The sequence below is a fragment of the Actinomycetota bacterium genome, assembly GCA_035536535.1.
Classification (GTDB): domain Bacteria; phylum Actinomycetota; class JAICYB01; order JAICYB01; family JAICYB01; genus DATLNZ01.
Map to the genome: position 1 here is coordinate 1 of DATLNZ010000154.1, position 49,817 is coordinate 49,817.

Sequence of the window (49,817 nt, forward strand, 5' to 3'; positions counted from 1 at the left end):
GGATGCCCAGACATGCCCAAGGACCGAGTACTTCATTGCACCCCGTGGCCGGCGCTGGGTAGGCACCATAGCTCCCCTCGACGGTGCGCTCCACCCTGCTGGTGGCCTGCGCAGGCACGACGGCACCGGTCAGCAGGCCGAAAGCCAGGAACGTGACGAGTATCCGCCTCACGGTGTCTCCTCTTGCCGACTCTTCGACCCCCGGGGGCCGGAGGCGCAGGAACTTCCCGCCAGGCACAGGTTCGACGCGACGCGCCGGCTTCCTTCCGGAGGCCCAACCACTCCTCTCGTCAGCCACCGCCTGAAACCTTCGGGGGCGGCTTGCTGTCTCCTGCTGGAGATTGAAAGCTACGGAAGGTTGGACAGCGTGACCCTGATCGTCCCAGACGTCTTGATGCTGTCCGTGGCCGGACAACCATTGAGCCCCGGGAGCGGGACCGGCCCCCTGCCCAAACCGAGATCGAACTCGAGCCCGCTACCCGGTGTGAAATAGATGGGCTCGCTCGTCTCGCCGCAGAAGTGATTCACGGTTGAGCCACCGTCACTGCGAACCTCGACGTAAACGGGCTGGCCGTGCGTGTCGGTCACTTTGGCGGTGAAGTAGGCCTCAGTCGCCTCAGTGGGGATGCCCAGACATGCCCAAGGACCGAGTACTTCATTGCACCCCGTGGCCGGCGCTGGGTAGGCACCATAGCTCCCCTCGACGGTGCGCTCCACCCTCGTGGTGGCCTGCGCAGGCACCACGGCACCGATCAGCAGGCCGAAAGCCAGGAACGTAATGAGTATCCGCCTCACGTTGTCTCCTCTTGTGCCCCTTCGACCCGCCGGGCTCGGAGGCGCAGGAACTTCTCACCAGACACAGATTCGACGCGACACACCGACTTCCTCCGGAGGCCCACACCACTCCACTCGTCAGCCACCGCCGGAAACCTCCGGGCGGCTTGCTGCCTCCTGCTGGAGATTGGGCGCTACGGAAGGTTGGACAGCGTGACCCTGATCGTCCCAGACGTCTTGATGATGTTGGCTGGACAAGTGTGCCCCGAGACCCGCCCGGTGGCCAAACCGACATAGATCTCGAGCGTGCTACCCGGTCTGAAATAGACGGGCTCGCTCGTCTCGCCGCAGAACTGACCTACGCGAGAGTCACCGAACACCTCGACGTAAACGGGCTGGCCGTGCGTGTCGGTCACTTTGGCAGTGAAGTAGGCCTCAGTCGCCTCAGTGGGGATGATCAGGCATGCATAAGTACCGAGTACTTCATTTCAGCCCGTGACCGGCGCTGGGTAGGGGCCATAGCTCCCCTCGACGGTGCGCTCCACCCACGTGGTGGCCTCCGCAGGCGCGACGGCACCGATCAGCAGGCCGAAAGCCAGGAACGTGACGCACGGACTTCCTTCAGAACGCCAACTCCCGACGCACTCGCCACATTCGGATGCCTGAGCCCAGCGTCAGCAGGAGGCCGACCACAAGGGCGTAGATGGACGCAACCCGGGCCCCCGCAGTGACCGTCCGCACGGACTGGGACGCCGGCACGACGGACCGGCCGGCGCGCCAGACGGGGGCCTCGTTGAGGACATCTGCCTCTCCAGACTCTGCCTCGTCATCCTCGCTGATGTTGTCGTTCTCCACAGAGGCGTCGCCGCCTGAGGAGACGATTCCGGTGACCTGGCTGCCTGCGACCGCATCTCCGGTCTCGGCAAGCCCGTCCTGGGAAAGCTCAGCCTCGTTGTCCCCATCGTGCAGGATGCAGGCGTTGATCTGTGTGATCACGCCTTCCTCCAGGCACTCACCGGCGGCGTCGGCAATGCCGTCGCCATCGGTGTCAACATCGGGAACGATCACGCGGGGGCCCACATCTACGTTTGCGTAGTTGTGAACCGTGGCGTTTCCGGAGCGAGCCTCGGCGTCCTCCGAGCGGTTTGAGTTCCGCACGGAGATTTTGCCGGGGCCACTGGAAACGATCCCGGTGACCTGTCCACCGGCGACTGCGTCACCGGAGCGAACCTTGGCGTTCTGGTTCACTTCGGCTTCGTTGTCGCCCTCGTGGACGATACGGGCTGTCGTGGGTCCCGACGAGGGCTCGTCGTGGCTGGACTCAGCCACGGGAGCCGGGCCAGCGTGGGAGTTGGCGTGGTTGGTGCCACCGCCGTCTCCCGACTGGGCCTCGGACCCACTCGTGTTGTTGTTGGCCTCTGCCGACTGCGCAAAAGCTGCGCCTCCGGAGAAGAAGCCAAGGCAGGCCAGCGCGCCGACCACCAGCAAACGTGCCAGTGTTCTGCGTCGCATGGTCTGTACGTTCCTTTCGCTCCTCCCCCCGGTCCTTCCGGGGGGCGTACTGCTCAACCAGTGCTTTGCAACTGCAAAATGCCTTGCGGACTGCCACTGCACTGCGGTGGTGCTCCTGCGGGACTGCCCTTCGCCCGGAATGGGCCCCCGCAGCAACCGGTCCGGCTCACGCCGGTCCGGCGAAGATCAGAAAGGCACCGCGCGACGTCCAGCCGTGCGGCACCGACCACATGTGTAGCAGACCGGGTCCAGGAACACAAACAACCTGCACCGCCGGCGGCCGGACTCCCGGGCCCGGAAAAGAAGAAGGGGGCCCCGGAGGGCCCCCTTCTCGAGCTGTACGCCCTAGCGGGCGAAGCTGAACCGCAGACGGCGGAGGAAAATGCCACCGCCGGACAGCGCTGCCATACCCATAGCCAGCATGTCGCCAACGTTGACACCCGTGGTCGGGAGCTTGTTGGGAGCGTGGCCGTGGCCGTGGTGCTTGTGGTGGTGCGCCTTCTTGGTAGGCCCAACCAGCTTCAGCGCCGGCAGGTCCAGAATCGCGCGGCCCTGAGCGTCCTCACACGCGCGCAGCGCGGGGAGGTCCATCAGGTCCTTGACGCAGGGACCGTGAGCGGTGTCACCGAGCTCGCCCACAGCCGCGGCCTTCAGGCCGCCGTCGGTGGCGTCGTCGGCAAGACCCGTGGCCGGACCGAGGTCGACGGTGTCACCATCGTCGTCATCGTTGTCCGCCTGGGTGCTGACGCTGCCATCCGTGTCCATGTTGACCGTGCCGTTCGCGAAGCTGGACGTAGCCAGCGCCATCACGAAGAGCCCGATCAGGGCGGTCATGAGGATCGCCCTGTACCTCTTGTTCATTCAGTAGCTCCTTTCTGGAACCGTCGCTTGCACTTGGAATCCTTACTGATGTCCCAGAACCTAACAGAAGGTCCCGGTAGTTGACAACATTTATCCGGGGGCTATCACATCCCCGGCATAAAGGAACTGGGGCAGGTCCTCGTCCCCCGCTCCGGACGTCAGCAACGTCGCGCGGCGGTCGAGGATGACCACGGCACCGAGAATCGCCGCCAGGAACATCGGCGGCGCCGTCTCGCCTCCCGATCCGACCGCCACCTGGCAGGCACGGATCATCTCCCCGAGCAGGGCACGGAACTTGGACATTCCGAGCCTCACCGGGTCCTGCGTGGACGGCGACGCACCCGGCGCGCCGTCTGACAGTCCCGGTGTCGAAGAGCGGTAGGAGCTGGCTGTGGACGATTTGGATGCTATTGAGCTTTTTGATGTCTTTGAGTACTTCGACGTCGCTGGAGTGGCCTTGTCGGCGGTGGCCCGGACAGGCCCCGGCGGCGCGACCGTCGGCGGCTCGACCGTGGCCGGGGCGGCTTCGGCCTGTGGCTGAGGCTGGACGGCTGGAGGTGCGGCTTCGGGCGCGCTCGCAGCCGGAGCCGCCTGCCGGGGCATCCTGCGGCCGGCAGTCGAAGCGGGCTGGGCCGGCTCAGAATCCGCGGCCGGCTCGCTGCCGGAGCCAGGGATGGCCTTGAGGGCGTGGGGGGTGTAGGGCTTCTCCAGGTCCGCGAGATCGGCGGACGCGGCCGAGGCGAGCCAGAGCAGCGCGGCAAAAGCCACGCCCGCCACAAGCCCTGCCCTGCGTACCGCTCTCACCGATCTATCTCCTTCCACGTACGCGACAAAGGGCAGGCCGCACCGCAGGCCTGTCCATCTGTGGGCCAGCCTAATCGCCGCCCCTGCTGAAGGTCAAACCTCCTAGGCCCCCGGCCCCGGAGGGTATCTAGAGGAAGCCTCGCAAAAAGCCGGCCACCCAGATGGCGACGGAGACGGCCGCAAAGAGCGAGACAAGCGCGGCGACGGTCCATTCCGGGGCCGGTCTGGCCGCCAGACGAAGCAAGGGGTCGCGCAGCCTCCGGAGCCGGGGGTCCAGCTCCCGCACGGGCGTGACCGGTGCCACCGGCTCGGCCGGGGGGTCCGCCGGGCCCAGCAGTACCGCGGCCAGAGGTCCTGCCACGGCGGCCGCGGCCAGGACGCCCACCAGGGCCAGCAGCGGTCCGGTCCGCAATGCGAAGCCGGCTGAACCGGGTGGCGCCGAAGAGGCCAATGCCAGTCCCAGAAGGCCTGTCATTGCTGCGGCGGCGCCCACGGCGCCGGAGACGAACCGTGTGGGGCCGTCTTTGGGAAGCCGACGGCCGGGGCCGGCTCGGACGGTTCCGGCGATGCCCAGCAGGAGGATAGCCGCCACGACCGCGCCTTCGAGGCCGCCGGTCCGGACGGCGGCCAGCACCGCCACTGCACCTCCGGCCCAGATAGGGGAGCCGAGGCCGGGCCCCTTCGCCAGGCGGCCGAGCCGGGATTCCTCCGGGGCCGGAGATGTCCGGTCCCGCGGCGACGAGGTCTCCCACGACCCCTGCAGGTGCAGGAAGTGCAGGCAGGTGCCTGCCCCGAGGGCGGCCCAGACCCACCACAGAGGGTGCCGTCCCAGGAGGGCGGCCCCGATGAGCGAACAGGTCAGCCCCATCTCGCGAACCGCGTCGGCCGCTGCCCGGCTCCGCAGAGCCGTGGCGGCCGCAAAGGCGGCCGCTCCCCCGAGCAGGAGCCCATGGCCTGCGGAGACGCCCGCGTAGGAGGCGAGGACGAGGGCTGCCAGCGCCTGGCCCCGGACGACCACCAGCGCCGGACCGGCCGCCCGACCCTCAGCGTGTCCCGCCATCAGGGCCTTGACCAGGGCGGTCGCGGCCAGACCCAGCCCACAAACCACCGGGAGTGGGTCGCGCCACGAGACGAACCCCCCCTGAAAAACCGCCCAGCCCACCGCGGCCACAAACGGGACGTCGGCAGCGACGACGCCTGCGGACCAGATGCGGCCGGTGGGAACTGGCCTCGAGGCCGCTGCGGCTGCGGACGCCAGCACCCACGCAGCGGGCACGATGGCGGCGTTGGCCGACATCGCGGCCACGAGCGCGGCGGCGAGTCCGAGCGCCGCCAGCCCAAGCTCGCGGCCCGGCGAGGCCGTGGCGGCGACGAACGCGCCGGTGGCGCAGGTCCAGAACGCGACAGCAGCAAGTGGCTCCGGCAGGGCAACCGACGCCGCCGCCGCCAAGGCGAAGGCCGCGGAGGCCAGTGATCTTGCGCCCAAGACCAGCGCCACGGCGGCCGCAGCCAGGGACGCCAGCGTCACGCTGCCGCCAGGCCCACGGCGCCGAGTCCCGCCGCGGCCAGCAGCCCGGGGACCCATCCGGGAAGACGTCGCGCGGGCCGGCCGCAGGTCGCGGCGACTGTTCCTGCGGCCGCAGCGGCCCCGGCCCACCACACCAGGGACCCGGCCAGAGGCGAATCACCGGCACCGGGTACGGCCAGCGCGGCGACGACAGCCAGAAGGACCACGGCGGACGACGCCGCCACTGGAGGCCGGGGCGACAAGAGCCCCTGCCCGCGCGCCTCCTCCAGCACGGCCGCAACCAGCAGCACGACGCTGCCGGCAGCCGTCAGGGGGGGACCTGATGCCAAGGTGGGGGACAGATGGCGTGTGGCCGCGGCGATGTCGCCGAGCCCCAGCGACCCCCAGTGGAGCCCGGCGGCGACGCAGGCAAAGGCCCAGGCCACGCCGGGGGCACGGCCGTAAAGGGTCCTGATGCACCAGACGCCGGCGATGAGCCAGAGGATCCCGGCCTCCACGCCGGCCAGTCCCGCGGCGCAGGCCGCCAGCGCACCGCCTACAGCGGCCCTGCGGATCACCGCCTCGGGGCTTACCGGGACGCCTTGCGGCCCCGGCCGGTCCCACCGTGCCCGACGATCATCTGAAAGCGCAGGTGGTTCCACCCGCAGTCAGGGCACACCTCCACCGTGTACAGCTTGGCTTCCCGCAGCTTCATCAACGGGGAAAGGTCCTGGGTCGGCCAGATCCGGCCATTGTCCCGCTTCAACTCGTCAGAGAACACGTAGGAGACCAGCTTGACGCAGCCCTTGGCACAGACCGGACACGGGTCCTGCGTCTGCTCGCCCGAATAGCCTGCGGCGCGCAATAGGTCCGGGTGGGCGTCGCAGATGTCCCGGCGCTGGACGCGTCCAGCGCGGAAGTCGCGCAGCACCGCCTGCACGGCCAGCCGGTAATCGACCCTCCCCTGCATGGTCCGGCCATTGTGCACGCCGGGGGGCCCGGCGGCAAGGGCGCCTCAGGGCCGGGCGGGGAATACGAAAGGGGCCCCCGGAGGGGCCCCTTTGCGTGCCTCGCTAGCGGGAAGCTAGAAGCCGAGGACCTGGACCGTGAACGGGGCTGTGTCCGGGGCAAGGTTCCCGGAGGTGTCCTGAGTGCGGGACGTGATCTCCCACTCACCCGCCGGTAGGACCAGCTCGAGGGACCATCCGGTCGAGCCGGCCTCGGGAGACTCCATCACGGCGGTGCGGCCGAAAGTGGCGCCGGTGTCCACGTTCTTGCCCATGATGTAGACGAACTGCACGCCGGAGGTGCCGCTGGGGTCGGTTGTGGCTCCGGTGAACACCACGTCCGAGAGGGTAAACAGCAGGGCGTTCACGGAGACGAACATGGTGCCGTCGGCCTGGTCGAACGAGGTCTGAGGCGCCACGAGGTCAAGCGTGGTGGAGTCCACCTTGGTCGTGACGTTTTGGATCTCGTTGGTGATCGTGCCGGTCGCCGTCAGCAGACCCTGTCTCAGGGTGGTGGCATTGAAGGTGAAGGTCCGCAGCTCCACTGACGAGATGGCTTCGATCTCCCTGACCTCCGAAACGATGCTGTTGGTGCCGTCCGACAGGGTGACCTGGGCCAGCAGGATTCCGGTAGCCGTCGCCGGGTCGGGGTCGAGCCGGACCTTCAGCGCGGTCCCGTTAAGCGTGTCCTGCGCGTTGGCGCGGTTGTCCACGTGACCCTTGGCCGGGAACGGCTTGGTGCCGTCGGCGTTGTCGGCTCCGTCCAGGATCTCAAGGCCGAGCTTGCCGGCGGTGATCTGCAGAATCGCCGTGTCGGTGGCGGAGGAGGCGTTTCCGGCGATGTCGGTACCGGTCACGGAAGCCACGATGTTGCCGTCCTGGAGGGCCCCGAAGCAGGCGAGACCGATGGTCGCCGAGCCGGTGGCCGCCTGGTCCGCCATCGTGCAGGCCGCCGGGGCCGTGGAGGCCTCGTTGGCCAGCGTGACCTGGGCAAGGGCCGTGTCGGCCGTCCAGTTCAGCGGGATACCGGCAGCCGCCTCGGTCCGAAGGATCGTGTCGGGGTGGTCGAGGTCGATCGCCGCCGGAGCAACGGTGTCCTTGACCGACCCGTCGTCAAAGGGATCGGAGCGGTTGCCGAACTCGTCGATCCAGACGGCCCTGAGAGCGAAGTCACCCTGGGGCAGGGCGGCGGCGCAAGCCGGCGACAAGGTGCTCTCGCCGGTGACTTCCACCGCAAACGGCCCGCAGGCTGCGGGAACTGCGTTGGACGAGTCCACAAACGAGATTTCGGCGCCCACGGCGTCGGACCCACGGGCCCTGGTCCAGTTGACGGGCAGGCCAGCGGCCGCATCGGCCGCGTTCACGTAGCCGTCACCGTCCAGCAGCATGGCCGTTCCCGCGAGCGGGGGAGCGAGGTCCACCGTGAAGGAGCGGGTGGAGGAGGGACCCTCGTTGCCTGCTGCATCGACGGAGACAACGGAGATCGAGTGCGCTCCGTCCGAAAAGGGGATGGAGGCGGTCCAGTCACCGGCGCCATCGGCAGTGGCCTCGTGCAGCTGTGTCGCGCCTTCCAAAACCTTCACCTTGTCGCCGGCGGCAGCGGTGCCGGCGACCGAGATGGGAGACCCGCCGACGGTCACGCCCTCAACGGGGGCCGAAATGACCGGCGCGGCGGGGGCGACGGTGTCCTTCAGGGCCGAAGTGGCGCTGGTGGACCCCGTGTTGCCCGCTGCGTCCGTCACAGACGCCGTGGCGTCGAGGGTGCCATCGGCCAGGCCGGAGAGGTCGGAGGAGATGGAAAAGGCCCCGCTGACCGGGGCAGATGCCGTGACGGCGGCAGTCGTGCCGTCGGCGTCGTCGATCGAGAGGTTGATCGTTCCGGCGTCGGCGTCACCCGTGGTGGGGACGGAAGCCACGTTGGCGATGTTGGCGGTCGCCAGCTGCACGGAGGGCGGGGCCGGCGAGACGTTGTCCTTGGTGGTGGCTGCCGATGTCACAACTCCGGAAGGAGTCGTTCCGTCGGTCCACTCTGCCTTGAACGTGAATTCCCCTTCCGGCAGGCTTGCGGCGCAGGTGGGGTTGACGGCACCGGATCCGGTTGGGCCGACAGTCCAGGGTCCGCAGCCGGCGGGAATGCCGCCGGAGGCGTCCTCGAACCACACGTCGGCGGACGTCGCCGCGGGGTCCAGGTTCTCCCAGGATGCCGGGATCCCTGAGGCCGTCTCGGCCGCGTTCATAAACCCGTCTCCACCGTCATGGATGGTCAGGGTGCCGGCTCCGACTGCGAAAGCCTGCGACGGCAGGTTCACCACCGCGAGGGCTACAGCGAGTAGGAGCGCGCCGAGCACGGCGCGCGGGCGGGATCGCGAAGGCCCAATGCTCGAGTTGTGATCAAGCTGCGACATAAGCACTACCCCCTTGCCACGGTCTTCCGGCACGTGCCGTTGAGACCCTGAAATCGGCGGAAGCTCGTCTGACGAGCGGTAGTGTGAGCGCACCCCCGCCGTCCGGCTCATTTCCGAAGCCCAACCGGGCTCGGGGCTTCATTCTCCGGACTCCCGGGGATTCCTCTTTTTCTTGTCCGTCGCCGGGGGTGAGGCCTCTCGGACAGAGCGCTGCGGCGACCGGTCCCAAGCCCGCGGACGTGCGAAACGCTATATCGAACCGATATATTGGTTCGACATGACGACGTCGTCGCTCGAGATCGCGGTGCTGGGCCTTCTCAAGGAGGGCCCGATGCACGGCTACGAGATCAGCCGGCGGTTGTCCACAACCCTCGGCCCCCTGTGGACGATTTCGTTCGGATCCCTCTACCCGTGCCTCAAGCGGCTGCGCAAGAGCGGAATGGTCCGCGAAACCAGGGCCGAGGGGGCCCGTCTGCGCCGCAAGACGACCTACGAGATCACGACCGAGGGCGAGACCTTCTTCTTTGAGCAGCTCGAGCACGGAGCGGTCTACGACACCGACAGGTTCAGGCTGAGGTTCGCCTTCTTCCGGTACCTGCCCACCGAGTCGCGCATCGGTCTGATGGAGAGGCGCCGGGCTTACCTGCAGGAAAAGCTACTGGAGTTCAAGGAGTCGCTGAGGTCCGCCCAGGACCGGATCGACGCCTATTCGTTGTCCCTGATCAACCACGGCGTGCAGGCCACCGAGCAGGACATCAGGTGGCTGGAGGAACTGATCGACCAGGAACGGGCGAGCGACAAACGCCCCCCGAAGTCAAGGAGGACCTGAGATGGGCAAGGTACGTGTGGGAATCGTGGGCGTCGGCAACTGCGCCTCTTCTTTCGTGCAGGGGGTCGAGTTCTACCGGGACTCCAACCCCGATGACGTCATCCCCGGGTTGATGCACACGGTCCTGGGGGGGTACGGCGTCGGCGACATCGAATTCGTGGCCGCCTTCGACGTCGACTCGGCAAAGGTGGGGATGGACCTGTCCGAGGCGATCCTCGCCGAGCCCAACAACACGATGAGGTTCGCGGACGTGCCGGCGGCGGGGGTTCGCGTCGCCAGGGGCCACACCTTCGACGGCCTCGGCCAGTACTACCGGGGTCAGGTGACCGAGTCCGACGAAGAGCCGGTGGACGTCGCCCGCGCCCTCAGGGATGCCGGTGCAGACGTCCTCGTCAGCTACCTGCCCGTAGGGTCGGAGCTCGCCACGCGGTTCTACGCCGAGCAGGCCCTGCAGTCTGGAGTCGGGTTCGTCAACTGCATCCCGGTGTTCATCGCGCAGGACCCCGAGTGGGAGCGCAAGTTCAAGGAGGCGAACCTTCCGATCGTCGGCGACGACATAAAGTCGCAGGTAGGCGCCACGATCATTCACCGTCAGCTTGCCAAGCTGTTCGAAGACCGGGGGGTAAACCTCAACCGCACGTATCAGCTCAACTTCGGCGGGAACATGGACTTCATGAACATGCTCGAGCGTGAGCGGCTCGCCTCCAAGAAGCTGTCCAAGACGAATGCGGTCCGGTCGAACGTCACCCAGGAGATCGAGGACCGTGACATCCACATCGGGCCATCGGATCACGTCCCGTGGCTTTCGGACCGCAAGTGGGCATACATCCGGCTGGAGGGCAGCGGGTTCGGCGGCGCTCCGATGTCCGTCGAGCTGAAGCTGGAGGTCTGGGACTCTCCGAACTCGGCGGGCGTCGTCGTAGACGCCGTCCGGTGCTGCAAGGTCGCCTTGGATCGGGGGGTGGGCGGCGCGCTGGTCGGACCCAGCGCCTACTTCATGAAGTCACCCCCGGCCCAGTACCCCGACGAGATCGCGCGGATCATGACCGAGGAATTCATAGCGGGCTGAGTACGGGGCACGTCGCCGGTCCGGCCTTCAGGCGGGGGCGCATGCCCTCATCGTCCGCAGTGCCGCGTCCCGCGTGGGCCAGAACGCATGGACGGCCGGTGTCGTCACCCCGGCGGCCATGTAGGAGTCGATCCGGGATCTGACGCGATCCCGGTCACCGCTGACCACCAGCGCGTCCAGCATCCTGTCCGAGATGGCCTCCCGGGCCGCCTGCCTGTCCCGGGCGGCGAAGGCCTCCCGGACGCCTCTGACGCAGTCACCGAAACCCTGCCAAGTGAAGAACTCCGCGTAGCCGCGAGCGATCACATACGCCGCGAATGCTCTGGCGAACCCGTCGCGGGCGGCGTCTTCGTCTTCGCCTACACAGGTCTGGAGCCTGATCACGACCTCAATCGAGTCCGGATCCCGGCCCACCGACAGTGCCCCCGCCCGTACGTGCTCCAGCGCCGCCGGCACGAAGTCCTCGCCCACCATGTTCAGCACCACGCCATCGGCCAGCTCTCCCGCCAGCTTCAGCATTCCGGGATTGAGGGCGCCGAGGTAGATCGGCACGGACCGGGGAGGCGGAGGCACAATCCGGAAGCCGCGAACGCGCACGCAGGAACCCTCGTAATCAACCTTCTGTCCCGTCAGGGCCAGCCTGAGGACCTCAATGGTCTCCCGGGCGCGGCGCAGCGGCGAGCCGGAGGGCTGCCCGTTCCAGTCCGAGACGATGGCCGGAGACGACACTCCTATCCCGCAGATCCCCCGGCCGCCCGAGACGCCGTCCATGGTGGCGGCCGCCATGGAGAGCATGGCGGGACCCCGCGTGTTGACCGGAACCACCGCCGTCCCCAGCCGCAGCCGGCTTGTAACGGCAGCCACCGCCGAGCCGAGAGCGAAGGCGTCATTGCCCGCCACCTCCGCGATCCAGCAGGAGTCGTACCCCAGCGACTCCGCCTCCCGCGCGTAGGCCGGAACCTCGGAGAGCGCCAGACCGGGCGGTGGGAGCGAGATCGCGACCGTCATCGCAGGTAGGCTAGCCCGGGCGCGCCCGAGACCGCCTATCGAGGTCATCTCACCATGAACAGGGTCATCAGAAGAGGCTCGTCCGAGCGCCGGAAGCGCCTGGCCTTCCGGCTGCTCCTGCCCACGGCCGTCCTGGGTGTCGTCCTGGGGGCCACCTTGGCGGCGAGGGACGGGGGCTCCACGGCCCCCAAGCCCACGACGACCCGTCGGCCCAGCCCGTCACCGATGTCTGAGCAGAAGCTGGCCTCGCTACGCGTGAACGAGCTCGGCAGGGTGCCGGTGATCGAGTGGCACGAGGTGGGGGAGGCCGAGAGCCGGTGGAAGGTGACGCGCAAGACCTTCAAGGAGCAGCTCCAGCGGCTCTACGACGGAGGCTACCGTCCGGTGACGGTGGCCGACTTCGCCGACGGCCGCTTCGACATCCCTGCGGGGACGACGCCCGTCGTCCTGACCTTCGACGACGCCGACCGGCAGCAGTTCTACTTCGGCGAAAACGGGCAGCCGCATCCGGACTCCGTGGTGGGGATCCTGAGGGACTTCGCCCGGACGCACCCCGGCTGGCGCGAGACGGCCGCCTTCTACATCTACTGGCCCCTGCCGTTCCGGGAGAAGGACCGGGTCCCCCAGAAGCTGAAATGGCTGGTGGACAACGGCTACGAGCTCGGCAACCACTCCTACGGCCATGACAACCTGTCCTCGCTTGACGACGAGGAGGTCCAGCAGTCGCTGGCCCGGCTGCAGGAGGAGGTCGAAAAGGTCATCCCCCGGTACCGGCTGCGCAGCCACGCTCTGCCGTTCGGCCTGTGGCCCAAGGATCGCAGCCTGGCCGTCACCGGCATCTGGGAGGGGAAGAGGTACAAACACGACGTGGTCCTGCTCGTGGGGGACGAGCCGGCATATACGCCGCACCACACCCGCTACGACCCCACCAAGGTGATGCGGGTCCAGGCCTTCCCGCCCGAGTTCGACAAGTGGCTGAACTGGCTCGATTCCGGACCGCGCCGCTTTGTGTCCGACGGAGACGCCGCGACGATCTCCTACCCGCGGGAACGACAGGACCAACTGAGGCGGGTACGCGGGTTCAGCGACCGCGCCTACGGCTCTCCGGGGCCCGCCGCTTCTTCAGGCCCCCCCGCCACTTCTGGCCCCACCGGATCTTCGCGGCCCGCCGGGTCTGCGTCGTAGGCAGCCTCGGCCTCTTCGGCGGCGCGGCGGGAGGCGTCCGCCACCGACATGGCCTCCTCGGCCGTCCTGGCGGGGGTCAGGTCCTGATCGCGCCCCCACGCCTCCAGCGCGTCGTAGGCCTCTTTCCGGCCCATCGGCCCGGACTCGATCCGCAGCTCGAGCAGGTGCTCCAGCGCACGGCCGACCGTGCGGGAGGGCTTCAGGTCGTACAGCGCCATCACGTCATGGCCGTCCAACGGGGGCCGAAGCCGGGACAGCTCCTCACGCTCGGTCAGCTCGGCGATCCGGAGTTCGAGTGAGTCCATCCGTTCCTGCAGCGCGCGCGCCTTGGCCGGGTTCCGGGTGGTGCAGTCGGCCCTGACCAATGCGTTCAGCTCGTCCAGCAGGTCGCCGGCATCCCGGACGTACCTGCGGACGGCGGAGTCTGTCCAGCCGAGCTTGAACGTGTGAAACCTCATGTGCAGAAACACCAGTGTCCTCACCGACTCCACAACCGACGAGGAGAACCTCAGCTCCCGCAGCCGCCGCTCGGCCAACTTCGAGCCGACCACCTCGTGGTGGTGGAACGTGACGGTGCCCCCCGGGCCGAAAGCCCGTGTCGCCGGCTTGCCGATGTCGTGGAACAGCGCCGCGAGCCTCACCACCAGTTCCTGGGGGACGCGCTGGACCACGGCGAGCGTATGGCGCAGGACGTCCTTGTGCCTGTGCAGCGGGTCCTGCTCCATCGCCAGGGCCGGCAGCTCCGGCAGGGCATGGTCCGCCAGCCCCGTGGCCACCATCGCCTCCAGGCCCAGGTCCGCCCTGGTGCCGACGATCAGCTTCGCGAGCTCGTCGCGCACCCTCTCCCGGGAAACGATTCCGAGACGCTCCCGCATGGTGGCAATCGCGCCGAGAACCTCCTCGGCGACCTCGAATTCGCCGGCCTCGCCGGACAGCGTCGCTGCGAACCTGCAGGCACGCAGCATCCTGAGGGGGTCGTCACTGAAGGCCTGCTCGGGCGAGCGGGGGGTGCGGATGACGCGCCGGGCGAGGTCCTGGATCCCGCCGAAAGGGTCGAAGACCTCGGCGGATGGGGTCCGCACCGCCATCGAGTTGATCGTGAAGTCGCGCCGGGACAGGTCCGACTCGATGTCGCGGGCGAAATGGACCTCTGGTTTGCGTGAATCGGCCGGATACCACTCCTCGCGGTAGGTCGTGATCTCGAGCCTGTTGCCTCGAACCGCCGCGCCGACCGTCCCGAACCGGACCCCCTGCAGCCACATCTCCGAGGCCCGGCCGCGGAGCACGTCTATGACCTCGGAAGGCTTGGCGTCGGTGGCGAAGTCCAGATCCGGTTCAGGCCGACCCAAGAGGGCGTCGCGTACGGCGCCTCCGACCAGCCAGAGCTCGTGTCCCGACGCCTCGAACAGCTCCCCGAGTTCATAGCGCAGGGAGCCGGGCTCGACCAGAGAGGGCATCCTCGCCGCGGACATGCTGACAGCCTACGTTGGCTGGAGTCCGCTCCCGCCGCTGAAGTTCAGATCAGGAGACGCCTGCCTTTTTAAGGGCCACCTTGAAGTCGTGCGGGTTGGATGCGGCGTGCAGGGCGTCGTCCAGCGTGACCTCGTCGTTGCGGTACAGCTTCATCAGCGCCTGGTCAAAAGTTTGCATCCCGTAGTACTCGCCCTCGGCGACGATGTCCGGAATGTTGCGGGTCTCGTCGGGGTCGATGATCGCGTCGTGGACCCTGCCCGTGCTTACGAGCACCTCGATGGCGGGAACCCGTCCCTTGCGCGTCTTCGTCGGCAGGAGACGCTGGGACACGATCCCCCGCAGGGCGGTGGCGAGGGAGTGCCGGATCTGCTTCTGCTGCTGGGACGGGAAGAAGTCGATCACGCGGTTGACCGTCTCGGCGGCGTCCACAGTGTGCAGGGTCGAGAGGACGAAGTGGCCCGTTTCCGACGCCGCCAGCGCCGCCCACACCGTCTCCGGGTCGCGCATCTCACCCAGGAAGATGACGTCGGGGTCCTGACGCATCGCGTGCCGCAGCCCCGCTGAGAACGACTCGGTGTCCGTTCCGATCTCGCGCTGGTTGACCAGGGCCTTTTTGTCCGTGTGGAGGATCTCGATGGGGTCCTCCAGGCTGACGATGTTGCAGGACCTGGTCGAGTTGATGTGGTTGATCATCGATGCGCACGTGGTCGTTTTGCCAGACCCCGTCGGTCCGGTCACCAGGACCAGGCCCCTGGGCTCCTCGGCCAGCCGCTTGATGATCGGGGGCAGGTGCAGCGAGTCGATCTGGGGAGGCGCGGGAGCAACGCGCCGCAGGACCATCCCGACCGCGCCACGCTGCCGGAACACGTTGACCCTGAACCTGCCGAGACCGGTGACGTTGTAGGCGAAGTCCGCCCCGCCTATCTCATCCAGTTCGGCCTCCAGCTTCGCCGGCAGGATCGTCCGCGCCATCTTGTCCGTCTCCGCCGCAGTCAACTTGGGCAGGTCGGTCGGCAGCAGGTCGCCGTGGACACGTATCACCGGAGGCTGACCGGCCTTGACGTGGAGGTCGGAGCCCCCACGCTCGACCGTCAGGCGCAAAAAGTCATCGAGCTTCGTCATCGTCTCCTCTTCCAGATGAGCATTACCTCTAATCGACCGGTGAACCGGCGGGCTTGACGATTGTCCCTGCTATGACAGGTGCGCTGCGGCCCGGTCCACCCACCGGTGTGCCTCGGTGGCTCCCGGGAGCGCACCCACCTCATCGGGAGGCACGCCCACCGGTTCAGCCTCCCCGACCAGCGCCGAAACAGTCGACGCGGACGACCACGAGAGCGCTGACAGGTCATACCCCCCTTCCAGCACGCACAAAAGTCCCGGGCCGATCCGCTGCAGCATGCGGGTGAATCGGTGAAACGCTCCAGCGGTCAGCCCCATGAGGCACACGGGGTCCCGGACGTGGGCGTCGAACCCTGCAGACACGATCAAAAGGTCGGGGTCAAATTTCCGGGCGGCCGGGACGAACACCTCCTCGAAAGCCCGCGCGTAAGCGTCCTCTCCGGAGCCCGCCGGCAGAGGCACGTTCACGGTCAGTCCGTCCGCGGAGGCTCCCCCGGTCTCCGTGACGTCGCCGGTGCCCGGGTAGAAGGGGAACTGGTGCACCGACATGAACAGCACCTGGGGGTCCTCCCAGAAGACGTCCTGCGTTCCGTTGCCGTGGTGGGCGTCCCAGTCCAGGATCGCGACCCGGGCGGCTCCCCCGTGGTGGATCGCCCAGCGCGCAGCGACCGCGGCATGGTTGACCAGGCAGAAGCCCAGCGAAGCTCGCACGGCCGTCCAGGCCGGCTGGGACAGCGGTCCGTCGTAGGTGGCGTGGTGGCCGGGGGGCCGGGCCACCACAAAGGCCGACGACCACCTTCCGTCCAGGATCCGGGCGGCGGCCTCGACGGCAGCGCCGGACGAGACCAGGACGGCGGCGAGGCTCCCGGAGCCCATCCGCGTATCCAGGTCCACCCGGCCACCGCCCGCGTCGTCGATCTCCCACAGCAGACGGACGTACTCAGGCGAGTGGGCCAACTCCAGCACTTCCCGGGGCACCGCTTCCGGCTCCACGCTCTCTAGCCTGCGAGCTAGGCCCGTCCGGTCCAGGTGCTCCAGGATCGTGCTCACCCGCGAGGGCTGCTCAGGATGGGCCGTCCCGGCGTCATGTCCGAGCGTCGCCTCGTGGGCGACCAGTCCGACGACGGGTGAGCGCGCCGCAGGCTGCTCGTCTCGCGTCACCACGGGTCGAAGGATAGGCGCGCGGCCGAGGCAGGGTTCGGAGCAGCGGGCCCGGGGCGGTGGGGAACGAGGCCCACTCTTCGACGGCAACGGGCGCATACTGGCGGCGCCATGCCGTCCGTTCCTGCCCGCCCCGGCCCGGACTCCGGAGCAGCCGACCCCAAGACCTGGCCCGTCCGTGTGGCGACCTCATCCGGCGGCGTCGCCGTCAGCACGGAGGGACAGATCCCGCATGTGGCGCTCATCCGGACCACCTCCCTCAAAGGGCGAACCGTGTGGGGTATCCCGAAAGGTGCCGTGGAGCCCGGTGAAACCCCGCAGCAAGCCGCCGTCCGGGAGGTTTTGGAGGAGACGGGGTTGCGAGTAGAGGTCGTGTCGGAGCTCGAGCCGCTCAACTACTGGTTTGCCTGGGCCCCCGAGCAGGTCCGCTACCGAAAGACCGTGCACATGTTCCTGATGCGGGTAACCGGAGGCACACCGGTACCTCAGCTCGAGGAGGTCGAGGAGGTGCGCCTGGTCCCCATCCAGGAGGCGATGCGCAAGGTCACCTACACGTCCGAGCGCAAGGCCGTGCGCGCCGCGGCCGCGATCGTTGCGTCTTGGTGAGATTGGCGGCCGCCGTGGCCATAGGCTTTGTGTCGGGTGTGGCCTCCGGAGCCTTCGGCATCGGCGGTGCGCTCCTGTCCACGCCCGGGCTGCGGGTCGTGCTCGACACCCCGGCTCTGGTCGCGGTGGGCACAACGCTGCCGGTAGTGGTGCCGACGGCTTTGACGGGACTGGTCACCTATCTCAGAAAGCAGCTCGTCGACGGGCGCTCGGCGGCCTACGCGGCCGCATCGGGCTGCGTGTTCGCCGTGGCGGGGGCGTTCACGACCGAACTCGTCGAGGGGGAACTGCTGCTGGTTTTGACGGCGGCCCTGATGCTGCTTCTTTCGCTTCGCATGATCAAGTCCCCGGGTGCGCGACAGCCGGCCTCGGCACCCACGCCCGCCGTGCTGCTTGCGATAGGAGCCGCGTCGGGGTTCCTGTCGGGTCTGCTCGGGATAGGTGGAGGAGTGATCCTCGTGCCGGTGCTGTCGGTTTTCGTGGGCCTGCCAGTGAAGACGGCGCTGGGCACCTCGCTTGCTGTGGTCGCCGCCCAGTCCATCCCGGGGTCGGTGGTCCATGCCGTCCTCGGCAACATCGACTGGGTGCTGGCGGGCGCGCTGACGGCGGGCGTCATCCCAGGGGCCAAGCTCGGATCGAGACTGGCGGTCAGAAGCCAGGAGGCGACGCTGCGTGTGGCGGTGGGGGTCGGAATGGCGGCAATGGCAGTGGTATTCGGTGCGGTGGAGATGCGAAAGCTGCTCGGCCAGTGAGGTGGAAGCGTCTCGGGCGGCGGTTAGGCGCCGGCGTGTGCTCGGTGGCGGTGGCGTCGATGTGTGCATGGCCGATGCCCGTGCGGGCGCAGTCTCAGGCTGAGGCCCAGGCTCGCAGTGACCTTGCCGTTTCGCTGGTCGAGATGCAGCCGTGGTTCGACCCTCAAACGCCTCTGCGTCTGCGCATCGAAGTCACGAGCCGCTCGAGACCGCTCACCGACACGACGGCGACGCTCGCCGTTCATCCGCGCGTGCGCAGCCGCGGGGAACTCGCGCGCGTTCTGACGGGCGAAAGGGCGCCGCCGGTTCTCGTAGAGCGGTCATATGAGGTGCCAGACGCGCGTGCCGGGACGCCGGTGTCCATCGACATGGTCAACGAGCCGCCCGCGCGCAGCCTGCAAGGGCTGCAGGACGGGGTTTATCCCGTCACCGTCGCCGTCTCCAGGCGAGGGACACCGAGACAAACGCTGACCACCGCGGTCGCAATACTCCAAGGCCCCGTTTCTCCCCGGATGAGCGTGCTCACGGTGGCTCTCTTCTCTCCCACGCCGGTGCTGAGGCCCGATTGGTCCGTGCCGCGAAACGCGAGGCGCCGGCTCGAGGGTCTGAAGCGGCAGCTGGAGTCGCTTTCACCGGAAGACTCACCGGCCGTAGTGGCCGTGAGCCCGCTTGCGGCGGAAGAGCTCCGGGTGTTCCCAGCCGGGGAGGCACAACCTGCGGCTCATGCGGCGCTGGAGGCGTTGCGGACCGTAGTGGGCCGGTCGGAACTGGCGACCACGCCGCTGTGCAACTGTCAGCTCCCCCACCTCGACGATCTCGATCTTCAACTGCCGGAGCAGTTCGAGCTTGGCCGTGAAGCCGTCCGCAGGGCCTTCGAGGCCGACCCGATCCCTCTGGTCATGCCCCCAGACCTTGTGGTGGACGCCGAGACGCTGCGGGCACTGGAGGCCAACGGCCACACGGCGTCGGTTGCAGCCTTCGACGCCCCGACCGGGCTGACGCCTGCCGAGGCCCTGAGGACCGGCGGCCTGACCGTGCTTCCTGCCGACGCACGCATCAACGAACTGTCTTCGGCGGCACGGTCTCCACTGGACGTCAGCCGGGTGGTCGCCGAGACGGCGATGGTCTATTTCGAGAGCCCCGGGCGGGAAAGGACCCTCGTCCTGGTGGTGGACGCGACGGCTCCCCGCGCCGCCGATCTTCTCAGCGCCTTTCGGAGGGCCCCGTGGCTTCAGGCGGTGAGCGCGGCTCAGGCGGCCGCGTCTGCCACGAAACGGCAGATCCCCGTGCTGCGGCGTGCGGACCGGCCAACCCAGCCGTACAGGCGGGATCTGCGTGAAGCCCGGGAAGCTGTGGACCTGTTCGCGTCGTACACCTTGCCTGACAACCCTGCCGTCCCACACTTCCGGCACGCGCTGCTAGCCGCCGCGGGGACCGCCTGGTGGAACGAGGACTGGGCCGCCGGGACTGCCTCCGCACGCTCGGTGACCGAGTCGGTCAGGAGGCAGAGGTCGCTGATCACGACCACGGATTCGGGCCCCGTCACGTTCACGTCCAGAAGAGGCGGCGTCCCGGTGACCGTCGGCAACAGAAGCAGGTACCGGGTGCGACTGGTCGTCGAGGTCGAATCGGCAAAGCTCAAGTTCCCCAGAGGCCGCTCGAGGGCGCTTGAGGTGTCTCCCCCGGGTCAGACGGTCACGTTTCCGGCGCTCACGGAGGCGACGGGGACGTTTCCCGTCCGGGTGACGCTTCGAACTCCCGATGGGCGCGTCGTGGTGGAGCAGTCGGAGATCACCGTGAGGTCCACCGCGGCCAACGTCCTCGCACTCGGCCTCACGGTGGGGGCGGCGGCGTTTCTCGTCCTGTGGTACGCGAAAGGGCGCGGACGCCGAACCCCCCGGGGGCGGGCCGGTCCTCCGAATGGGGCCACGGGCTGATGCAGGAACGGAAGCTGTACCGGGCGACCGTGCTGATGACGGCCGGAACGGCGCTGTCGCGCCTGACGGGCCTCGCTCGTGTCGCTGCGCTTACATATGCGCTCGGCGTCACGGGAAGCCGTCTCGCCGACACGTACAACATCGCGAACACGCTGCCGAACATCATTTTCGAGCTGTTCCTGGGGGGCGTGCTCACCTCGCTGCTCGTCCCGGTGGTCATTTCCATGCGGTCGGAGGGGCGTTCGGACGTCTCGGGGCTGGTCACCTCGTCGCTGATCGTCCTGACCGCGCTGTCCGTCCTGACCATAGTCGCGGCCCCCCTGCTGATCCGCGTCTACACCCTGCGCATCGACGCCGCCGTGAGGGACGAGACGCGGGAGCTCGCCACGTTCCTGCTGCGGTGGTTCGCGCCGCAGATCCTCTTCTACGGCCTATCGGCCATCGGCGAAGCCCTGCTCAACGTGCGCCACCGATTCGGCCCCCCGAAGTTCATCCCCGTCCTGAACAACCTCATATGGGGCGGCACGTTCCTCGCATACGCGAGGCTGTTCGGCGAACAGGGCCTGTCGCTTTCGCCGGGGGCCAAGACGCTGTTGGGGGCCGGAACGACCCTGGGTGTTGTGGTGCAGGGACTGGCGTACCTGCCTCTGCTCCGACAGGACAGGCTCCGGTTCCGCCCAGACTTCTCGGACCCGGCGATCCGATCGATGCTTCGGCTGTCCGGGTACGTGATGGCCTACGTGGTGGTGAACCAGATAGGGCTGTGGGTGGTGATACAGCTGGCCCAGTCGGTCGCCGGTGGCGTCACCGCATACCAGGTCGCGTTCATCTTCCTGCAGCTGCCTCATGGACTTTTCGCCGTCAGTTTGAACTCCGCGCTGCATCCAGACTTGTCGGCGGCAGCCGTAGGCGGCGACTGGGACTCCTACCGGAGATCCTTTGCGGCAGGCGTGCGGGGGACCGCCTTTCTGCTGGTCCCGGCGGCCGTCGGCTATGCGCTGCTTTCTAGGCCGTTGGCGAGGATGCTGCTGGCCCGCGGGGCGTCCGGGGTCCGTGACGCTGACGCCGTTGCCTCTGTTCTCACCGCGTTCTGTGTCGGCCTGCCGTTTTTCTCGCTATTCCAATTCCTCACCAGGTGCTTCTACGCGCTGAGGATCACGCGCACCCCGACGCTCGTCCGTGCCGCCGCCGTCGCGGTCCATGCCGCTGTGAACGTCCCGCTGTTCACGGCGCTGGGCGTGCCCGGGCTCGCGCTCGGCCACGGCATCTCGTACGCCTTCGGGTCGATTGTGCTCTGGGGCTTGCTGAGCGGGCGCGTACAAGGCGGGCTTTCGGCGCAGGCGCTCGTCTCGCCGGTCGCGCGAGTAGCCGCCTCCGCCGCCGCGATGGGCGCGGGGGTGTGGGCTATCGTGGCGTGGCTTGGGCAAGGTCCGTTCGCCGTATTGGCGGCGACCGCCGCCGGGGCTGTACTCTACCTTGTGTTTTCGCAGGTCACGGGCCTTACAGAGGGACGGATGCTGCTGGAATCGATCCGCAGGACTCCCGCGCCGGCCCCCACCCCCGAATGACGACTGTGCGAAGGGTCATCGCCGCTGAGGCTGGACAGGTCTCCGCCTGGCTCGTGAAGATGCTGCTGGCCGTCGCGGTGGTTGGTTTTATCGTGCTCGAAGGCGGATCGCTTGTGTTCAACCGACTCCAGGCACCCGACATTGCGGCTACGGCGGCACAGGAAGCAGGACTCGTCTACTCCAACTCCAACGTGTTCGAAGCCGCCAAAGCGACGGCCGAGGAGTACGTGACCAAGAACGGGGGCGAGTTCGTCGAGTTCAAGGTCGATCCCGTTGGGCGGCGGGTGTCGGTTCGGATGAAAAAGACGGCCAAGACGTTCGTGGTCAAGAAGATCGAGCGGCTGCACCCGCTGGCGGTCGTCGAGGTCACCGAGTCGGCTCCTTTGCGGACCTAGCCGGGAAAGGAAACGTCGATGGTCAAGGTCGTGACTGATTCCGCGGCGGACCTGCCGCCTGAACTGGCCTCGAGCCACGGCATCCGAGTCGTTCCTCTGACGATCCGGTTCGGCACCGAGAGTTTCCTGAGCGGCGTGGACCTCGATGCCCACCAGTTCTGGACGAAGTTGCGTGCGTCCTCGGACAGCCCGGCGACGGCCGCGCCCAGCGCAGGCGAGTTCGAGACGGTCTACCGGGAACTGGCCGAGGAGGGGGCGGACGGCGTGGTTTCCGTCCATCTGTCCGAGAAGCTGTCGGCGACAGCCCAGTCCGCGAAGATCGCGGCGCGGTCGGCCGGCGTCCGGGTGGAGGTGATCGACTCCCAGGGCGTGTCCGGCACCACGGCGTTGATGGCACTGAGGGCCGCGGAACTGGCGGACAAGGGGTCGGATCTCGACGCGATCGTCAGGGACCTTGAAGAACTGCGGGACCGGACGAAGCTTTTCGCGGTCATCGACACGCTCGAGTACCTCAGGCGAGGCGGGCGGATCGGCGGCGCCCAGGCGCTGCTCGGGACGATGTTGCAGGTGAAACCCGTCATCAGCATCGTCGACGGCGTCGTCGAACCCGTGGGACGCGTGAGGACCCGCGCCAAGGCTTTTCAGCACCTCGCGGGTCTGGTCAAAGCGGACGCAGGCCGCATCGACCAGATGGTGGTGATAACCGGTGAGGCCCCCGACGTGGACACCTTCCTGTCGATGCTGGACGGAGTCGTGGATATACCGCCGGAACGGGTCTGGACACTCGGCCCGGTTGTCGGGACCCATGCGGGCCCCGGCGTAGTTGGTGTCGCCTTCTCCACGACCTGATGCCGGCGACGGTTGCGCCCGGTTCGCTCATAGGGGGCCGGTACAAGGTCGAGGCGAACCTCGGCTCGTCGGATCGATCGTCGGTGTGGAGGGCGCTGGACGAGCGGCTCCAGCGACAGGTCGCGATAAGGGTGTTCGCGCAGGTCGACGACGCCCAGGATCTCCAGCATCAGATCGGGGTGGCCGCTTCGCTGACGCACCCCCGCGTCGTGCGGGTGTTCGACACCGGTTACGACAGCGGCAACTTCTACACCGTGAGCGAGCTGCTTCCGGGGTCCCTTGCGTGGGCCGCCCTTCCGCTGTCGACGTCGGAGGCCCTTTCGGTTGGCGCGGATGTGGCCGAAGCCCTCCGCTACGCCCACTCCCGCGGGGTCGTGCACGGCAACCTTCACGAGGGCAACGTGCTGCTGTCCGAGCAGGGCGCCAAAGTAGGCGACTTCTGGGTGGTGGCGGGCAGCGGTCCGTCCGGCCCCGCGCGGGACCTGGTGGCTCTCGGGAGCCTCATAAAGCGCCTGGCGCCGCCGGAGTTGCCTGATCCAGGCAACCGGGAGCTTGCGAGGATCGCCGGGAAGCTGGAAGCGGGGGCCTATCCGGACGCCGAAAGCGCCCTCTCGGACCTCAGGTCCATCCGTCCCAGCCAGCCGAGGTCGGTCCCGAAGCGCAGTGCGGTGCCGGTGATCGTCGCCGGCATCGCGTTGCTCGGCCTCCTCGTGGCGGGAGCAACCCGGCTGGGAGCGAGGTCCACGCCGACTCCGGCTCCGTCCGAAAGCCACTTCGCCGGAGACCCCCACCGGATCGTCCGTGTCGAGGACTTCGATCCCATGGGCAACGACGGCCGTGAGGGCCGGCGCTCTGTGGCGCGCATAACGGACGGCGACACGGCCACCTTCTGGGCGACCGAGCGGTACTCCAGCGCAGGCTTCTCCGGGCTGAAACGCGGGGTCGGTGTGATTGTCGATCTGGGACAGGCGCGGGAGGTGGGTCGTGCGAAGTTGCTGATGGGGGTGGAGGGGTGCGCCGTCGAGCTGCGCCGGTCGGAGGGCCGGGCGCGCACGATCGACGGCTGGGACACCGTCGCCTCCGTGGGTTCGGCAGGCAGGACGACGTCGGTCGATGTGCGTCCGTCGACGTCCCGGTGGTGGCTGGTCTGGATAACGAGGCTGGGCCGAACGCCGGGTGGACGCGGACGGTCGTATTCGTGTGCCGTTTCGGAGGTCGGGTTATACCCGCCGTGACGCCGGCCATGCGACCGGGGTCGGCGGAACCGGCTCCCGGCGTTTAGTCTCGGCGTCGGCCTTGAAGGGCCTGGAAAAGGAGCGTCATGGATCCCAGGCAGGTGCTCATCATCGGATCGGGTCCCGCGGGCTTCACGGCCGCGGTCTACGCGGCGCGCGCGAACCTACAGCCCCTGTTGTTCGAGGGTTTCGGCTGGGGCGGACAGTTGATGATCACGTCCGACGTCGAGAACTATCCGGGCTTCTCCGACGGCATCCAGGGCCCGGAACTGATGGAGGCCTTCCGAAAGCAGGCCCTTCGCTTCGGGACCGAGATCGTCACGGAGGACGTGACACGGGTCGACTTCTCGTGCCGCCCGTTCAGGGTCTGGACCGGTGAACGAGAGCACTCCGCAAGATCGGTGATCGTCTCGACCGGCGCGGTAGCCCGTCGCATAGGTATCCCGGGTGAAACCGAAATGACCGGCAAGGGGCTTTCCTATTGCGCGACGTGCGACGGCTTTTTCTTCAGAGGCGAGGAGATCGTCGTCATCGGTGGTGGTGACACGGCGCTTGAGGAAGCCCTGTTCCTGTCCAAGTTCGGCTCCAAAGTCACGGTGGTGCACCGGCGGGACCAGCTGAGGGCATCAAAGATCCTCCAGGACCGCGCGTTCGCGCACCCAAAGCTCAGCTTCGTCTGGGACTCCGTGGCGACAGGGATCGCGATGGACGGCGACAAGCTGACCGGCCTGAACCTGCGCAACGTGATTTCCGGCGAGGAATCTTTCCTGGCGGCAGGTGGCGTCTTCGTCGCCATCGGACACGACCCCGCCACGAAGATCTTCGAGGGCCAGCTGGATATGGACCCGCAGGGTTACATCCTCACGCAGGCGCCGGCGTCCAGGACTTCGGTGGAGGGGGTTTTCGCGGGCGGCGACTGTGTGGACCACGTCTACCGGCAGGCCGTGACCGCCGCGGGAATGGGTTGCGCCGCCGCGATCGACGCCGAGCGCTGGCTGGAGTCCGTGGGTCACTGACGCCCGGACCGGCCGCACTGCCGAAGCGGTAGTCTCGGCCCCCGATGCGCATCGACAGGATTGAAGCGTGGGTGTGTCACTTCCCGCTGCCCAGGCCGTTCGCGCCCTCGTGGGTGCCTGGAGTGCCGTCGGAGTCCAACTCCTGCGTCATCTACCGGATCACGACCGATGACGGCATCACCGGAACGGCGGGCGGAATAGCCGTCTTCGACGAGGCCGCCGGGTACCTGCCCGTCCTGCGCGCCTACCTGGTGGGCCGCGAAGTCACCTCGGTAGAGGACATCCTCAAGACACTGAGGTCCAGCGCCCAGATCCTCGGCTACCGAGCGTGGCACATCGAGCCGGCCTTGTGGGACATCATCGGCAAGGCGGCCGGGATGCCGGTCTACAAGCTTCTGGGGGGCGCCCGGGACCGACTCATGGCCTATGCGTCCACAGGAGAGCTCAAGCTGCCCGAGGCGCACGTCCAGGCTTGCCTGCAGCTCCAGGAACTGGGATTCAGGGCGGTCAAGTTGCGGGTGCGGCACCCGACCGTGACCGAGGACGTGGCGGTCGTCGAGGCGGTGCGTGAGGCGTTGGGGCCGGAGTTCACCCTTATGGTGGACGCCAACCAGGGCTGGCGGGTGCACGGGCTCGGTCCCTATCCCGAGTGGGACTTCAAGCGGGCCGTCCAGTTCTCCCGGGAGTGCGAGGACCTCGACGTGTACTGGCTCGAGGAGCCGTTGTACCAGCACGACTACGACGGATATTCCAGCCTCCGGGCCCAGACGGACGTGCGACTGGCGGGGGGCGAGATGCTCGCCGAGCTTCACCCCTTCAGGGAACTGCTGACCCGGGGGGCTCTGGACGTCGTCCAGCCCGACGTGGCGCTGTCGGGCGGCATCCTCATGTCGCGGAAGATCGCGGTCCTCGCCGAGGCTTTCGGGGTGGAGTACGCCCCCCACACCTGGACCAACGGGCTGGGGCTCGCAGCGAACCTGCACTGCATGGGGGCGGCCCCCAATGCGACCTGGTGTGAGTACCCGTTCGAGCCGGGCTCCTGGATCCCGGAGGCGCGCGACGCCATGCTCACCGAGCCGCTCCAGGTGGACAGTGACGGATCGATCCAGGTTCCACAGGGCCCCGGCCTGGGGGTGGAGATGGACTGGGGCGCCGTCGCGGCCCACGGGCACGCGATCGGCTGAGCACCGCTGCCGCGGACCCCGCCCCTCCGTACACTTGCTGTACACCAACATAGAAAGGCGGGCGTCATGGCCGACGTTTCGACACTGACAGCGGACAGCTTCAACGACACGATCTCGGGATCCGAACCGGTTCTGATCGACTTTTGGGCCGAATGGTGCGCCCCGTGCAGGCAGATCGCGCCCATCCTCGACGAGATCGCGGCCGAGCAGCAGGGACGGATCCGCGTGGCCAAGATCGACGTGGACGCCAATCCCGACCTGTCCCGGAATTTGCAGATCATGAGCATCCCGACTCTCATCCTGTTCTCTGGTGGGGAGGAGAAGGTCCGGATCATCGGCTCGCGAAACAAGGAACAGCTGCTCAAGGAGATCGAGCCTCACCTGGGCTGAGGGGCGGCGGCCCGTCCCCTCGATGATGCCTTTGCAGCGTCCCCCGCTCCGCTCGGGTGCCTCTGGCGGAGCCGTGCTCGACGTCCAGGCTCGTCTTCAGGCGCTGGGTTACCCGGTCGCCTCCGTCGAGCGCGGATTCTTCGGGGGTGAGACCGAGTCCGCGGTCAAGGTCTTCCAGATCCGCCGGGGCCTGAGTCCGGACGGCATCGTCGGCGAGCTCACCTGGAGGGAGCTGGTCGAGGCTTGCCTGCGGCTCGGCAGCCGGATGCTGTACCTGCGCCGACATCCAATGCGCGGCGACGACGTCCGCGACCTGCAGCGCCGCCTCAACGCCCTCGGATTCGACTCGGGCAAGGAGGACGGGATCTTCGGCGCGGAGACCCATGCCGCCGTGACCCAGTTTCAGCGGGGAAGCGGCCTTCCCAAAGACGGGATCGTGGGCAGGGCGACGGTGGACGCCCTGAATCGTCTGGCGCGACGGATCCAGCCGGGGTCCAAGTCGCAACTGCGCGAGCGCATCTCCCGCGAGCGGGGGGGCCTTGCCGGACGCAGGATCTATCTCGATCCCGGCCACGGCGGACCCGACGTAGGGGTCGTGACTTCTCCCGGCGTTCCCGAGTCGTACGTCGTCTACCGGGTGGCCGAGGCTGCGGCGGAGCACCTGGAGCGGATGGGAGCCCGGCCGATGATGTCCCGGGCCGTGCAACAGGGTCCGGACCTGGACCGAAGAACGCTGGTGGCCAACGAGGCCGGGACGGACGTCGCCGTGTCGTTCCACTTCGCCTGCCGTCCGGAGTCCGGGCCCTGGGTCGCCTTTTGGTCGATGGAGGACAGCCACTCGCGGATGGGCCGGGACCTGGCCGAGTCGGTCGGCGGGAGCCTCGAGTCATCGTTTGGGCGCAGCAGTTCCATCCTCGGCCGGAATCTCCCGTTCCTCAGACAGACGAAGATGCCGGCTGTGGTCGTCGACCTGTCCTGTCCGGGGGCCGAGCCCCTTCTGGGAGAGGATCCCTACCTCACCGGGCTGGGTGAGGCGGTGGCGTCCGGGGTATCGCACTACTTCGATTCCTCCGGCTGAGGCGTCAGCAGGCCGTCCCGGCTGGACCGGAGCAGGGTGCACCATCCTGACATCAGGATCAGGCGACAATGGACCGATGCGCCGTCCTACTGATCCGCACCGCGACCTGTTCGCTATCCGCACCGCCTCGATGGGCGGGTCCGAGATCCGGGCGCTGTTCGCGGTCCTCAACCGTCCGGAGACCATCTCGCTGGCCGGAGGGGCCCCCTGGCTGGGGGCACTGCCTCCCGACAGGGTCGCCGACTACGTGGCTTCGGTCCTAGCCACCGACAGCGCCCGCGCGCTCCAGTACGGACCCGCGCAGGGGCTGCCCGAGCTCCGCGAGTCGCTTGCCGGCGCGATGGCGCTGGAAGGGATCGAGGCCGACCCCCGCCACCTGCTGGTCACGGACGGTGCGCAGCAGGCGCTGGAGCTGCTCGCCAAAGTCTTCGTGGACCCCGGGGACGTGGTGCTGGCCGAGGCGCCGACCTACGTGGGAGCCATTCAAGCTTTCCGGTCCCATCAAGCCGACGTCCGCGGGCTGGCCATGGACGACGAGGGGCTGCGCGTGGAGGCGCTGGAAGAGGCTCTGGCCGCTCTCGGGGCGGAGGGGCGCCGGGCCAAGTTCCTTTACCTGGTCCCGACGTTCCAGAACCCCAGCGGGCTGACGCTGGCGGCCGACCGCAGGGAGCAGGTTCTGGAGCTGTGCGCACGGCACGATCTCCTGGTCATCGAGGACAACCCCTACGCGATGGTTCGCTTTGAGGGAGAGCCCGTGCAGGCGCTGTCGGCGATCGCCCCCGACCAGGTCATCTACCTCGGCACCTTGTCCAAGGTGTTCTCTCCCGGGATGCGCATCGGCTGGATCTGGGCGCCCGAGCTGGTCCTTCGGAGGCTCGAGCTGATGAAGGAGGCGGCGAACTTGTGTTCGTCCTCGTTCACCCAATTGGTCGCCGACGCATACCTGCGCTCCGGACACTCGCAGTCCGACCTGGACCTGATCCGGAAGGTCTACAGGGAGCGGCGTGACGCGATGATCGACTCCGTAGCCCAGCACTTCCCCGCCGAGGCCGTTCTTAGGCCTCCCGAGGGCGGACTGTTCTGCTGGGCGGAACTGCCGGCGCCGATGGACACCAAGTCGATGCTCCCGCGTGCGCTGGAGGCAGGAGTGGCCTACGTCCCGGGGACCGCCTTCTTCCCGGAGCCGGCGCGGGGGCGGGCCTATATGCGGCTCAACTTCTCGTATCCGTCGCCCGAGGCGATCGAAGAGGGCGTCCGGCGGCTCGGTGTGGTGGTCCACGAAGAGATGGAGCTGGGCCGCGGGCTCGGCCTGAGCTGACCGCGGAGGCATGATGGCGCGCGTCGGGGTGGTCCGCGGCGGCCGGTCGCTGGAAAGACAGTTCTCGCTGGACTCCGGCCACAACGTAGCCACCGCTCTGCGGTCCGCCGGCCACGAGTCCCTCGAGCTGGACGTGGACGAGAACCTGACGCAGTCCCTGCGCGGGATGGACTGCGCATTTGTCGCCCTGCACGGCCGCGACGGGGAGGACGGGACGATCCAGTCGGTCCTGGACGCCTTCGCCATCCCCTACACCGGCTCGGACAGGCTCGCGTGTCACCTCTGCTTCGACAAACCGGTGGCATCCGGGGTCCTCCGCCGGGCCGGCATCGCCACCCCGGACTCCTTCGTCGTGCACGCGGAAGCCGTGCGGCACATGGGCGCCGGCGCCGCCATGGGGGAGGCCGCCGGGCGACTGGGCTATCCGATCGTCGTAAAACCCGCCACACAGGGGAGCGGGCTGGGCGTGGGAGTCGTACGGGAGCCCGAAGAGCTTCCCGCAGCCGCCATGACCGCCTTCAACAACGGCGACCGCATCCTGCTCGAGCGCTTTATCCAGGGGGTGGAGCTTGCGGTCACGGTGCTCCAGGAACCGGGCCGCCGGCCGCGGGCGCTTCCCCCGGTGCAGATAAGCACCGAGGGCGTCTTCGACTTTCGCGCCCGCGTGACACCGGGGGCGGCGACCTACACCTGTCCGGCGGATATTCGTGAGGAACTGCTCGAGGCCGCCTGCGGGGTGGCGGTTTCGGCCTTTGAAGAACTCGGCGCCCGGGACTTCGCCCGCGTAGACCTCATCGTGTCCGAAGAGCGGGGAGCGGTCGTGCTGGAGGTGAATCCCTGTCCGGGACTCACGGAAACGTCCCTGCTTCCACTCGCCGTTCGCGCTTCCGGCGGCTCCTTCGAGGACTTCGCGTCGTCGGTAGTTGACGCCGCCATCGTCCGGGGAGAAGCAGCCCACTAAGGCACTCTAGGTACCTTCACTGCCACTCTGCGTGACTTGAGGGCGCCCGAGCAGCACCGAAGTGATGCGCTCGAGGTCGTCGCGGGAGCCGAAGGATATGACCACCCGTCCCCGGCCACGGCCGACCTCCACCTGAACGACCGTGCCGAAGTGATCCGAAAGTGTCTCCTCCAGGTCCGGGAACTTCCCCCGCCGGCGCTTTAGAGAGGAAGCCGGTCGGTCGGCCCTGGGCTCGCCACTGCGCCGGGCGAGCTCCTCGACCTGACGGACGGTCAGCCCTTCTTCGACGGCCTTCCGCGCCAGGTCCTCCAGCAGTCCCGGGTCCTTGACGGCGAGCAGAGCCCTCGCGTGTCCCGCTGTCAGCAGGTTCTCCGCCAGCAGGGCGCGCACGGACGCGGGCAGGTCCAGCAGGCGCAGGGTGTTGGTGATGTGGACCCGGCTCTTGCCAACGCGACGGGCCACCTCCTCCTGCGTGATCTCAAAGAGGTCGACCAGGTTGCGGTAGGCATGGGCCTCCTCCAGCGGCTGGAGGTCCGAGCGCTGCAGGTTTTCCACCAGGGCTTGTTCGAGCGCGCCGCGGTCGTCCGTCTCCCGTACCAGGGCGGGAATGCGCTTGACCCCCGCCAGGCGAGAAGCCCGGAGGCGGCGCTCCCCCATCAGCAGCTCATACAAACCACCCTCCACCGAGCGCACGACCACGGGTTGAAGTAAACCAAGTTCCTTGATGGACGAGGCCAGCTCCTCCAGCTCCGACTGGACGAACTCCTGGCGCGGTTGGCGTGGGTTGGGGCGAATCTCGTCCACGTCGAGCTCGACTATGCGAGCGTCGGAGGTCGTGGGCAGCAGCGCGCCCAGACCCCGGCCCAATCCCGGACGTCTGCTCATGTCTCCTCCTCGGTCCAATCCTGCGCGGGCTCGTGGTGTCTGACGTCTGCGTCGCCGGCGATCTCGTCCCCGACCGTGACGGCCCCGGCGACTTCCAGGTCGGGTGCGCCAACCGAAGCCTCTACGTGTGGGGGCGAGGACAGTTGCGTCTTCATTTGTGGCTCTGCGCGGTCGCTCTCAGGCTGTCCCGGAGTCGCCTGGAGGGCCCTCTCGTGCCGCGCAGTGTCAGGCTCCCCTCCGAGTGACTCCGCATGTCCCGATCCCGCCTCCGCCGACGGCCGCGGCCCCGCGGTCGCGCTCGAGGGTTCGTGTGCATCGGTAGCTGTGGGCCGGGGACCGTCCGGCGCGCTGATGCTCTCGGATCCTGCGGACGCCTCTACCGGTGGACAGAATCTCGCGGCAAACTCTTCCGCCAGCCAGCGGTAGGCCAGGGAGCCGCGGGACGAGGGGTCGTAGACGATCGCCGGCTGCCCATAGGAGGGCGCTTCCGAGAGCCGCACGCTTCTCGGGATGACCGTGGCGAATACCCGGTCACCGAAATAGGATCTGATCTCGTCCGCGACCTGCTCAGACAGCTTCGTGCGCGCGTCGTACATCGTGAGGACGATGCCGCCGATCTCCAGTGATGGGTTCAGTCCGGTCCGGACGAGCTCGATATTGCGCATGAGCTGGGTGAGGCCCTCCAGCGCGTAGTACTCACACTGCATCGGCACGAGCATCGTATGGGCGGCCGCGAGCGCATTCACCGTCAGGAGGCCCAGCGACGGCGGACAGTCGATCAAGGTGACTTCGTATGCGTCCTCCAACGTATCCAGAGCCACCCGCAGCTTGGTTTCGCGAGAGAATGCGGGCACCAACTCCAACTCGGCCCCCGCCAGGTGGATCGAAGAAGGCAGGATGTCCAGCCTCTCGTAGTCGGTGGACCGCACCACGTCCGCGGGATCGGCTCCCGAGACCACCACGTCGTAGATCGAGGAACTCAGTTCCCTGTGGTCCACGCCCAGGCCGGTGGTCGCGTTCGCCTGGGGGTCGAGGTCGACCAGCAGCACACGATGGCCCAGTTCTGCCAGCGCCGCAGCCAGGTTCACGGCCGTCGTAGTCTTTCCGACGCCACCCTTCTGATTCGCAATCGCGAGTCGCATCCGCGACCTCCCCGGTTCTGCGCTAAGCACCCAACGAGGGCTTGCGCAGCGGTCGGCGCAGCGGCACCCCGGTCCGGCGAGGGTACCGGTCCGGGGTGTCGGAGCTCTTGTCCACGATGATGGCCCATGCAGGCCCCGGTCCGCCAGTAACTTGCAGCCGAACTGTTTGCGGCGTCTCGCCGCCCAGTTCGTGCGCCACCCACGCCAGATTCGGGTCCTCCAGCGCGGAGGGGCCAGCCATGAGCACCGCTCTTCCACCGACCTTCACCAACGGCATGAGCAGCTCGAGCGCTACCGCCGGGGGCGCCAACGCTCTGGCCACCGCTGTCGTGAAGGTGCTGCGTGTGGCTTCATCGCGTCCTACGGCTTCCGCGCGGTCTGCCACTACATGCCACCCGAGCGAAAGTTCGCTCACGACCCGCCGCAGGAATTCGGCTCGCCGCCGTTCCGCCTCCAACAGGACGCCTTCGCGTCTCCAGATCGCGATGACTATCCCCGGGAGCCCGGCCCCCGAGCCCACGTCGACCACGGGGCCATCGGCCACATGCTCGAGCAGGGCGGCCGACTCGGCGATGTGCCTGTCAAGCAGCTTGGGCTCTTCTCGCGGGCCCATAAAGCCCAGCGGGATTGCCCAGTCGGCGAGGAGTTGGACAAACTGCGCCAGGCGTTGTGCATCGTCGGGTGTCGCGTTGTCCACGCCCACGTCCCGAAGAGCGGCCAGCACTGTTTCACGTGTTACCATACGGTGTAACAACTAACGTCCCACGTGGTGTGTGGCAGGGCGCCACGTACAGGTCAGGAGGCGGTCGTGAACGACTTCCAGATCGGCTTCCTCGTGGGAGTGCTGGTGGGGGAAGGCAGTTTCGGGGGTGATGGTCGGCAACCGGCGATCACCGTGCGGATGCACGTGCGGCACGAGGCGATGTTCCGGTATCTCCACCGCCTGGTCGCGGGTTCCAGGCTTTACGGGCCGTACCACCATTCCGGCCGATCCTACTTCCAGTGGCTGATAAGGGGCCAGTCACTGCGCGGCCTGCTGCCGGTCCTTGACAGACACCTGGTCCCCGACCTGGACGAGCACGCCTGGAGGCGCTATGAGGCGATGAAGACGACCTACCGACTTCAGAGCCCGAGCAAGCCTGTCGAGGGGGATTAACCCACTGTACGTGGGGAACTTCTCACTCGCCGCGTCGACCGCCGTCCGATGACCTGCGTCCGCTCTGCCTGCGCTTCCCCTCAGACGGGCGCCCACTCCGACTGCGGCGCCGTTCCCAGTAGGCCTCGACGTCAACCACGACGGATCCCCGCGCCTTGAGCCTGCGCTGGACCCCCGCTCGCACCAGTTCCTGGAGCGCTTCGAGTGTCGCTCCCCCACGTCCGATCAGGATTCCCATGTTCTCCCCGGAGATCTCGATGTACACGGTGCCTCCGGAGACGCGCGTCGCCACTTGTCCATCGAGTCCCATTCGGCCGAGGATTCCCTCGACCATCTCCCTTCCGACCTGCGCCGTCATCTCCTGGTCTTCCGACGCGGCCGGCGGGTCCTCCGTCGCCGGAGCGACGTCGGCGTCACGGCCGTCAACGGGCCCCTGACGTTCGACGGCCGGCGGTGGCGCGAGATCTGCCTCCTGGTCGTCCGATCCCGGAGGTGGGTCCACCTGCGCGGGGCCCGGCGCCTCGAAAGCCGACCGGAAGTCGGGGGCTTCCGTCCTCGGACGGACGCGCACCACAGCGGGCTCCCCGCCCAGTCCGAACAGTCCGCGGGCCCCCTCGTGCACGACCTCTATCTCTACAACGTCCTCCGGCAGCCCTAGTTCGGACAATGCCGCGGCACGGGCCTCATCAACGTTTCGGCCGTCTTTTTCTATCCAGGGCATCGTGAATTCGCTGTCCTTTGCTGCTCAGCGAGTTTTGCGCTTGGCATTCTGATTCTTTCTTTTACCGTTCGTGTTCTTTTTGTTCCGCGCCACTTGGAGTGGCTTGGCCGTAGCGATCTCTTGCGGCGTGGGATTTTTGGGCCCAGGACTCCTTCGCAACATCACCATTTGTTGCGCGAGTTGGTACAGCTGGCTGACCGCCCAGTAAAGAACGAGTCCGGCCGGGACCTGCACCATGATCACCAGAAAAAAGAGCGGCATCATATAGATCATCATCTTCTGCTGCTGCGCGTCTCCGCCCGTGCTCAACTGCTTGGTTGTCACGATACTGGTCAGCGTCATGATGGCCAAAAGCAGCCACCCCGCCGCATGCCTGCCGGCAGGCTGCGTCAGGTTGCCCAGCCCGAGAAAGGGCATCACTTTCACCGTGCGCGCCAGATCCCGGATGGCGAAGTACATCGCGGTGAGAAACGGGGCCTGCGCGATCATGGGGCCGACGCACCCTGCGGGAGAGACCTTTTCTCTCTGGAAAAGAGCCTGCTGCTCCTGGCCCAGACGCATGCGATCTTTTCCGTATTTCTTCTGGAGCCGGTCCATCTCCGGCTTTAGCCGCTGCATCGCCTGGGATGTGCGGATCTGCTTTATGCCCAGCGGTAGCAGCAGCGTGCGCAATATAAGCGTCAATACGATGATGGCCGCGGCCCATTTGTGACCGCCAAGAGACTCGAACATCCCGGCCAATGCTTGGAGGACATCCGCGAATACCTTTACGAAACTATCCCAGGGATTCATGCGTGACGTCCCTTCTTTAAGAGGTGAGAAGTGGTGGTATTCGCAGCCTTGTCTCGGCTGCGCAGGGTGAAAGTCTCCGGAACTTCGTCCACGCCAGGCTCCCGGAGCGGGTGGCAGCGGCCGAGCCTCCGAACGGCGAGATAGATGCCACCCGCGGCTCCGTGGCGCTCGACCGCCGACACCGCGTACTCAGAACAGCTCGGGGAAAACCGGCACCGGGGGGCGAGGGAGGGTGATATCCCCTTCTGGTACACGTGTATCAGGAAGAGCACCATCCGTTGCTGCAGGCTCATCTCGTGCCGCCCTCTGATCCTGTTCGCGCCCGTCCCAGGGCGTCACCGAGCTCGGTCCTCAGCTCGGCCGGCTCGACTGCCGCGGCCCGTGGCCTCGCCACCACCACTACGTCCGCCGGCTCTTCTGAGTCACTGGACAGGGATCGTGCCGCCTCTCGAAGAACCCTTTTGACCCGGTTCCTCTGGACGGCGCCTCCGACGCGCCTCGAGACGGCGAAGCCGAATCGCGGCGCGCCCGATCCCTCGTCCCGAAGCGAATAGTACAAGACCAGGCAGGACCCGGACACGGCGCGGCCGGCCCGGATCACCCCCTGGAAGTCCTGCGAGCGCCTGAGACGTTGCGCTCGCCTCATACCGCCAGCTGCTGCCTGCCTTTCGCCCGTCTGCGGCGGAGAATCGCGCGGCCCCCGGGTGTGCGCATGCGCTTGCGGAAGCCGTGGGTCCGCTGGCGCCGGCGGTTGTGTGGCTGGTAGGTCCTCTTCATGACAATCCTGTGAATCCTCTGTTGGACGAAGGGTGCCGCGAGCAGGCTACATGAAGCGAAACCGCAGGTCAAACGCGCATTGACCGCCTGGTTGCGGGAGGGCTAAGATGCGCCTCGCTCGTGTGAGCGAAGGCGGCCCCAGAGGGCCGTCTTTTGTTTTTCCGCAACTGTATCCACACCTGTGGAAGGTGGTGTGGATAACCGGATGAACGCCCAAGGGAGTGGTCTGATTTGCCGGCGACAACAGCGCAAGACGTTTGGCAGGAGTGTCTGACGGTCGTCCGCGACCGTCTGTCCACCGCCGCATCCAGAGCCTGGTTCGAAGAGACCCACCCGCTGACGATGACCGACAGCGTCATCACGCTGCGGGCCCCCCATAGGTTCGCAAAGGAATGGCTGGAGCAGCGGTACTCGGGAGTCCTTCAGGACGCGGTGTCCCGCGCTGCCGGGAGGCCTCTGCACATCGAGATCGTGACGCCGGCCGGGGGAGTGGCCGTCCAGGCGCCGGCCCCTCTGCCCGCTCCGGTGGTCCAGCGTGAACCCGAGGCGGCTCCTGAGCTCAGTCCTCAGTACTCGTTTGAGAACTTTGTCATCGGGGCGTCGAACCGATTCGCCCACGCGGCCGCCCTGGCTGTGGCCGAGGCTCCCGCGAGCGCTTACAACCCTCTATTCGTCTATGGGGGCGCAGGTCTAGGCAAGACCCACCTCATGCACGCCATAGGCCGGCACACAAAGCAGCTGTACCCGCACCTGAAGGTGGAGTACGTGTCCTCCGAAAAGTTCATGAACGACTTCATCAACGCGATCAAGTCCGACCGCAGGCTCGCGTTCCAGCAGCGTTACCGGGAAAGCGACCTCCTTTTGATCGACGACATCCAATTTCTCGAGAACAAGGAGACGACGCAGGAGGAGTTCTTCCACACGTTCAACGCGCTGCACAACGCAAACCGCCAGATCGTCATCTCATCGGACCGGCCCCCCAAAAAGATGGCCACGCTGGAGGACCGGCTGAGGTCGCGGTTTGAGTGGGGGCTGATCACCGACATCCAACCCCCGGACCTGGAGACGCGCGTGGCCATCCTGCGGCGGAAAGCCGAGGACAAGCGCCTTTCCGTGCCGGAGGACGTCCTGGACTACATCGCCTCAGGGGTCGAGGACTCGGTCCGGGAGTTGGAGGGGGCGCTGATACGGGTCATCGCCTACGCCTCTCTCAACGGCACCCAGGTCACCGTCCAGCTCGCGGAGGAGGTCCTGAGCCATCTGTTCCCGTCTTCGGGAGCCGAACCCGTCCGGGTGGACACGATCATGGCCGAGACGGCCGCCTACTTCGGTCTGGGCGTGGACGATCTGCGCTCCCAGAACCGCTCAAAGTCCCTCGTGCACGCAAGGCAGATCGCGATGTACCTCGTACGGGAGCTGACCGACCTGAGCCTTCCGAAGGTGGGGGAGATGTTCGGAGGACGCGACCACACGACAGTTCTGCACGCCGTGAAGAAGATCGCCGCCGTGATCGGGGAGAAGAGGCTTGTGTATCACCAGATCCAGGACCTGACCACCCGCATCAAACGGCGCAGCGGCACCTAGGGACAGGCTGGGGACCGACGGTGGGGCTAACTCGGATGGCTGACGGGCGTGAACAGCTTGTCATTGCGCGTCCCGATACTGTCCACACCCCCGGCAGGCCTTCCCACGTGCACAGGAGCAGGGTTACGAACAGCATCCACAGCACCTACTGCTACTCCTACCAGATATCTCTGTAAAAGCAGAAGAACGAACCGGAGGCCCACAGATGAAGCTCATCGCCCCGAAAGACGAACTGGCACGCGCACTTCAGACGGTTCTGCGAAGTGTCGGAGCGAGAGCCGGAATTCCGGCGTTGTCCGGTGTCCTGATGGAGCTCACCGACGCAGACCTCACGCTTACGACAACCGACCTGGAGCTCACCACCCGGGTCCGGATGCCACTTTCGGGGGAAGCCGGCAGCGTGGTCGTGCCTGCCCGGTACCTCGCGGAGATCGTCAGGAACCTCAGGTCCGAGGACGTCGAGTTCGTGTCCGACAACGGGACGCTGCGGATCACCGGAGGCCGCGCCAAGTTCAGCCTCCGCACCCTGCAGGCCGAGGACTTCCCGAAAACGGAGATCGCCGAGGAGGCCCACAGGCTGTCGGTGCCGGCGGAGTTGTTCGCCACGGCGCTGGCCCAGGTGGCTCCTGCGGCATCGCGCGACGAGACCCGGCCGATCCTCACCGGCGTGCTGTTTGAGGGCGATGAGTCGGAGCTGCGCCTAGTGGCGACGGACTCCTACCGGTTGTCGCTTCGCAGGATCCCGATCCAGGGCGCGGCTCAGACGAAGCTGCTTGTCCCCGCACGGGCGGTCGTCGAGGTGGCGAAGATCGCTACTGACGGTGACGTCACCATCGAGGTATCCGGGTCGCAGGTCCGCTTTGAGGCCGGGAACGTATCGATCTCCAGCCGGCTGATCGAAGGCGAGTTCCCCGAGTACAGGAAGCTGCTTCCCACGGACCTGCCGAACCGCCTGCAGATCTCGAGATCCCGGCTCATCGAATCGCTGAGGCAGGTGTCGGTGATGGCACAGGATGCCACTCCCGTGTTCGTGGACCTCGATGAGGGACGTATTCGGCTGCACTGCACCCCTCAGGGTCTCGGAGAAGCCGACATCGACATCGAGGGCGACTACACGGGGGAACCGGTCAGGGCGGCGTTTAACGCCGCATACCTCGAAGCCGGCGTGTCTGCCGTGGAGACCGAGGAGATTCGGCTGGAGTTGTCGGACCCGCAAAGGCCCGTCATCGTCCGCGGAACCGACAACGACGACTTCCGCTATCTGCTCATGCCGATCCGGGTGGGCTGAGGCAACAGGCGAGCCAGGGGCGTGTGGGATGGCCATCTCGCTTCTGCGGCTCTGGAAGCTGCGGTCATACGAAGAAGCCGAGTTCAAGCCTTCCCCCAGCACGACGCTGGTCCTGGGGTTCAACGGAGCGGGTAAGAGCAGTCTCATCGAGGCCACGGCTCTTTTCGCGACGCTGTCGTCGCCGCGGACCAGCCATCTGGCTCAACTCGTCAAGGACGCACAGCCTGAGGGCGGAGCGCGCCTCGAGACGTCGTCGGGCAGCGAGCTCGAATTCCGGATCAGAGGGGGACGTGCGCTTCTGCGGGCTCAGGGTTCCGGCGTCGCCGCCAAGAACTTCCTCGGCCGGTTCCGCGCTGTTGTATTCGGACCTGAAGACCTCGACCTGGTCAGAGGAGAACCCGACCTTCGCCGGCGGGCGCTCGATGACCTACTGACCCAGTTGCGGCCCTCTTACCGCGCGCTGCGATCGGACTACGACCGGGCTCTGCGCCAGCGCAACGCGGCGCTGAGACAGGGCGCCGCGCTCGAAGCAGCGATGTTTGACGCGCCTCTGGCCGCGACGGGAGCCCAGATACTCGATGCCCGTCGCAGGCTCATCTCCGACTTGGCGCCGGCAGTGACGGACCTTTACGAGCTCCTTTCGGGAGCCGGGACGGCGACGGTCAGGTATCGCAACTCAACCACCGAACACGAGTTGTCCGGGCACGATCTAGAAGCCCACCTGCTGGAGGTGTACTCGTCGACGATCCAGGTGGACCTTGAGCGGGGGACTACGAGAGTCGGCCCCCACCGCGACGACCTGGAGATCGAGGTGGACGGACTGGCGGCGAGGTCGTACTCGTCACGCGGGGAGCAGAGATCCGCCGCGCTGTCCCTGCGCCTGGCCGAGTTGCGCCTGCTGGAGGACCCGGTGCTGCTGCTAGACGATGTCCTGTCGGAACTGGACCCCGATCGCCGGGCCCGCGTGTTCAAGGTGGTGGGAGAGTGCCAGGTGATCCTGACGGCCACCGACCCCGCGTCCGTGCCGGAATCGGCTCCGGTCGACTCGGTGTGGCGGGTTTCGGAGGGCCGGCTTCATGAGGCGGCTTGACGGCCTGGGGCCGGCCGCATGAGGTGGGATGACTCGAGCTCCCCCAACGTTTCCAGGCTCAGAGGCGGACACCTCACAAGGCTGTCGGACGCCCTCCCGAGGGCACTGGACCGGTCCGCCCCCAAGGGCCTGTGGACAGAGGCCCGTCTGCGGAAGGCGTGGCGCCAGGCGGTTGGAGCCGACGTCGCGGACCACGCCCAGGTGCACCGGCTCAGGGGGACGACGCTGGAGGTTCGGGTCGATGCGGACTCCTGGGCGACCGAGCTGACCTATCTGTCCCAGGTTGTGCTTCAGAAACTCAACGAAGTCTGCGGTCCCGGTACGGTCACCGAGTTGACCGTCCGGCGCTCCCGACGGCGCTGACGCCTACCCCTCCTCCTCCTCGGACTCCCCCGACAGGATGGGGGCCGCCGACGCAACCGTCTGTCCGGTGTCGAGGTTCATGATGCGGACTCCCGTGGCGTCGCGCCCCTGCGAGGAGATACCGCGGACCGGCATCCGCACCGTCACGCCTCCGGACGAGATGGCGATGATCTCGTCGTCCAGCCCGACCATGAATGCAGCCACGACATAGCCCTTCGTTGCGGTGAGCTTGATGCCCCGCACTCCCTGGCCCCCGCGGCCTTGGCGGCTGAACCGGTCCAGCTGGGTCCGCTTTCCGAAGCCGGCCTCCGTGACCACGAGGATGCTCGTGTCGTCGCGGGCCACGTCGCACGAGACCACCTCGTCGGCGGCCTTGAGCCTCATGCCCCGGACTCCGGCGGCGTCGCGCCCCATGGAGCGGACCTCCGACTCGTTAAAGCGTATGGCCATGCCGTTGCGGCTGACCATGAAGATGTTTTCGTCGCCGCGGGTCTTGATCACACGGACGAGCTCGTCGCCGCGCTTGAGGCTGATGGCGATAAACCCCTCGCGCCGGCTCTTGTCGTACTCCTGCAGCGCGGTCTTCTTCACCTGGCCCTTTTTGGTCGCAAAAAACAGGAACCGGCCGGCCTCGAAGTCGCGCGTCTCGATGACCGCCTCGATGCGCTCGTCCGGCGACAGGGGCAGAAGGTTGATCGCGGCCGTTCCGCGTGCCGTGCGGTCCTTCATCGGGATCTCGTGTACGCGGAGCCTGAACACGCGTCCGCGGTTGGAGAAAAGCAGCAGGTAGGAGTGGGTGCTGGTGTAGATGATGTCCGTCACCAGGTCTTCTTCTTTGAGCTTGGCCCCAGCGACGCCGCGCCCCCCGCGCCCTTGGGTTTTAAAGGCGCCGGACTGCACGGTCTTGATGTAGCCGGCCTTGGTCATCGTGACGACGACCTGCTCGTCGGTGATGAAGTCCTCGATGCTCATCTCGCCCGGGTCGAAAGTGATCTCAGTGCGACGGGGCGATGCGAATCGACGTTTGATCTCCGCCAGCTCGTCCTTGATGACTCCGCGGAGCTTGGCCGGGTCCGCAAGAATCGACTCCAGCTCGGCGATCGTGCGCCGCAACTCGGTCAGCTCGTCCTGGAGCTCCGCCCGCGCCAGCCGGGTCAGGCGGGCAAGCGTGGTGTCCAGAATGTAGTTGGCCTGGGCTTCCGAGAAGTCGAAGGGGACGGCCATCAGGCCGTTTCGGGCCGCCTCGCGGTTCTCCGAGCCCCGGATGAGCGTGATGATCTCGTCGATCATGTCCAGGGCCTTCAGCAGCCCCTCCACGAGGTGGGCCCGGTCCCGCGCCTTTCGGAGGCGGAACTGCGTCCGCCGCGTAACGACGTCCACCTGGTGCTCGACGTAGGCCGTGAGCGACTGGGCCAGGTTGAGGGTTCGCGGCACCCCGTCCACCAGCGCGACCGTGTTGACGCCGAACGTGGCCTGCATCGGCGTGTGTTTGAACAGGTTGTTGAGGACCACGTTGGCGTTGGCGTCGCGCTTCAGCTCGATGACCAGCCGCGTCTTGCCTTTCGCCGACTCGTCGTTGACGTTGCGGATGCCGTCGATCTGCTTTGCCAGCGCGAGCTCCGCGATCTTGCCGCCGATCGACCCGGTGCTGGTCTGGTACGGGATCTCCGTCACGACGATGGACGTGCCGCGTTTGTCCTCGGTGATTTCGGCCCGGGCCCGCATCCGGACGGACCCGCGTCCGGTCCTGTAGGCGTCCAGGATCCCGGCCCTGCCCAGGATGAGCGCGCCGGTGGGGAAGTCCGGACCCTTTACGAACGCCATGAGGTCGTCCGGGGTGGCCTCGGGGTTGTCGATCAGGTGGACGGTGGCGTCGACGATCTCCGTCAGGTTGTGGGGAGGGATGTTCGTCGCCATTCCAACCGCGATCCCCTGGCTGCCGTTGACCAGCAGGTTCGGGAACCGCGACGGCAGGACCGTGGGCTCCTTGAACTCACCGGTGTAGTTGTCCACGAAGTCGACGGTCTCCTCGTCGATGCCCTCCAGCATCTGGTTGGCCAGCTGGGCCAGCCGGGCCTCGGTGTACCTTTCGGCGGCGGGCGGGTCGTCGGGGGAGCCGAAGTTGCCGTGGCCGTCCACCAGCGGGTGCCGGAGGCTGAAGTCCTGCGCCATCCGTGCCAGCGCGTCGTATATCGCCGACGGGCCGTGTGGGTGGTACTGCCCCATGACGTGACCGGTGATCCGGGCGCATTTCATGTGCGCCTTGTCGGAACGAGCCCCGACGGTCTGCATTCCGTAGAGGATCCGGCGGTGGACGGGCTTCAGGCCGTCGCGGGCGTCCGGCAGGGCGCGCTGGACGATGACCGACATGGAGTAGTCCAGAAAGGACCGCTCCATCTCCTCCTGTATCTCGATGGGCTCGATGAGACCCAGAGAGCTCGCGTCACCCGCGCCGTTGGGCGAGTCGCCGTTGCCACCGCGCACCCTACGGCTCATATGTCCAGGAACCTGACGTCCTTGGCGTTGGTGACGATGAAGTGCTTGCGCGCCTCGACGTTCTCGCCCATAAGTACGGCGAACACCTCGTCTGCCAGCGCAGCCTGCTCGACGTCGACGCGCAGCAGCGTCCTGCGAGAGCGGTCCATCGTCGTCACCTCGAGCTCCTCGTGGTCCATCTCCCCGAGACCCTTCAGGCGGGCGAACTCTTCTTTGTGCTTGGGGTGCTCCTCCAGGAACCTGACTTTGGCCTGGTCGTCCTTGAGATAGACCCGCTCCTTGCCCACGATCGTGGAGTACAGCGGGGGCTGGGCGATGTAGACGTAACCGGCCTCGAACAGCGGCTTCATGTGCCTGAAAAACAGTGTCAGCAGCAGCGTCCGGATGTGGGACCCGTCGATGTCGGCGTCTGTCATGAGGACGACCTTGTGGTATCGCGCCTTGGCGACGTCGAAGTCCTCTCCCACGCCGGCCCCTATCGCCGCTATCAGCGCTTGTACCTCGGCGTTTTTGAGCATCCGGTCCAGGCGGGCGCGCTCGACGTTGAGGATCTTGCCGCGGATGGGAAGGATCGCCTGTGTGGCCGGGTCCCGGGCCTTGACGGCGGAGCCGCCGGCGGAGTCGCCCTCGACGATGAACAGCTCAGCCCTGTCTGGCGGCGTGCCGGAGGCGCAGTCGCGGAGCTTGTCGGGCATTCCCGCGCCCTCCAGCGCCGACTTGCGCTGGATCAGCTTGCGGGCCTCCTGGGCGGCGACGCGGGCCCTGGCCGCGGTGACCGACTTGTTCAGAACCTGGCGAGCTTCTGTCGGGTGCTCCTCGAGCCACAGCGCGAGCTTCTCAAAAGTCGCCCGTTCCACCAGCGACCTGATGCTGACGTTGCCCAGCTTCGCCTTTGTCTGGCCCTCGAACTGGGGCTCTCGCAGCTTCACCGACACGATCGCCGTCAGCCCTTCGCGGATGTCGTCGCCGAGGAGGTTGAGGTCCTTTTCCTTGAGCAGGCCCTTTTCACGGGCGTAGCGGTTCACGACGTTGGTCAGGGCTTTCTTGAATCCCTCCTCGTGCATCCCGCCCTCGCCGGTCTCAATGCCGTTGGCGAAGGAGTGGATGCCCTCGTTGTAGCCGGTGTTCCACTGCAGGGCGACCTCGACCTCCTGCTCGGTCTCGGCCTGCTCGAAGTGCGCCACTTTCCGGAAAAGGGCTTCCTTGGCGGCGTTGAGATGACGGACGAAGTCGACGATCCCGCCCGTGTACCGGTAGACCTGCTCCTTGACCTCGGCCCCCTCGCGCTCGTCGCGGAACCGGATCTCCAGGCCCTTGTTCAAAAAGGCGTAGGTCTGCAGGCGCTCCAGCACGGTCGTCGCGCGGAACTCGATCCCCTCGGACTGGAAGATGGCCGGATCGGGCCAGAAGCTGACGGAGGTGCCGGTCCGGCCCCGGGGTGCGGGACCTGTCACCTCGAGCTTGGTCTTGGGGCGGCCGCCGTTGACGAACTCCATCCGGTGGCGGTTTCCGTCCAGGGAGGAATCGATCTCCAGGACCAGGCGGGTGCTGAGTGCGTTCACGACCGAGACACCGACGCCGTGCAGACCTCCGGACACCTTGTAGCCGTCGCCGCCGAACTTGCCGCCGGCGTGCAGTGTGGTCAGCACGATCTCGGCCGCCGACTGCTTGGGGTTCTGTGGGTGGGGGTCCACCGGGATGCCCCGTCCGTTGTCGGAGACGCGTGCGCCCCCGTCGGCGAGCAGGGTCACGTCAATGCGCGTGCAGTATCCGGCCATGGCCTCGTCCACCGAGTTGTCCACGACCTCCCGGACGAGCTCGTGCAGGCCCTTGAGGCCGGTGGATCCGATGTACATCCCGGGGCGCTTTCGGACCGGCTCGAGGCCCTCCAGGACCTGGATGTCCTTGGCGCCGTACGACCGGCCGCCGTTGCCGGTGGAGCGGATGTCGCGTTCTGTACCCCGGGGCGTTTTGGGCGCGTCAGCCATGAAGATCTCGTCTTTCTCGGACGGCGGGAGCCGGGGCTCCCGAGGGACACGAAACCGCAGGTCAGAGGCGGTTTTTACTGCTGAACAACTATACCATGCGGCACCGTCAAAAACCGCGTGCAGCCGGAGGCGGACGGGCACCTTCGCGACGGCCTCCAGGCCCGCGGCGTCAGGAACCGGCAGCGGGCTCGGGAATATGCTGCGACGGTCGCGGGAGGCAGGCACAGTGGCCTCCCGGTCACCGATGGAACCCATGAGCTACGAGCTGATCGAGCACACGGCCGACGTGGGCCTGGAGATCCGCGCGCAGGGGCTCGACGAGCTGTTCGAAGAGTCGGCCCGGGCGCTGCTTTCAGTCATGGGCGAGGTCCGCGGGGAGCCGGCGATAACCCAGCGGGTGGAGCTGGACGGGCCGGATGCCGAGGCCTTGCTCGTAGATTGGCTGTCCGAGCTGCTGTACCTGTTCGAGGTCCGCGCCTTTGTCCCCGTGAGCATCCGGGCCCGAATCACGCCGGCACCCGATCCGGACCGGGCATGGCGGCTGGAGGCGGACATGTCCGGCTGCGACGCCTCCGGGTTCGTGCAGCACGGACCGGCGGTAAAGGCGGTTACCTACCACGGCATCCAGGTGACGGTGTCCGATTCGGGAGCCTCGGCGCGGGTATACCTCGACGTATGACTGTCACAGAGGTCAGCCGCCACGTCTGGGAGATCCCCGCCACGGGGGGGATGCGGGTCCCCGGCCGCATCTTCGCCTCAACGGCCCTGCTGGACAAGGCCCGCGAGGACAAGGCCCTGGAGCAGGTGTCCAACGTGGCGCATCTTCCCGGCATCGCCGGCTACTCGTTCGCGATGCCGGACATCCACTGGGGTTACGGCTTCCCGATCGGAGGCGTGTGCGCCACCGATGTGGACGCCGGCGGTGTCATCTCCCCGGGGGGAGTCGGCTTCGACATCTCGTGCGGGGTTCGCCTGGTCCGCACCGACGTAGCCGTGGCCGACGTCCGGCAACGGGTGGACGACCTGGTCCGCGAGCTCTCTCGGATCCCGCGCGGCGTGGGCGGCAAGGGGCTGATGCCCCTGGACGGCAAAGGGATGCGGGAGGTGCTGTCTGAAGGGGTCGGCCTGCCGTTGCGCCGGGGGGTCGGCTGGCAGGAGGACGTCGAGGTCTGCGAGGACCACGGGGTCCTGCGCGAGGCCGACCCGGACGCCGTCTCGGCCAAGGCCATCGAGCGTGGCGCAAACCAGCTCGGCTCCCTGGGCGCTGGGAACCACTTCGTGGAAGTCCAGGTTGTGGACAAGATCCACGATGCGGTGGCCGCGGAGCGGTTCGGACTGGGCGCCGGACAGGTGGTGCTCATGATCCACTGCGGATCGCGTGGGGTGGGACACCAGGTCTGCACCGACGAGGTGCGCAACATGGACCGCGCCATGCGCTCCTACGGCATCGAGGTCCCCGATCGACAGCTGGCCTGTGCCCCTGTGAAGTCGCCGGAGGGACAGCGGTACATGGCGTCCATGGCCGCTGCCGCCAACTACGGACGGGCGAACCGCCACGTGCTCACGGACGCGGTGCGCAAGGCCTTTGAGCGCAGCTTCAGGTCCTCCGCGCAGGACCTCGGGATGCACGTCGTCTACGACGTCTCGCACAACCTGGCCAAGATCGAGCAGTACGAGGTGAACGGGCGCACCCGGACGCTGTGCGTGCACCGCAAGGGAGCTACCCGCGCGTTCGGCCCCGGGCACCCAGAGCTGCCGGACAGGTACCGTGACCTGGGACAACCGGTGATGGTCCCCGGAAGCATGGGGACCGCGTCCTTCGTTCTGGTTGGCACAGAGTCCGGACGCGATCTCGCCTGGTGGTCCACTTGCCACGGAGCCGGACGGATGATGTCCAGGAAGGCGGCAGTGAAGCGCATGGACGGACGGGATCTGCAGCGCCAGTTGAGAGGCGAAGGGATCATCGTGGTCGCCCAGCAGGCGAGGCTGCTGGCGGAGGAGGCTCCCTATGCGTACAAGGACGTCTCCGAGGTCGTGAAAGTGTGTGAGGAGGCCGGGCTGTCCAGGACCGTGGCGCGCATGCGCCCGATCGCCGTGGTGAAGGGATGACTGTCGAGACCCGGGTGCTGGCCGAGCGGCGCGTCCTGCGGAACATCCAGCCTATGTCGGCGGCCAAGGTGGCGCTCGCGCTTGGGCTCACCCTGGCGGCGATCGGGCTCGTCGGGTTCATCGCGCTGTTTCTGCTCGGTGCCGCGTCCGGTGCCCTTCGCAGCGTCGAGCAGTTCATCATCAGCATGGGGGCCGAGCCCAACTACCGGCTGGGGTTTCTCGACTTCCTGGTCCCGTACCTGATCGTGAGCATGGTTCTGACCGGCCTGCTAACGCTGCTCGCGGCCCTGTCCGCTCTGCTGTACAACATCCTCGCCGACGTCGTCGGCGGCATCGAGGTCGTGGTCCGGGAGCGATGATCATCAGGCAGTAGCATTGCGGTCGCACCGGGGGCCTGTAGCTCAGGCGGTTAGAGCGCAGCTCTGATAAAGCTGAGGTCGGTGGTTCGAGTCCACCCAGGCCCACCCCGTGCCGGCTCGAGATGTCCTCGTGATACCTCGCCTGCCCCCTCGTCATGAACCCCGAAGAAACCCTTTTGCACCTGAACGCCACTGCTGACGCCAAATGGCGTTTGATGGGCGCGCTCGAGGGTGGCTCCACCGGAGCGGCTCTGGCCCTTGTGGACGACACGGGTCGTCGAGGGGTCCTGAAGAGCCATCACGCCAGGGCCCAGGCGGAGCTCGACGAGGCGGCACAGGCGGTGGCACAAGCTCTGAGCCGAGGATGGCCGGCCGCTGCGTGGCTGGCCTGGGGCGTCGCGGGGACCGTGGGTTACGTGGTGCTCGATTGGTCGGAAGGCGACCCAGCAGAGTCCCTGTCCGACGGGCAGAGTGATGCGCTGGAACGTGCCGTGGAAGCGCAAGCCGGGATTGGCCGAGGCCGCGATCGTCTCTTCGACTGGTCGGGCCACTTCGAGCGGATCGTCCACCCCGACTCGGGGCTGCACGCCAAGTGTCTCGGGTTCTCGAGTGCGACCCAAGAGCTGTCCCGCGCGCTTGTCCGGGCCTGTGAGGGACACCTGCTCCCACCGCTGTCGCGCGACGACCTGGTGCATGGCGACTTCGCCACCGACAACGTCCTGGTCGCCGGCGATTCGGTGAGCATCATCGACACGCAGTCTGCCGGGCGCGGCACGCGAGTCATCGACCTGACGACCATGGGTGTCCACTGTCTGGCATGGGAGCAGGGGAGAGATACGGCCGTACGGTTCCTGGACAGGGCCGTGCACGTTGGCGGCTTCGGCGAGGCCGTGCGGTGTGCTTCCGGCAGGGCGTTGATCGCCGTGTGTCATGCCATCGACCACTACCCCCATTACGCCGATACCCTCACCTCCCGGCTCCGTGGCCTCGCGGATCTCCTCGTCTCGCGGCGCTGAAAGGGCCCCGCACCGAGCAGCTCCCAAGGACTGCCGCAGCCGCCACGCCGTATCTTCTAAGGGAGGAAAGGTCCGCGATATGGCTCGTAAGAGGAAATGGTTCCTGCTGGGCATACTCGGCGCCGTTGCCGGCATGGCCATGAAGCTCGTTCGCGGGCGCCGTGAGGAGTACGCGCAGCTCGGCCTGTGGGAAACGCCGCAGCCCGAGCCCGAGAGGTCCGGAGCTTCGTAACAAGCACGTTTCTCGGGGATGTAGCTCAGTTGGTAGAGCGCCGGCTTTGCAAGCCGGAAGTCACCGGTTCGAGTCCGGTCATCTCCACCGGAAAGATCGCAGGTCAGCGCGTCGCATACGCGCGTAGGCCCCCTCCGAGGAGGGGGCCGAACCGATCCCATGCCGCGAAAAAGGCGCGTTCTGCCTCAGTTCTGCGCGACGGTGATCGGCACCACGGCCGCTTCGGTGGCCGATGATCCGGCGGCAGCGAGTGGAGGGAATGAACGCGACCGAGTTGGCTGGCACCCAATGCACGAGCAGCTGTCCGAGCCTCGTGCGCCCCTCCTGCTTCGCTAGGCCGAGGGTCGAATCATGAACGTCCCCCGCGTTGACCGACCGATATCTCCCATCTGGGAGATGTTCAGGCTGGGCTCAGGTCGCATCCTGCACCCATGGTTCAACGACCGCGCGAGCTGCGAGAATCCCCTGAGGGCCGGCTTGCCGGCCCCGTTCAGTGGGGGGTGAAGGCGGTGGGACGCGGTGACTTCGTATTGCCAGTCGGCACGGTCACGCTCCTACTCCTTGACGTCGAAGGGTCGACGAGAGCGTTCGAGCAGGCGCCGGAAGCGGCCACGGAGGCGATGGTCCGGCTCCACAGGGCGATCGCCGACGCCGTCGGAAGCCACGGCGGTGTCCAGCCCGTCGAGCAGGGCGAGGGCGACAGTGCGCTTGCCGCCTTCGCCCGGGCATCCGATGCGGTGGCGTGCGCCCTCACGATCCAGCGAAACCCGGACGTCGACCTGCGAGTTCGGATCGGCCTGCACACCGGTGAGGTCCAGCTTCGCGACGAAGGCAACTACATCGGTCTAACGATCAACCGCTGCGCGCGCATCCGCGATCTCGGTCACGGCGGCCAGGTACTGCTGTCGCGCACGACGCGCGATCTCGTCGTCGACCGTCTCCCGGGCGACGCATCGGTGCGGGAGATGGGCACTCATCGTCTTCGCGATCTCGCACGCCCCGAGCTGATCTTCCAACTCTGTCATCCAGCACTCGACGCAGAGTTCCCACCATTGCGCTCGCTCGACGCGACGCCAAACAACCTTCCTGCCCAGCTCACGAGCTTCATCGGACGCGACGACGAGCTCGTCCAGCTTGGGAAGCTGATTGCGGAAACGCGCTTGCTGACAGTGACCGGCGGAGGTGGATGTGGAAAGACTCGCCTTGCCCTTCACGCTGCCGCGGACGCGATCGACGCCTACCCCGACGGCGAGTGGTTCGTCGACCTCGCGCCGCTCTCCGATCCCGAGCTCGTAGTGCCCACGCTGGCGGCCGTCCTCGGCATCAAGGAGGCGCCCGGACGCGACTGGGTTGACACGATCGCGCAACGCCTCTCCAGCCAGCGCGCGCTCGTGATCCTCGACAACTGTGAGCACGTCGTCGCCGCATCCGCCGAGCTCGCCGACGGGCTGCTCCGTTCGTGCCCGGGGGTGACCGTGCTGGCGACGTCGCGCGAGCCGCTGGGCGTCGACGGCGAGGTGACGTGGCGCGTACCCAGTCTCACCGTTCCCGACGAGCGATCGACGCTCGCAGTCGAAGCGATGGCGGCGTCCGACGCCGTGCGTCTGTTCATCGACCGCGCCACGCGTGCACGCCCGAACTTCGCGGTGACCAACGAGACCGCGCCGGCGGTGGCGGAGATCTGCCAGCGTCTCGACGGCATCCCGCTGGCGATCGAGCTCGCCGCCGCCCGCGTCCGCGTCTTGTCGCCACAACAGATCGCCGCCGGTCTGAACGACCGCTTCCGGATGCTGGGCGCGGGGGCACGAACGGCGGT

At 67.4% G+C, this 49,817-nt stretch carries 49 protein-coding genes and 2 tRNA genes; 29 read left to right on the forward strand and 22 right to left on the reverse strand.

Features of this window, described 5'->3' with window-relative positions; genetic code table 11:
- Positions 1-348: 348 nt before the first annotated feature.
- The 9 genes from VNE62_10060 to VNE62_10100 all read right to left on the reverse strand — a co-directional run bounded on the left by VNE62_10060 (position 349) and on the right by VNE62_10100 (position 8,774).
- Entirely contained in the window at positions 349-795 is a 447-nt protein-coding gene (locus VNE62_10060; protein HVE92623.1) for a hypothetical protein, read from the reverse strand.
- 173 nt (positions 796-968) lie between these two features.
- The gene (locus VNE62_10065; protein HVE92624.1) at positions 969-1,190 is read right to left on the reverse strand and encodes a hypothetical protein; all 222 of its coding nucleotides are present in this window, start codon (positions 1,188-1,190) and stop codon (positions 969-971) included.
- A 205-nt stretch (positions 1,191-1,395) separates the two neighbouring features.
- A complete protein-coding gene (locus VNE62_10070) occupies positions 1,396-2,286 on the reverse strand; it encodes a hypothetical protein (GenBank protein HVE92625.1) in 891 nt (296 codons plus the stop codon).
- Positions 2,287-2,631: 345 nt separating this feature from the next.
- Positions 2,632-3,147, reverse strand: a complete 516-nt coding sequence (locus tag VNE62_10075) for an LPXTG cell wall anchor domain-containing protein (protein ID HVE92626.1) — start codon at positions 3,145-3,147, stop codon at positions 2,632-2,634.
- Positions 3,148-3,237: 90 nt separating this feature from the next.
- The gene (locus VNE62_10080) at positions 3,238-3,951 is read right to left on the reverse strand and encodes a hypothetical protein (GenBank protein HVE92627.1); all 714 of its coding nucleotides are present in this window, start codon (positions 3,949-3,951) and stop codon (positions 3,238-3,240) included.
- A 127-nt stretch (positions 3,952-4,078) separates the two neighbouring features.
- A complete protein-coding gene (locus VNE62_10085) occupies positions 4,079-5,479 on the reverse strand; it encodes a hypothetical protein (GenBank protein ID HVE92628.1) in 1,401 nt (466 codons plus the stop codon).
- Complete coding sequence (locus tag VNE62_10090) at positions 5,476-6,036, reverse strand: hypothetical protein (GenBank protein ID HVE92629.1); 561 nt, start codon at positions 6,034-6,036, stop codon at positions 5,476-5,478. The genes VNE62_10085 and VNE62_10090 overlap by 4 nt, the downstream gene beginning before the upstream one ends.
- Positions 6,037-6,047: 11 nt before the next feature.
- Positions 6,048-6,428 (reverse strand): DUF5318 family protein, encoded by a 381-nt coding sequence (locus VNE62_10095; protein ID HVE92630.1) that lies wholly within the window; start codon positions 6,426-6,428, stop codon positions 6,048-6,050.
- A 114-nt stretch (positions 6,429-6,542) separates the two neighbouring features.
- Complete coding sequence (locus tag VNE62_10100; protein ID HVE92631.1) at positions 6,543-8,774, reverse strand: Ig-like domain-containing protein; 2,232 nt, start codon at positions 8,772-8,774, stop codon at positions 6,543-6,545.
- A 373-nt stretch (positions 8,775-9,147) separates the two neighbouring features.
- On the opposite strand from VNE62_10100, the gene VNE62_10105 reads away from it, so the two are divergent.
- Both VNE62_10105 and VNE62_10110 read left to right on the forward strand, forming a co-directional pair.
- The gene (locus VNE62_10105; protein HVE92632.1) at positions 9,148-9,699 is read left to right on the forward strand and encodes a helix-turn-helix transcriptional regulator; all 552 of its coding nucleotides are present in this window, start codon (positions 9,148-9,150) and stop codon (positions 9,697-9,699) included.
- A gap of 1 nt (position 9,700) precedes the next feature.
- Complete coding sequence (locus tag VNE62_10110; GenBank protein ID HVE92633.1) at positions 9,701-10,768, forward strand: inositol-3-phosphate synthase; 1,068 nt, start codon at positions 9,701-9,703, stop codon at positions 10,766-10,768.
- Positions 10,769-10,795: 27 nt separating this feature from the next.
- Here VNE62_10110 and VNE62_10115 read toward each other — a convergent pair whose 3' ends face one another.
- Positions 10,796-11,776 carry an LLM class flavin-dependent oxidoreductase gene (locus VNE62_10115; GenBank protein HVE92634.1) on the reverse strand — a complete coding sequence of 327 codons (981 nt, stop codon included), beginning with the start codon at positions 11,774-11,776 and terminating at the stop codon, positions 10,796-10,798.
- Between the two features lie 54 nt (positions 11,777-11,830).
- On the opposite strand from VNE62_10115, the gene VNE62_10120 reads away from it, so the two are divergent.
- Entirely contained in the window at positions 11,831-12,961 is a 1,131-nt protein-coding gene (locus VNE62_10120) for a polysaccharide deacetylase family protein (protein ID HVE92635.1), read from the forward strand.
- On the opposite strand, the gene VNE62_10125 is transcribed toward VNE62_10120, so the two are convergent.
- The 3 genes from VNE62_10125 to VNE62_10135 form a co-directional block, all read right to left on the reverse strand.
- Positions 12,871-14,433, reverse strand: coding sequence for a CCA tRNA nucleotidyltransferase (locus VNE62_10125; GenBank protein HVE92636.1), 1,563 nt, complete (start codon positions 14,431-14,433; stop codon positions 12,871-12,873). The two genes, VNE62_10120 and VNE62_10125, sit on opposite strands and share 91 nt — an antisense overlap.
- A 49-nt stretch (positions 14,434-14,482) precedes the next feature.
- Positions 14,483-15,556: a PilT/PilU family type 4a pilus ATPase gene (locus tag VNE62_10130; GenBank protein ID HVE92637.1), complete on the reverse strand. Its 1,074-nt coding sequence runs from the start codon at positions 15,554-15,556 to the stop codon at positions 14,483-14,485.
- A 69-nt stretch (positions 15,557-15,625) separates the two neighbouring features.
- On the reverse strand, positions 15,626-16,717 hold the full coding sequence (locus VNE62_10135) for a histone deacetylase (GenBank protein ID HVE92638.1): 1,092 nt from the start codon (positions 16,715-16,717) through the stop codon (positions 15,626-15,628).
- A 108-nt stretch (positions 16,718-16,825) separates the two neighbouring features.
- Between VNE62_10135 and VNE62_10140 the strand changes: the two genes are divergently transcribed.
- The 13 genes from VNE62_10140 to VNE62_10200 all read left to right on the forward strand — a co-directional run bounded on the left by VNE62_10140 (position 16,826) and on the right by VNE62_10200 (position 30,003).
- Positions 16,826-17,320, forward strand: coding sequence for an NUDIX domain-containing protein (locus VNE62_10140; protein ID HVE92639.1), 495 nt, complete (start codon positions 16,826-16,828; stop codon positions 17,318-17,320).
- Positions 17,317-18,072 carry a sulfite exporter TauE/SafE family protein gene (locus VNE62_10145; GenBank protein ID HVE92640.1) on the forward strand — a complete coding sequence of 252 codons (756 nt, stop codon included), beginning with the start codon at positions 17,317-17,319 and terminating at the stop codon, positions 18,070-18,072. Before VNE62_10140 ends, VNE62_10145 begins: the two co-directional genes overlap by 4 nt.
- Positions 18,069-20,009: a DUF6049 family protein gene (locus tag VNE62_10150; protein ID HVE92641.1), complete on the forward strand. Its 1,941-nt coding sequence runs from the start codon at positions 18,069-18,071 to the stop codon at positions 20,007-20,009. The genes VNE62_10145 and VNE62_10150 overlap by 4 nt, the downstream gene beginning before the upstream one ends.
- A complete protein-coding gene (gene murJ / locus VNE62_10155) occupies positions 20,009-21,577 on the forward strand; it encodes a murein biosynthesis integral membrane protein MurJ (GenBank protein HVE92642.1) in 1,569 nt (522 codons plus the stop codon). Before VNE62_10150 ends, murJ begins: the two co-directional genes overlap by 1 nt.
- Positions 21,574-21,972 (forward strand): hypothetical protein, encoded by a 399-nt coding sequence (locus VNE62_10160; GenBank protein HVE92643.1) that lies wholly within the window; start codon positions 21,574-21,576, stop codon positions 21,970-21,972. Before murJ ends, VNE62_10160 begins: the two co-directional genes overlap by 4 nt.
- A gap of 18 nt (positions 21,973-21,990) precedes the next feature.
- A complete protein-coding gene (locus VNE62_10165; GenBank protein ID HVE92644.1) occupies positions 21,991-22,821 on the forward strand; it encodes a DegV family protein in 831 nt (276 codons plus the stop codon).
- Positions 22,821-24,056, forward strand: a complete 1,236-nt coding sequence (locus VNE62_10170; GenBank protein ID HVE92645.1) for a protein kinase — start codon at positions 22,821-22,823, stop codon at positions 24,054-24,056. The genes VNE62_10165 and VNE62_10170 overlap by 1 nt, the downstream gene beginning before the upstream one ends.
- 86 nt (positions 24,057-24,142) lie before the next feature.
- Complete coding sequence (trxB, locus tag VNE62_10175; GenBank protein HVE92646.1) at positions 24,143-25,072, forward strand: thioredoxin-disulfide reductase; 930 nt, start codon at positions 24,143-24,145, stop codon at positions 25,070-25,072.
- 44 nt (positions 25,073-25,116) lie between these two features.
- Positions 25,117-26,256 carry a mandelate racemase/muconate lactonizing enzyme family protein gene (locus VNE62_10180; GenBank protein ID HVE92647.1) on the forward strand — a complete coding sequence of 380 codons (1,140 nt, stop codon included), beginning with the start codon at positions 25,117-25,119 and terminating at the stop codon, positions 26,254-26,256.
- A 66-nt stretch (positions 26,257-26,322) separates the two neighbouring features.
- Positions 26,323-26,646 (forward strand): thioredoxin, encoded by a 324-nt coding sequence (trxA, locus tag VNE62_10185; protein ID HVE92648.1) that lies wholly within the window; start codon positions 26,323-26,325, stop codon positions 26,644-26,646.
- A gap of 73 nt (positions 26,647-26,719) precedes the next feature.
- A complete protein-coding gene (locus VNE62_10190; protein ID HVE92649.1) occupies positions 26,720-27,724 on the forward strand; it encodes a peptidoglycan-binding protein in 1,005 nt (334 codons plus the stop codon).
- A gap of 76 nt (positions 27,725-27,800) precedes the next feature.
- Positions 27,801-29,042, forward strand: a complete 1,242-nt coding sequence (locus tag VNE62_10195; GenBank protein HVE92650.1) for a PLP-dependent aminotransferase family protein — start codon at positions 27,801-27,803, stop codon at positions 29,040-29,042.
- A 13-nt stretch (positions 29,043-29,055) separates the two neighbouring features.
- Entirely contained in the window at positions 29,056-30,003 is a 948-nt protein-coding gene (locus VNE62_10200; protein ID HVE92651.1) for a D-alanine--D-alanine ligase, read from the forward strand.
- A gap of 6 nt (positions 30,004-30,009) precedes the next feature.
- Here the strand turns inward: VNE62_10200 and VNE62_10205 are convergent, their stop codons facing one another.
- The 3 genes from VNE62_10205 to VNE62_10215 are packed head-to-tail and all read right to left on the reverse strand — an operon-like array spanning position 30,010 to position 32,727.
- Positions 30,010-30,888 carry a ParB/RepB/Spo0J family partition protein gene (locus VNE62_10205; protein HVE92652.1) on the reverse strand — a complete coding sequence of 293 codons (879 nt, stop codon included), beginning with the start codon at positions 30,886-30,888 and terminating at the stop codon, positions 30,010-30,012.
- Entirely contained in the window at positions 30,885-32,030 is a 1,146-nt protein-coding gene (locus VNE62_10210; protein ID HVE92653.1) for an AAA family ATPase, read from the reverse strand. The genes VNE62_10205 and VNE62_10210 overlap by 4 nt, the downstream gene beginning before the upstream one ends.
- A 22-nt stretch (positions 32,031-32,052) precedes the next feature.
- Entirely contained in the window at positions 32,053-32,727 is a 675-nt protein-coding gene (locus VNE62_10215; GenBank protein HVE92654.1) for a 16S rRNA (guanine(527)-N(7))-methyltransferase RsmG, read from the reverse strand.
- Positions 32,728-32,838: 111 nt separating this feature from the next.
- On the opposite strand from VNE62_10215, the gene VNE62_10220 reads away from it, so the two are divergent.
- Positions 32,839-33,186 carry a hypothetical protein gene (locus tag VNE62_10220; GenBank protein ID HVE92655.1) on the forward strand — a complete coding sequence of 116 codons (348 nt, stop codon included), beginning with the start codon at positions 32,839-32,841 and terminating at the stop codon, positions 33,184-33,186.
- Between the two features lie 22 nt (positions 33,187-33,208).
- On the opposite strand, the gene VNE62_10225 is transcribed toward VNE62_10220, so the two are convergent.
- From VNE62_10225 to rpmH, 4 genes are all read right to left on the reverse strand, one after another.
- Positions 33,209-33,907 (reverse strand): Jag N-terminal domain-containing protein, encoded by a 699-nt coding sequence (locus VNE62_10225; protein HVE92656.1) that lies wholly within the window; start codon positions 33,905-33,907, stop codon positions 33,209-33,211.
- Between the two features lie 24 nt (positions 33,908-33,931).
- On the reverse strand, positions 33,932-34,699 hold the full coding sequence (locus VNE62_10230; protein HVE92657.1) for a YidC/Oxa1 family membrane protein insertase: 768 nt from the start codon (positions 34,697-34,699) through the stop codon (positions 33,932-33,934).
- Positions 34,696-34,992 carry a membrane protein insertion efficiency factor YidD gene (yidD, locus tag VNE62_10235; protein HVE92658.1) on the reverse strand — a complete coding sequence of 99 codons (297 nt, stop codon included), beginning with the start codon at positions 34,990-34,992 and terminating at the stop codon, positions 34,696-34,698. The genes VNE62_10230 and yidD overlap by 4 nt, the downstream gene beginning before the upstream one ends.
- Positions 34,993-35,341: 349 nt before the next feature.
- Entirely contained in the window at positions 35,342-35,476 is a 135-nt protein-coding gene (gene rpmH, locus VNE62_10240; protein HVE92659.1) for a 50S ribosomal protein L34, read from the reverse strand.
- Between the two features lie 231 nt (positions 35,477-35,707).
- On the opposite strand from rpmH, the gene dnaA reads away from it, so the two are divergent.
- The 4 genes from dnaA to VNE62_10260 all read left to right on the forward strand — a co-directional run bounded on the left by dnaA (position 35,708) and on the right by VNE62_10260 (position 39,801).
- The gene (gene dnaA, locus VNE62_10245; protein ID HVE92660.1) at positions 35,708-37,060 is read left to right on the forward strand and encodes a chromosomal replication initiator protein DnaA; all 1,353 of its coding nucleotides are present in this window, start codon (positions 35,708-35,710) and stop codon (positions 37,058-37,060) included.
- A 205-nt stretch (positions 37,061-37,265) separates the two neighbouring features.
- Positions 37,266-38,348, forward strand: a complete 1,083-nt coding sequence (gene dnaN, locus VNE62_10250; protein HVE92661.1) for a DNA polymerase III subunit beta — start codon at positions 37,266-37,268, stop codon at positions 38,346-38,348.
- A gap of 28 nt (positions 38,349-38,376) precedes the next feature.
- Positions 38,377-39,438: a DNA replication and repair protein RecF gene (recF, locus tag VNE62_10255; protein ID HVE92662.1), complete on the forward strand. Its 1,062-nt coding sequence runs from the start codon at positions 38,377-38,379 to the stop codon at positions 39,436-39,438.
- Between the two features lie 18 nt (positions 39,439-39,456).
- Positions 39,457-39,801: a DUF721 domain-containing protein gene (locus VNE62_10260; GenBank protein ID HVE92663.1), complete on the forward strand. Its 345-nt coding sequence runs from the start codon at positions 39,457-39,459 to the stop codon at positions 39,799-39,801.
- Between the two features lie 3 nt (positions 39,802-39,804).
- On the opposite strand, the gene gyrA is transcribed toward VNE62_10260, so the two are convergent.
- Together gyrA and VNE62_10270 are read right to left on the reverse strand one after the other, a co-directional pair.
- The gene (gyrA, locus tag VNE62_10265) at positions 39,805-42,297 is read right to left on the reverse strand and encodes a DNA gyrase subunit A (protein HVE92664.1); all 2,493 of its coding nucleotides are present in this window, start codon (positions 42,295-42,297) and stop codon (positions 39,805-39,807) included.
- Entirely contained in the window at positions 42,294-44,285 is a 1,992-nt protein-coding gene (locus tag VNE62_10270; protein ID HVE92665.1) for a DNA topoisomerase subunit B, read from the reverse strand. Before VNE62_10270 ends, gyrA begins: the two co-directional genes overlap by 4 nt.
- 253 nt (positions 44,286-44,538) lie before the next feature.
- Here VNE62_10270 and VNE62_10275 point away from each other — a divergent pair, with 253 nt between their 5' ends.
- The 8 genes from VNE62_10275 to VNE62_10310 form a co-directional block, all read left to right on the forward strand.
- Positions 44,539-44,964, forward strand: coding sequence for an archease (locus tag VNE62_10275; GenBank protein HVE92666.1), 426 nt, complete (start codon positions 44,539-44,541; stop codon positions 44,962-44,964).
- Positions 44,961-46,394: an RtcB family protein gene (locus tag VNE62_10280; GenBank protein HVE92667.1), complete on the forward strand. Its 1,434-nt coding sequence runs from the start codon at positions 44,961-44,963 to the stop codon at positions 46,392-46,394. Before VNE62_10275 ends, VNE62_10280 begins: the two co-directional genes overlap by 4 nt.
- A complete protein-coding gene (locus tag VNE62_10285; protein HVE92668.1) occupies positions 46,391-46,753 on the forward strand; it encodes a DUF3566 domain-containing protein in 363 nt (120 codons plus the stop codon). The genes VNE62_10280 and VNE62_10285 overlap by 4 nt, the downstream gene beginning before the upstream one ends.
- A gap of 31 nt (positions 46,754-46,784) precedes the next feature.
- Positions 46,785-46,858, forward strand: a tRNA-Ile gene (locus tag VNE62_10290).
- Positions 46,859-46,968: 110 nt separating this feature from the next.
- Entirely contained in the window at positions 46,969-47,769 is an 801-nt protein-coding gene (locus VNE62_10295; GenBank protein ID HVE92669.1) for a phosphotransferase, read from the forward strand.
- 79 nt (positions 47,770-47,848) lie between these two features.
- A complete protein-coding gene (locus VNE62_10300; protein ID HVE92670.1) occupies positions 47,849-48,001 on the forward strand; it encodes a hypothetical protein in 153 nt (50 codons plus the stop codon).
- A gap of 14 nt (positions 48,002-48,015) precedes the next feature.
- A tRNA-Ala gene (locus VNE62_10305) sits at positions 48,016-48,088 on the forward strand.
- A gap of 413 nt (positions 48,089-48,501) precedes the next feature.
- Positions 48,502-49,817: adenylate/guanylate cyclase domain-containing protein (locus VNE62_10310; protein HVE92671.1), on the forward strand; the 1,316-nt coding region annotated here is incomplete at its 3' end.

Bases quoted from the DNA above. Each gene is read 5' to 3' on its own strand.
- VNE62_10070 (HVE92625.1), bottom strand. From the start codon at position 2,286: ATGCGACGCAGAACACTGGCACGTTTGCTGGTGGTCGGCGCGCTGGCC.
- VNE62_10075 (HVE92626.1), bottom strand. From the start codon at position 3,147: ATGAACAAGAGGTACAGGGCGATCCTCATGACCGCCCTGATCGGGCTC.
- VNE62_10095 (HVE92630.1), bottom strand. From the start codon at position 6,428: ATGCAGGGGAGGGTCGATTACCGGCTGGCCGTGCAGGCGGTGCTGCGC.
- VNE62_10105 (HVE92632.1), top strand. From the start codon at position 9,148: ATGACGACGTCGTCGCTCGAGATCGCGGTGCTGGGCCTTCTCAAGGAG.
- VNE62_10110 (HVE92633.1), top strand. From the start codon at position 9,701: ATGGGCAAGGTACGTGTGGGAATCGTGGGCGTCGGCAACTGCGCCTCT.
- VNE62_10115 (HVE92634.1), bottom strand. From the start codon at position 11,776: ATGACGGTCGCGATCTCGCTCCCACCGCCCGGTCTGGCGCTCTCCGAG.
- VNE62_10120 (HVE92635.1), top strand. From the start codon at position 11,831: ATGAACAGGGTCATCAGAAGAGGCTCGTCCGAGCGCCGGAAGCGCCTG.
- VNE62_10125 (HVE92636.1), bottom strand. From the start codon at position 14,433: ATGTCCGCGGCGAGGATGCCCTCTCTGGTCGAGCCCGGCTCCCTGCGC.
- VNE62_10130 (HVE92637.1), bottom strand. From the start codon at position 15,556: ATGACGAAGCTCGATGACTTTTTGCGCCTGACGGTCGAGCGTGGGGGC.
- VNE62_10140 (HVE92639.1), top strand. From the start codon at position 16,826: ATGCCGTCCGTTCCTGCCCGCCCCGGCCCGGACTCCGGAGCAGCCGAC.
- murJ (HVE92642.1), top strand. From the start codon at position 20,009: ATGCAGGAACGGAAGCTGTACCGGGCGACCGTGCTGATGACGGCCGGA.
- VNE62_10160 (HVE92643.1), top strand. From the start codon at position 21,574: ATGACGACTGTGCGAAGGGTCATCGCCGCTGAGGCTGGACAGGTCTCC.
- VNE62_10165 (HVE92644.1), top strand. From the start codon at position 21,991: ATGGTCAAGGTCGTGACTGATTCCGCGGCGGACCTGCCGCCTGAACTG.
- VNE62_10170 (HVE92645.1), top strand. From the start codon at position 22,821: ATGCCGGCGACGGTTGCGCCCGGTTCGCTCATAGGGGGCCGGTACAAG.
- trxB (HVE92646.1), top strand. From the start codon at position 24,143: ATGGATCCCAGGCAGGTGCTCATCATCGGATCGGGTCCCGCGGGCTTC.
- VNE62_10180 (HVE92647.1), top strand. From the start codon at position 25,117: ATGCGCATCGACAGGATTGAAGCGTGGGTGTGTCACTTCCCGCTGCCC.
- trxA (HVE92648.1), top strand. From the start codon at position 26,323: ATGGCCGACGTTTCGACACTGACAGCGGACAGCTTCAACGACACGATC.
- VNE62_10195 (HVE92650.1), top strand. From the start codon at position 27,801: ATGCGCCGTCCTACTGATCCGCACCGCGACCTGTTCGCTATCCGCACC.
- VNE62_10200 (HVE92651.1), top strand. From the start codon at position 29,056: ATGGCGCGCGTCGGGGTGGTCCGCGGCGGCCGGTCGCTGGAAAGACAG.
- VNE62_10205 (HVE92652.1), bottom strand. From the start codon at position 30,888: ATGAGCAGACGTCCGGGATTGGGCCGGGGTCTGGGCGCGCTGCTGCCC.
- VNE62_10210 (HVE92653.1), bottom strand. From the start codon at position 32,030: ATGCGACTCGCGATTGCGAATCAGAAGGGTGGCGTCGGAAAGACTACG.
- VNE62_10225 (HVE92656.1), bottom strand. From the start codon at position 33,907: ATGCCCTGGATAGAAAAAGACGGCCGAAACGTTGATGAGGCCCGTGCC.
- VNE62_10230 (HVE92657.1), bottom strand. From the start codon at position 34,699: ATGAATCCCTGGGATAGTTTCGTAAAGGTATTCGCGGATGTCCTCCAA.
- yidD (HVE92658.1), bottom strand. From the start codon at position 34,992: ATGAGCCTGCAGCAACGGATGGTGCTCTTCCTGATACACGTGTACCAG.
- rpmH (HVE92659.1), bottom strand. From the start codon at position 35,476: ATGAAGAGGACCTACCAGCCACACAACCGCCGGCGCCAGCGGACCCAC.
- dnaN (HVE92661.1), top strand. From the start codon at position 37,266: ATGAAGCTCATCGCCCCGAAAGACGAACTGGCACGCGCACTTCAGACG.
- recF (HVE92662.1), top strand. From the start codon at position 38,377: ATGGCCATCTCGCTTCTGCGGCTCTGGAAGCTGCGGTCATACGAAGAA.
- VNE62_10260 (HVE92663.1), top strand. From the start codon at position 39,457: ATGAGGTGGGATGACTCGAGCTCCCCCAACGTTTCCAGGCTCAGAGGC.
- gyrA (HVE92664.1), bottom strand. From the start codon at position 42,297: ATGAGCCGTAGGGTGCGCGGTGGCAACGGCGACTCGCCCAACGGCGCG.
- VNE62_10270 (HVE92665.1), bottom strand. From the start codon at position 44,285: ATGGCTGACGCGCCCAAAACGCCCCGGGGTACAGAACGCGACATCCGC.
- VNE62_10275 (HVE92666.1), top strand. From the start codon at position 44,539: ATGAGCTACGAGCTGATCGAGCACACGGCCGACGTGGGCCTGGAGATC.
- VNE62_10280 (HVE92667.1), top strand. From the start codon at position 44,961: ATGACTGTCACAGAGGTCAGCCGCCACGTCTGGGAGATCCCCGCCACG.
- VNE62_10285 (HVE92668.1), top strand. From the start codon at position 46,391: ATGACTGTCGAGACCCGGGTGCTGGCCGAGCGGCGCGTCCTGCGGAAC.
- VNE62_10295 (HVE92669.1), top strand. From the start codon at position 46,969: ATGGGCGCGCTCGAGGGTGGCTCCACCGGAGCGGCTCTGGCCCTTGTG.
- VNE62_10300 (HVE92670.1), top strand. From the start codon at position 47,849: ATGGCTCGTAAGAGGAAATGGTTCCTGCTGGGCATACTCGGCGCCGTT.